Raw genomic sequence first — 50,548 nt, 5'->3', positions numbered from 1 at the left:
GTCGGACAGGTCGGCAACAGCCTGTCTGACACATTCCCTACGAGAGAGGCAGTGTCAGAATACCAATCGACGGTTTGACGACTTCCAATCTGTATGTTGCGATACGCCAAAAGACAAAGGAAAGCCCATTTCTCCACTCGCAAACGAGTTTTGAAATGGGCTTTTCTATTCTCCGCTCCGGATCATCCTCACGACTCTGTCCATATATTATTAGACATGGTACAGCTGTCCCGTCCTTACAAACGATTTGGTTTATTTTGCTCAGCTGGCTGTCGCTTGCATTTTGTCTTTGCGGGAGACTGGATGAACAGGATACCGACGGAAGAACCGGCAGAATGCCGAAAGGCCACGCTGTAAGACGTGTATGCACCTTAAACGGTAAGTCCCTCAAAAGAGGATCCGTATTCTGACAAGTCCTTCCTATTTCACGACCTTTCCTCTGTAATAGGTTTCAAAAGAATCTTCAGCATATCCATCCTTGAGAACCTTGAAACTGGAGTTCATGGCTCCTTCAATCTTCCTGCCCATGTAATAGACTTCGAAGTTGTCTTTGCCGTATCCCCATCCCAAGTCCCGGAAACTCCGCGGATTGTCGCTGATTTTCTTGCCATTGAAGAGTACCGCATTGGAAGTCACCATATATCCTTCCTGGTAATAAGGATTGTATCCTTCATCGGGAAAGGATGGATAAGTATCAGGATAGATGCCTCCAGGAATCCGCAGACGGAAGGTCAGCGGATCGACGAAAGGAAGGATGCGGCCTTCAAAATAAACATTGTACCGGTCCTTGGCATATCCATAACCGAGATCGACGAAAGTCGACATGTCAATTCCGACAACCGGCTGCCTGCCGTAGAAAACGCCTTTCTGCTGAAAAGAATAAGGCTGTACCTGACGGGTAGACTGTGCCGGGACACTGAGTGAAAAAGCCGCCATGAAGACGATGCAACCGTGGCGGAGGCTATCAAGGTTCTTCTTTTTCATATTTATACTTTCTTTTTTGTTTATCTTCAGGCTACAAAGATAATAGGATTTTCTGACAGTCAGCATGGGATTGTCCTAAAAATGAAAGGGGAAATCCATACTTTTCACATACATTTCCCCCTCCATTTCCCCTCGGCACCTGTACTCCGGGGCTTGTCTTCAGGACATTTCACAAGGAAGGATCATTGCCCGATAAAACTTAAAAGTGGTTCTTCCGTTAAATGCGTGGATGCTTTTCGTATAGCTTGAACGGAAGAACCGAAGTTAATCACTAAACAAAAACATAGCCAAGACCGTCAGCTGTCTATCCTGTTATCCTCCTCCGATACAAGAGCCTTTTCATTTTAATACATTGAAAATACAGACAAGGTTTTGAAAAACCATTACATAATTTCAGATAAATCATCAGCAGATATAGGAAACACGTGCAAAAAACAAGTCTGCAACCAGCAGTAAATCAATTGGTTGTCAAGCCGTTTCAAAAAGGTGCCTGATTGGACTTCAAAAGGGCGTTGGTAAGGCTCTAAAAGAGCACCTGTTGCACGTCAATCAGGCATCTTTTAGAAGCCAGAAGGGCATGTGTTGCCTTGCGCTGCATGAAAACAGTTTACAAATACCGATGATCGGGGAATAAGTTGTTTGTAGAAGACGGAAAGACCTGCTGATGGACAAGCGGCGCATCATTTTTCCTTTTCTACATTTTATCTTGCAGTTCATCCTCCTTCTCCTTTGTAAGCCCATCCAATTCTGGACGGTCATACCATGCAAGCGCATAAACCTTCATTCCAATCTACGCATTTAACGGAAGAACCCAAAAAGTTAGCCGACGGCAGTCATTAAAAAAAAATTTCAACAGACACCTGCACATTGACAAGACAGAAAAGGAAGTCCCGACAAAGGGTCAGGTGCCGTCCATCATTCACAAGACCATCCGACAAGGGCTGAAAGTACAGTTTTATATGAAAAAGTTTTGTAAAACAGAAACTAATTCGTAAATTAGCACACGAAAACCTAAACAGTCTGAAAACATAAATCTATGTGAATAATATGGTACGAGAAAAACAAATCATCGAGTGTGTCCCTAACTTCAGTGAAGGACGTGACAAGGAGGTAATCAGACAGATTACCGATGAAGTGGAACGAGTGGAAGGCGTGAAACTCCTGGATGTGGATCCGGGAGAGGCAACCAATCGCACAGTCGTCACTTTCGTAGGCGAGCCGTCGGCCGTCATGGAAGCAGCCTTCCGCTGCGTGAAGAAAGCCGCACAGCTCATTGATATGCGGCAGCATCACGGCGCACATCCGCGGATGGGGGCAACCGATGTTCTTCCTCTTATCCCGGTATCAGGCATCACGCTGGAAGAATGTGCCGCCCTTGCACGTCAGCTGGCTGAACGAATTGCCGGAGAGCTCGAAATCCCCTGCTATTGCTACGAAGCCGCTGCCGGGACGCCCGAGCGCAAGAATCTTGCCGTATGCCGCGAGGGAGAGTATGAGGCACTGGCCAAACGCATGGACGTCGCCGCCGAAGCTCCCGACTACGGAGCACGCAAGTGGGACGAGCAGATGGCACGGACCGGGTGTACAGCCGTCGGTGCACGTGACTTTCTGATTGCCACCAACTTCAACCTCAATACCACCTCGACGCGACGTGCCAATGCCATTGCCTTTGACGTGAGAGAGAAAGGTCGTCCGAAGCGGGAAGGCGGTTCGCCCGTAGGCAAACCGATGAAAGATGAAAACGGTGAGGTCATCATGCTGCCAGGCACATTGAAGGCGACAAAGGCCATCGGCTGGTACATTGACGAATATGGGATAGCACAGGTATCCATGAACATCACCGACATCAATGTCACTCCGCTCCACAAGGCTTTCGACGAGGTGTGCCGCTGTGCACAGAACCGCGGCATCCGTGTGACGGGCACGGAGATCGTCGGTCTGATACCCAAACGTACGCTCCTTGAAGCAGGCACTTATTTCCTGAAGAAGCAGAACCGGTCGACGGGTATCCCTGAAGAAGACATCCTGAAGATCGCCATCAAGTCAATGGGGCTTGATGACCTCAAACCTTTCAATCCTCGTGAAAAGGTGATAGAATATCTGCTGGAAGATGCCGACAGAACGCCAAAACTCATCGACCTCACAGTCAAAGAGTTCGCCGAAGAGACTTCCCGTGAGTCGCCTGCCCCCGGCGGCGGCACCATCTCGGCCTATATGGGCGCATTGGGGGCTGCGCTCGGGACGATGGTAGCCAACCTTTCCAGCCATAAGCCCGGATGGGATGCACGCTGGGAGGAGTTCAGCAACTGGGCGGAAAAAGGACAGGCCATCCAAAAGGAACTGATGGTACTGGTCGATGAAGATACTGAGGCCTTCAACCGCATCATGGCTGCCTTCGGCCTGCCCAAAGAGACAGCAGAGGAAAAAGCAGCCCGGTCAGCCGCCATACAGAAAGCCACCCTGTTTGCCACCGAAGTACCTCTGCACACCATGCAGGCATCTTTCAAAGTCTTCGAACTATGCCGTGCCATGGCGGAAGAGGGAAATCCCAACAGTGTTTCGGATGCCGGCGTAGGCGTGCTGGCCGCCCGCGCGGCAGTGCTGGGAGCCGGACTGAACGTGAAGATCAATGCCTCCGGACTGAAAGACAAGGAAACCGCTGACAGACTGGTTGCCGAAGCCGACACATTGATCGCCCAGGCCAAGGAGGCGGAAACAGAGATCATGAAGATCGTAGAAGCCAAGCTCTGACGGAATCCGCCCTTTATACAGAATGGAGGGAGTTCCGCTATATAATAAGGTGGATCTGACTTCAACGGACAGGACAGACACTCTATTCATCTGTCCTGTCAGGGCACGAGACCTTCTGGGAGACGGCATCGAAGTGCTGCCTCTATCCATAAAAAGCAAACAATACACCTGAACAACTATGACAAAAGAAGAATTTATCAAAGACATCCGCGCCGGCATACCCGACCGCCTGCCTGAACCACAGCCATACGACAACACCATCAATCACGCACCGAAACGCAAGGACATACTCACACCTGAAGAGAAGCGGCTCGCCCTGCGAAATGCCTTGCGTTACTTCCCCAGGAAGTTCCATGCGGTACTGGCACCGGAGTTTGCAGAGGAACTGCGGAAATACGGACGCATCTATATGTACCGCTTGCGACCCGTTTATGAGATGTATGCACGTCCCATAGACGAATACCCACACCGGTCGGAACAGGCTGCCGCCATCATGATGATGATACAAAACAACCTTGACAAGGCCGTTGCGCAGCATCCGTATGAACTGATTACATACGGCGGCAACGGAGCCGTCTTCCAGAACTGGGCACAATACCGGCTGGTGATGAGGTATCTCAGCGAAATGACAGACGAACAGACACTGGTCATGTATTCCGGCCATCCGCTCGGTCTTTTCCCATCAAACAGGAATGCGCCGCGTGTGGTAGTAACGAACGGTATGGTCATACCGAACTATTCCAAACCGGATGACTGGGAGCGCGACAATGCGCTGGGGGTCAGCCAGTACGGGCAGATGACGGCCGGATCCTATATGTACATCGGGCCTCAGGGGATTGTACATGGGACGACGATCACCGTTCTGAATGCAGCCCGCAAACGACTGGAGAAAGGGGAGAAAAGCATCAAGGGAATGCTTTTCGTCACATCCGGATTGGGCGGAATGTCCGGTGCGCAGCCCAAGGCGGGCAACATCGCCGGTGTCGTGAGCATCACGGCTGAAATCAATCCGCTTGCAGCACAGAAACGTTATGAACAGGGATGGGTGGACGAACTGCATACTTCACTTGATGAATTGATTCCGGCCGCATTGAAAGCTGTCGAAGAGAAACGCACGGTCTCCATGGCTTACGTGGGGAATGTAGTCGACCTCTGGGAACGACTGGCAGAGGAGGAGATACACGTTGACCTCGGAAGTGACCAGACTTCCCTGCACAATCCGTGGGCAGGCGGCTACTACCCTGCCGGACTATCCCTGGAAGAATCAAAACGGCTGATGGCCGATGAGCCGCAATTGTTCAAGGAAAAAGTCCAGGCTTCCTTGCGCCGTCAGGTAACCGCCATCAACAAGCTGACAGCAAGAGGCATGTATTTCTTCGATTACGGCAATGCCTTCCTCCTGGAATCAAGCCGTGCCGGTGCCGACATACTGCGTCCGGACGGAAAGTTCCGTTACCCGTCCTATGTGCAGGACATCATGGGGCCGATGTTCTTCGACTATGGTTTCGGCCCGTTCCGATGGGTATGTACATCGGGCGATCCCCGGGACCTGGAGACATCCGACCGCATAGCGACAGCCGTGTTGGAAGAAATCAGGAAGACAGCCACGCCAAACATTCTGGGGCAGCTTGACGACAACATCCACTGGATAAAAGAGGCCGGCAGAAACCATCTTGTCGTCGGCTCGCAGGCACGGATCCTGTATGCCGACTGTGAAGGACGTACGAAGATAGCCCTGGCATTCAATGAAGCGATACGAAGAGGAGAAATCACACGTCCGATAGTTCTCGGCCGCGACCATCATGATGTCTCCGGTACAGACTCGCCTTTCCGTGAGACTTCCAACATCTACGACGGCTCCCAGTTCTGTGCCGACATGGCTGTACAGAATGTCATCGGCGACTCCTTCCGCGGAGCGACATGGGTATCTATCCACAACGGTGGCGGTGTCGGATGGGGAGAGGTCGTCAACGGCGGCTTCGGTATGGTAATCGACGGCAGTGAAGAGGCTGACCGCCATATCCGCCAGATGCTCCTCTGGGATGTCAACAACGGCATCGCCCGCCGCAGCTGGGCACGCAACAAAGGATCGATGGATGCCATCCGACGGGAGATGGAACGCACACCCGGCCTGTGCGTCACCCTGCCCAACCTTGTTGATGACGATACGATCAATGCCGCATTCTAATCAAACGGGATCTTTTTTTCTAATCTATAAAAAATATGGACAATATTCATCAAATCAGTGCCGCACACCTGACAATCGAACAAATCGGTGAAATCATCAAAGACAGTACGAAACTTGAGCTTTCAGAAGATGCCCGCCAGCGGATTATCCGGTGCAGAGCCTATCTTGACAAAAAGATCATAGAATCGGACACCCCTATCTACGGCGTGACCACCGGCTTCGGTTCGCTCTGCAAAATATCCATCGACAAAGACAGTCTGTCACAGTTGCAGAAGAACCTTGTCATGTCCCATGCCTGTGGTGTAGGCGACCGTGTTCCCAACGAGATCGTGAAGATCATGCTGCTGCTCAAGATCCAGTCGCTTAGCTACGGCTACTCCGGCTGCCAGCTGCAGACGGTCGAACGGCTGATAGACTTCTTCAACAATGACATCTACCCCATCGTGTATATGCAGGGATCGCTGGGCGCATCCGGCGACCTTGTCCCGCTGGCACACCTTTCCCTGCCGCTTATCGGGATGGGAGAAGTAGAATATAAGGGGGAAATCCTCTCGGGAGCCGATATTTTGAAGAGGATGGGATGGAATCCAATTGAACTGGTATCCAAGGAAGGACTTGCCCTGCTCAACGGTACACAGAACATGAATGCCTTTGCCGCATGGGCACTCCTGCAGAGCGAAAGGCTGAGCCAATGGGCCGATGTCATCGGTACGATGTCGCTCGAAGCCTACGACGGACGGATAGAACCCTTCACCCATGCTGTACATGCTGTACGTCCCCACAAGGGACAGATTGACACGGCAGCACGGATACGGGAACTCCTCGAAGGCAGCGAACTCATCAGGCAGCCGAAAGTAAACGTACAGGATCCCTACTCCTTCCGCTGCATGCCGCAGGTGCATGGCGCATCGAAAGATACCATTGCCTATGTGAAATCGGTGATTGACATCGAGGTCAATGCCGCTACGGACAACCCCACCGTCTGCCCGGACGACGACCTTGTCATTTCCGCCGGGAACTTCCATGGTGAGCCTATCGCACAGCCGATGGACTTCCTTGCCATCGCCTTGTGCGAATTGAGTAATATCTCCGAAAGACGTATCTACAAGCTCGTCTCGGGGACTCGTAACCTGCCGAGTTTCCTCGTGGCAAAACCCGGCGTGAACAGCGGTTTCATGATTCCGCAGTACACAGCGGCATCCATCGTCAGCCAGAGCAAGACCTACTGCACACCGGCCTCAGTAGACAGCATCCCATCTTCACAGGGGCAGGAGGATCATGTCAGCATGGGTGCCAATGCCGCTACCAAGCTCTATCAAGTCGTATTGAACACCGAGCGTGTGCTTGCCATCGAGCTTTTCAATGCAGCACAGGCACTTGAATTCCGCCGCCCGCTGAAGTCTTCACCTGCGATCGAGGCCGTCCACAAGGCTTATCGTGAGGAGGTTCCTTTCATTGACACCGACGAGTTCATGGCTCCCTATATCGCCCGGTCGGTCGATTTTCTCCGGAAATAATCCTTGGCCGACAGGAATCATATCCCCTCGTCTGCCCTTTCCCCTGCAAAGGTAGATGAGGGGGACTTCTTCCTGTCCTGTCCGCATCAACATATACGCTTACAACAAACACACAATATGAAAAGGCTGTTCATCATCAACATCGGAATACTTGCAGGCATCGATTCCAGAAGCAAGAGGTGTCTGAAAGGGAAGGAAATGGGAACGTTGGAAACGCTTCCCAATGCCTATCTCATCATAGAAAACGGACGATTCAAGGATTATGGAAAGATGGACGATTGTCCATCTCCCGCTGACAAAGCGGAGGTCATTGATGCAAAAGGCGGTGCCGTCCTCCCTTCCTGGTGCGACTCGCATACGCATATCGTCTATGCTGGAAGCCGTGAACAGGAGTTTATCGACAAGATCCGCGGCCTCAGCTATGCAGAAATAGCCCGGCGGGGAGGCGGTATCCTTAATTCCGCCGACCGCCTCCATGAAATGGATGAGGAAGAACTGTATCAGCAGGCGATGAGCCGTGTGGATGAAATCATCCGGAAGGGGACGGGCTGCGTCGAGATAAAGAGCGGTTACGGACTTAATACGGAGGATGAACTGAAGATGCTTCGTGTCATCCGTCGAATCAAAAAGACGACGCGGCTGAAAGTCGTGGCGACCTTCCTCGGCGCACATGCCGTATCGCATGCCTATAAAGGGAGGCAGGAAGAATACGTGGATCTGATAATCCACGAGATGATACCTGCAGTAGGAAAAGAGAAACTGGCAGACTTCATCGATGTCTTCTGCGATACCGGCTTCTTTACACCAGAAGAGACCGCACGGATTCTGAAAGCAGGCGCCGAATATGGGATGCGCCCGAAGATCCATGCCGACGAGCTGGCATCGTCGGGGGGAGTCGAAGTCGGGGTGAAGCACAATGCCCTGTCCGTAGACCATCTGGAGAGTATGACAGAAGCTGAGATACAGCTGTTGAAAAACAGCCGGACCATGCCCACCGCACTTCCTGGGACCTCTTTCTTCCTGAATATGCCGTTTGCCTTGGGACGCAAGATGATAGATGCAGGACTGCCGCTCGCCCTTGCCAGCGACTATAATCCGGGGTCTACCCCCTCGGGAGACATGAAATTCATTGTTTCCCTCGGCTGCATCAAGATGCGCCTGCTGCCGGAAGAAGCCATCAATGCCGCAACCCTGAATGGGGCGTATGCCATGGGGCTGAGCAAAGAATACGGGTCTGTCATGCGTGGAAAAACAGCCAACTTCTTCATTACAGATCCGATACCCTCCATCGAGTTTATTCCCTATGCCTATACAACACCTGTCATAGACCGGGTTTTCCTGCAAGGTGAGGAATACGTATAAACACTCTCCAGCATGATTGACACCAGTTATGCAAGTTCATTATAAGTAGATTCAAGACGCAGAATATGGGCATATCCGCATAAAAGCAGTCGCCCCTTAGTTTCTTCCTGTCTTTCTACGGCAGCCTTCGCTTTCATGCACATAGCTCCGTGCCCGGAAAGTCCCCCTTGTCCGACAACTTCCTGTATCAGGCAGGATGTCTCCTCCACCTTGCATGAAAAAAATCTTCCGATTGTACGAAAAAGAAAAGGTCCATAGTCTCTTGCGGGACTATGGACCAGATTCCTATCACCGAGTATGGGGTTAGGCTTCTGCCGGTGCTTCCTCTGCCGGAGACTCGGCAGCAGCATTTTCTGCAGCCTTTGCAGCTTCAGCCTCGGCTTTTGCAGCGGCAGCGGCAGCCTTCTTGTCTGCAACCTTCTTGGCAATCGTCTCATTGACCTTCTTCTCTGCCTCAAGGTTCTTTGCAGCTACTGCCTTCTTGCTGTCAGCTTCTTTCTTCTCTACAGCTTCAACAGCTGCGACCTTTGCCTGTTTCCAGGCATCGAACTTCTGCTGGCATGCAGCCTCATCAAATGCGCCTTTCCTGACACCGCCACGAAGATGCTTCATCATGTAGACACCTTCACCCTTGAGGATGTTGCGTGCCGTGTCTGTCGGCTGAGCACCGGTCTCGACCCAGTAAAGTGCACGATCAAAATTCAAATCTACTGTGGCTGGATTGGTATTCGGGTTATAAGTACCAATCTTCTCAGTAAACTTACCATCACGTGGTGCACGAGCGTCAGCGATTACGATGCTGTAGAAGGCATAGCCTTTGCGACCGCCGCGCTGCAATCTGATTTTTGTTGCCATAATCTTTTAATAAATACTTTTAAAGGTTTGAATTTAATGCCGTCAACTCGTGACAGCGGCTGCAAAGGTACATTCTTTTTCTCTAACTGCCAAATAATCCGACGACTATATGGAAGCCGTCTCCGAAAAAACGCATGGAAAAGGCCGCATGGGCATCGGCGTCCACTGATGCCTTCAAATCATCGTCCTCATTCTTCCCCGGACTACATCTGGTCTTCCCTGTCCGTCCCCCTCTTTCAGAACAGAGAGAAAAACGGGTCCTTCCGTTAAATACGTAGATTGGGAATAGAATAAAGGCTTATACACTTGCAGGGTATCACCATTCAAAATCAAATGGCCTTACAAAGGAGGAAAAACTACAGGATAAGACGCTAAAAAGGCAAATTGATACTGTGTCTATCCATCAGCATGTCTTTCCATCTGCTACAAACAGCTTATCCCCATATCACCGGTGTTTGTAAACTGTTTTCATGCAACCCAAGCTGACACATGCTCTTTTAGCTTCTAAAAGATGCCTGATTGACTTGCAAGGGATGCTCTTTTAGCGCATTACTAACGCCCTTTTGAAGTCCAATCAGGCACCTTTTTGAAACGGCTTGACAACCTGTTGATTTACTGCCGGTTGCGAACCTGTTTTTTTCGCACGTATTTGTATATTTGCAGCTGATTTGTTTGAAATTATGTAAAAGACTTTTCAATATCTTATCTGTATTTCCAACGAATTAAAATGAAAAGGCTTTTGTATCGGAGGAGGATAATAGAACAGACAGTTGACAGTATTATCTATATTTTTGTTTAATGAATAGCTTTGGTTCTTCCGTTAAAGCTATACGGAAAGCCTCCACGCATTTAAGGGAAGAACCGAAAAACAGGCTCATCAAAAAAACAGGAAGCCCTCTATGCAGACTTCCAGAATTACCATAAGCGAAAGAAAATGCGGAACTACTATCTTACCGTGATATGGAAACACCCCTGATGCTTCTCATGCTTGATAAAGCAGCGTCCCTGAGAACGGAGATCGTTCAGAACCTCGCTCAACACCCACTTCAGCGTATCATTCCGTACCGGACGGGTGATAGACGCATATTTGTTATAGGCGATGTCGAATGTCGTACCATACAGATGGCAGCTGTTTTCCGTTGCATTGTGATTGTGCCGCCGGAGTTTCTCCACGTCTTCCTTCGTTCTCAGCACACTTGATACCAGAAGTCTGTTCAAGGGTACTCCTTTCGTCTGCAGGCTGTCCATGAAGTTGCGTGCTATGTCCTGAAGCAGTATGGCCGCACGCGGGACAAGATAAGGCACGCTGCTGTTCAGCCTCTTCATGTCGTAATAGGGGTTGCTTCCAATATAGACCAGTTCATTCTTCCGCTTCTCGGCATCCGTGCGACTGGCAACCGGTTTCACCCCATAGCGCAAAGCGGCATCCAGCTGCTGAGGCTGGGAGTCGGGAAAGCTCTCGTCATAATCCCGCACGCCTACTATTCTGTTTTTCTTCAGTGAGCCGTCAGCATTGAAGAAGTGCGACAGCTGCATGCGCCGTAACGTAGACTGCGATGTGACCTTGACCGAATCTGTTATCCTCTCTTTCTTTGCCTTCTCCCTCACCTCCCCGGCATATCGCCCCTGTCTTTTATCCCGTGCAATAGACGGGAACAGCAGCCTGATGACGGCCAGAAAGAGTGTGATGATGATGAAACCCGACAAAAAACGCTTCTTTGTTATCTTTGATTTTCGATTCATTGTCATGTATATAATTCATAAACCGGTGGATGTCGGACTGTCGCGGCAACACCTTATGGCGTATTCCTCCCTGTCTCTCTATAAAAGGGCTGGACGGAGGAGAGCTGCGCTCCCCCTCTCGCCATACGGAGTCTGGAGTACCTTATGGCAGGCTCTGATCCGATGACTGCCTTGCTGACTTGGCAAAGCTATCATACTGTCCGGACAGCCGCTGTTCATCGTGCATAATAGTATGCCGCATAACTTCCGGACCTGTAGGGAGTCTTCAGCTTTAAACCTTTTTGCCGGAGAGCGAAGATCTGACAGGCCTCCCGATAATAGGTCGGACGCAATGAGTCAACAGGATAATACTGTGGGAGATACCGCACAAAGTCATGCAGATTCCTATCCAGCAGGAATCCTGTCAGCTGGTAATTTGCCGAATTGCGCGTCACTTTAAACAGAATACTGTCCGGCAGCAGCCAGGAATGTACCTTTCCCGGACGGAGTATATGTGCTCCACCCACCAGCGGATAATAAAAGAGGCTGTCTGCCAGATGTCCCCGGCGTGCCACGGCATAGACCGTCAGCATAGAGATTACAGAATCGGCACGGTGCATCGTCCTTACAACATCCAATGCACCGGAATAGTCTTTCCGGTCAATCAAGGCTTCCACTCTGGCACGTTGATGGAACCATCTGTCTGTATTGCTGAAGACCCCAGTGAAGAGAATGAACACCAGGAACATAAGCAGACTGTTCCAAGTCAGCTGAGAGAGCGGACCGCAACTCCGAAGTTCCGGTTCGTACGGCTCATAACGCCTGACCGCAGCCACTACCAGCACATAGGCGACAAGCAGCAACGGAGCCGTCCAAAGCCAGGCGCCGAATGTGACACCCTCCGCAGAGGGACGTATATCGGACAGGATCGTCAGAAAAAGGAAAGATGGAAAGTAAGTCAATGCAAAGCCTCGTTTGGATAATTTCGCCAGCGAACTGACACCTGTCTGCAACAGTTTCAGGGTGAAGGTAATCAGGACAGCTCCCGGCAAAGGACTGTAGAAGGTCTGTCCGCCCGAAGCCAGATGCTGCGTGACCGTCATTACATCCGCCTGAAAGAAGAACAAGTAGCAGAAAGCGAAGGTACAGAACAGCACCGAACAGACTATACGCATGAACTTACTTTCCATCATCACGCTTATTTCTTTCTCAGCACGACAGCACTGCGTGCAGGGATATAGAGTTTGAGCCAGCCCTTATGCTGGTCGGCATAAAGCGGATCCGGATTGGTGAAATGCTCGACGGAGTCATCGGCAAAACCATAGCCGCCGAACTTCTTGTCATCAGTGTTCAATACGACATGATAAGCCCCTTCCGGTACCAGGAAGCCATAGTCAGAATAGGAACGTGTCGGCGAGAAGTTGAACACGAAGACAAGCTCTCCCCTGCTGAAGGCCAGTATCTGGTCGCCGTCGTTGTGCCAGATTTCCTGGACAGGGGTCTCGTTGAACTTCTTCTCACTCTTGATCACCGCCAGCATTTCTCGGTCGAAATCGCCGAGATAATGGTAGCACAGTTCCTTGTTGTCCACCAGGTTCCACTGTCTGCGGGCATATTTATAGCCCCAGCCGTTTCCTTCCCGCGGGAAGTCTATCCATTCCGGATGACCGAACTCATTGCCCATGAAGTTCAGGTAACCTCCGTTGATGGCCGCTGCCGTGGCAAGCCGTATCATCTTGTGCAGGGCTATGCCGCGGTGTACCATCTCGGTCTCGTCGCCCTTGCGGAAGTGCCAGTACATATCGGCATCTATCAGACGGAAGATGATGGTCTTGTCGCCTACCAGTGCCTGGTCGTGTGATTCGCAGTAGGAGATGGTCTTCTCGTCTACACGGCGGTTCTTTATCTCCCAGAAGATGGACGACGGCTTCCATGCCTCATCCGGCAGTTCCTTGATCGTCTTGATCCAGTAGTCAGGGATATTCATGGCCATACGGTAGTCGAAGCCATAGCCGCCATCCTCGAACTTCGCTGCCAGTCCGGGCATACCCGACACTTCTTCGGCAATGGTAACGGCATGCTTGTTGATCTCATGGATAAGGCAGTTCGCCAGTGTAAGATAGCAGATGGCATTGTCGTCCTCGTGCCCGTTGAAATAATCACCGTAGTTGCAGAAAGCCTCTCCCAGCCCATGACTATAATAGAGCATGGAAGTCACACCGTCGAAGCGGAAACCGTCGAAATGGTATTCCTCCAGCCAGTACTTACAATTGGAAAGGAGGAAGTGGAGCACCTCGTCCTTGCCATAGTCAAAGCAAAGTGAATCCCATGCCGGATGCTCGTGGCGGTCGCCGGGATAGAAGTACTGGTTGGGGTCGCCAGCCAGATTGCCCAGCCCCTCGACTTCATTCTTGACAGCATGAGAATGGACTATGTCCATGATGACGGCAATGCCGTTTCTGTGCGCCTCGTCGATCAGGGCCTTCAGCTCTTCGGGCGTGCCGAAACGCGAACTGGCTGCGAAGAAAGAACTCACATGATAACCGAAGCTGCCATAATAAGGATGCTCCTGTATCGCCATAATCTGAATGGCGTTGTATCCGTCCTTGATGATCCGCGGCAGCACTTTCTCGCGGAACTCGTTGTAACTGCCTACTTTCTCAGCATCCTGTGCCATACCGATATGGCACTCGTAAATCAACAGGGGAGAAGTCTTGGGCCTGAAGGTCTTTTTCTTCCAGACGTATGGTTTCTCAGGATCCCATACCTGTGCGGAGAATATCTTGCTCGTCTCGTCCTGTACGACACGCTGCGCCCAGGCCGGAATCCGTTCGCCTTCTCCACCCTGCCAGTGTACCCGCATCTTATAGAACTGTCCGTGCTGCATCGCCTTGCGCGGAAGGGTGAGCTCCCAGTCTCCTGTCCCTTCGAGTCTATGACACAGATAGGGCTCCTCCTCCTTCCAGTCATTGAAGTCGCCGACAAGGTAAATCGCCGTTGCATTCGGTGCCCATTCACGGAACACCCAGCCATCTGGTGTAAGGTGCAAGCCATAGTAATCATGACCGTTAGCGAAGTCTGAGAGTGTCAGCTTACCATGCTGCGTAAGCTCATTCATCTTCCACAAGGCATGCTCGTGCCGCCCGCGTATCGCATCCTCATAAGGAGCCAGATAGGCATCGTCTCTTACGAGACCTATGTGAGCGGTCTCGGTCGTACATTTAACTTTCGTCTTTCCGGCTGGAGCCTTCTTGACTGGAGCCTTCTTGGTTGTGGTCTTCTTTGTTACCATGGTGAAAAAGCTTTATGTTTGTTGTTATATTTTATGAAGCCTAATTCGTATAGCGCTTCCCGCTCTCATAGTGGCCGCTTGCGGTCACCTTCCCGTTCCTGTCCCGTTCGATAAACTTTCCGTCGCGGCGGTCGTCCCTGTAACTGCCCTCAAAGCGGACACCTTCTGCCGACTCCTCGACGGCACTTCCATTGCGTTTTCCATTGTGATAGCTGCCCCGGAACTTGCTTCCGTCGGCATAATGGATAATGACAAGTCCCTCGACAACTCCGTTCCTGAACTGTCCTTCATAGACATCCTGGTTTTTCTTCGTCAGCTTGCCTTGTCCGTTCTGCACTCCTTTCTCCCAATAGCCGGTGTATATGTCGCCGTTGTGCCACGACATCGTACCGAAGCCGGACTTGAGACCTTTCAGGAAATGCCCCGAATACTGGTCACCGTTCTTGTAGCGGAAAATCCCCTGCCCCGTACGTTCGCCATCCACATATTCTCCCTCATAGCTTTCGCCGTCCTTGAACTTGTAGATTCCCTTTCCGTTCTGCAGGTCATTCTTCCATTCGCCGTTATACTCGTCCCCATCCGCATAGATGTAGATGCCCTTTCCCTCTTTCAGATTGTTGACCCAGTCTCCCGTGAATGAGGAGTGGTCCGGCCAGCAGAACCGCCCATGTCCGTTCTTCATGTCGTTCTTCCATGCGCCATCGTAGAAAGCGCCATTGGCAAAGATATACTTTCCGTCTCCGCTGCGCTTGTCATGGTCCCAGTTGCCGACATACTTGTCACCGTTGTAATAATACATCGTCCCCTGTCCCTGCTGATAGTCCTTATACCATAGGCCGTCGTAGCGGTTGCCATTGGAAAAATAATAAACACCCTGTCCGTGCTGCTGGTCCTGAAACCACTGTCCAACATATTTCTCACCATCGGCAAAGGTATAAGTCCCCTGTCCCTGCCGCAGCCCTTTCATATACTCGCCCTCATAGACATTGCCTTTCTTATAGGTGGTTTTCCCCCTTCCGTTCGGCTTCCCCCGGAACATCTGCCCATGGTAGCTGCCTCCGTCTCTCGTCGTACAATTCCCTATTTCAATCTTTTGCGCAAAGAGACAGGAGGGGATAAAAAGCAACAATATGATGATATGTCTATTTCTCACGTCATTCGGTTTTAAGTCCGTGTAAAGTTGAATATAACCTTAATGCAAAGATACTTATTTCCAATGAAAGCAACAAATTTATAAATCTTTTTTAAGGTTCTTCCGTTAAATGCGTAGATATTTTATCTTTAAGTTTATAAAAAGGGTTTTTCCGTTAAATGCGCGGATGTTTTCCGTATAGCTTTAACGGAAGAACCGAAGTGGTTCATTCGACAAAAACATAGCCAAGACTGTCTTGGCTGGCTATTCTATCATCATCTCCTCCGATACAAAAGACCTTTCGTTTTAATACGTTTCAAATACAGATAAAGTTTTGAAAAGTCATTACATAATTTCAAGCAAATCATCTGCAAATATAAAAAGACACGTGCAAAAAGCAAGTCTGCAACCAGCAGTAAATCAATTGGTTGTCAATCCGTTTTTAAAAGGTGCTTAATTGGACTTCAAAAGGGCGTTAGTAATGCGCTAAAAGAGCATCCCTTGCAAGTCAATCAGGCATCTTTTAGAAGCTAAAAGGGCATGTGTTGCCTTGCGTTGCATGAAAACAGTTTACAAACACCGATGACAGAGGAATAAGTTGTCTGTAGAAGACGGAAAGACCTGCTGATGGACAGGCATCGCATCAATTCGCCTTTACTGCATTTTATCTTGCCATTCAACCTCCTTTGCAATACCAGCCAATTCTGGACGGCCATACCGTGCAAGCGCATAAGCCTTTAACCTTCCAATCTACGCATTTAACGGAAGAAACTTTTTTTTATACCAACCTGTCAATAACCCATGAAAAGCGTTGTACAAACAGCTGCGTGCTGATACAGGGAAGCCTGCGCTCTGATGGCCAGGGCGGAAAGGGCTCCCGTTACCGGGAATGGACGACGCCCGCGCCTGCTACCCTTCATCTGGCAGGAAGACATCGCCTTCCAGCGCAACAATGGCATCGATACGAATCAGCCCGCCATCCTCCATCTGTATCATGCGTCCATCGTCATGAATCTCCTTGACGACTCCCTTTGCGACCACATAAGTTCCGCCGGCCTTACGTGCATCCGGCTGGAAATATGTGATCGAGACGACCGGATGCCCTGCCAGACGTGTGGCGAGTTCGATGAGTCTCCGGTCGAGCAGGCGGCGGCCATCCTCCTCCAGTTCCATTTCCGACACCGTCGGACGCGCCGTCTCGGCGATCGCTTCTCCGTATCCGGCAAGAGCGGCAAAGGGTGCGAACTGCGCTGCACGGTTATAAAGGCTCATCTGCGGATGCCGCTTCGAAACATGATGGGGAAGATGGAGAATGTCATCATAATTGTCTGTCATGCCTTATGCCCTCCTATCTGTCCGTTTCGTTCCCTTGCCGTAGAGCCTTCTTCAAAGTTCAGGCCCCGGAGCAGGGCATTCTTGCCGAACTTGTGCTTGATGTTGATGATGGTCTCCTGCATCCTCCGTTCACGGGCATACCGTGCCGCTTCGGCCTGTCTTTTCTTTTCCTCCATCTCATGATCCGCAAACAGCTCCAGTTCGACAGGCCCGGCCGCCTGCCTCATCTGTGCTTCACGGATCACATGACTGGCAGAGATATTCAGCCTCCTGATGAGCAGTCTGCGGTCTACGATCTCATCATAAAGGGCAAGGACAGCTTTACCGATCTGCTGTGAGGAAGATGTGAAGTGAGGAAGACGGGCTGTGCCATGGACGCTCTTCGGAACTTTACGCCCATACCAGTCGACAGAAACCGGACCGGCATATCCGCAGCCTGCCGGGGAGGTCAGGCTCTCACGGTCGTACCCCACAGAGAGGACAAGCTGGCCTGCCACACAACGCTTCTCCACAAGGTCCAGGGCAATGGCATCCGCCATCTCCTGCACGACGACCCTCGCCTTGCGGAAGGGGTAAGCCGCCTGCAGCACCTGTCCGCTGCTCATCGAATTGCTTTCCGGGCGATAGGCCTTCACCATCTCCATCGTGCAAGGTTCCCAGCCCCAGGCATGGTCGATAAGAAGTTCGGCATTGACACCGAAGAGCCGGTAGAACAGTTCTTCCTGCTCGATGGAGCAGCGTGCAATCTTCCCCATCGTGTCAATACCGTATGCGTCTAACCGCTGTGCGATTCCCCTTCCGACACGCCAGAAGTCGGTCAGCGGCCGATGACTCCAAAGTTTCTCCCGGTAGCTCTGCTCGTCCAGTTCGGCTATGCGCACACCGTCCTTGTCGGCAGGGATATGCTTGGCGACAATATCCATCGCCACCTTGCAGAGATACATATTCGTACCGATGCCTGCCGTCGCCGTGATTCCTGTCTCCCGCAATATGTCACGGATCATCTTCCTTGCCAGCTCATGCGCCGTCATCCTGTAACTGTAAAGATACGACGTGGCATCGATGAATACCTCGTCGATCGAATAGACATGGATATCCTCCGGTGCGATATACCTCAGGTAAATCTCATATATCCGTGCGCTTTGCCGGATGTAATGCGCCATCCTCGGGACTGCCGCAATGTAATCGACTTCCCAATCGGGATGCCGCTCCAGTTCCTTTGCATCGTATGACTTCCCCGTGAAGGCTTTTCCTGCCAAGGAACTCCGCCTGCCGTTGACCTCCCGCAGGTGCTGCACCACCTCAAACAGACGTGCGCGTCCGGGGATGCCGTATGCCTTCAGCGAGGGCGATACGGCCAGGCAGATCGTTTTCTCCGTCCGGCTGACATCCGCAACGACAAGATGGGTGGTCAGTGGGTCAAGTCCACGCTCGGCACACTCCACACTGGCATAGAACGATTTGAGGTCTATGGCAATGTAGGTTCTTGTGGATGAGGATTCTGATGAATACATAATTGGTACTGAAAGCTAGAGCAGCTAGAAGAACTAGAGAGCCGGAAGAAGTCAAAGGAATCAAGCCGACAACATCTCCGCTCCGTCCGGACATCTCCTACACATCAGCAGATGAAAGCAATGGCTTACCTCCTTCAACACCTTTAGCTCTTTCCCGACTCCCGTAATCAACGCTGATAATCTTTCGCCGTGTAGGTCACATCAAACAACACCTTCGAAGGAGCTTTCTCTGAGTGATAAGTATAGCGGAAACTGAAGCCGGCATCCTTGTATCCCTTTGTCCCCGGGTCAGCCTTCAAGGCTTCGCCCAGAGCTCTCCGCAGTTCTGCCTTTTTCGAGGTGACGGCCTTCTCATTGTCTGCAACCCCCAGCAGCGTATGATAATAATGGATTGTACGGGACGACGGTTCGAACACCATACTGTCCATCCTCGTGTTGTTCACATCAGGTGTCGGACATTTTCTCTCCGTATATTCCTTACATTCTCGTGCCGCCCTGTCCTCCAGGCTACGATGGCAGGAGGAGAAAGCAAGCAGCAGAGCAACTGTATAAAGCAAGTGTTTCTTTCTCATTCGACGGATCTTAAAGCGGGGACGGGAAAGCTGTGTAAAGCTGTTTATTCACACGTCATCCCACCTCGTATATGCGTTGCAAAGTTAACAAAAAATAGTCAATTTCTTACTTTCCCGTTATCAATTCTCGGCAAAAATGAGTATATTTGCACTTTGAAAACAGAGACAAATAGATGAATCACATAAGAAATTTCTGCATCATTGCCCATATCGACCATGGAAAGTCAACTCTGGCCGACCGCCTACTTGAATACACACAGACAATCAAGATCACGGAAGGGCAGATGCTCGATGATATGGATCTGGAGCGTGAGCGCGGCATTACCATCAAGAGCCATGCTATCCAGATGGAGTACACTTCAGGCAAGGAAAAATATGTACTGAACCTCATTGACACGCCGGGACACGTTGACTTTTCCTATGAAGTGTCGCGAAGCATTGCCGCATGTGAAGGGGCTTTGCTCATCGTGGACGCGACACAGGGCGTACAGGCCCAGACCATCTCCAACCTTTACATGGCCATCGACCACAATCTGGAAATCATCCCTGTCATCAACAAAATAGATATGCCCAATGCCATGCCGGAGGAGGTAGAAGATGAAATCGTTGACCTCATCGGATGTGATCCGGAAGACATCATCCGGGCCAGCGGCAAGACAGGTGAGGGCGTACCGGAGATTCTCGAAGCCATCGTCAAGCGGATTCCGGCACCTGAAGGAGACGTGAAGGCACCGCTGCAGGCGCTCATCTTCGATTCCATCTTCAATTCGTTCCGGGGCATCATCACACTCTGCAAGGTAGAGAATGGTGTCATAAGAAAAGGCGACAAAGTAAAGTTCGTACAGACAGGGATGGAATATACGGCAGACGAGGTGGGAGTGCTGAAGATGGATATGGTACCTGCCCCACAGCTGTCTACCGGCGAAGTAGGATACATCATCTCGGGTATCAAGAACGCTACCGAGGTGAAGGTAGGCGATACCGTCACCCACATCGTGCATCCCTGCCGGCAGGCGATTGAGGGCTTCCAGGAAGTAAAGCCGATGGTTTTCGCAGGCGTCTACCCCATCGACCCGAACGACTATGAGAATCTCCGCGCCTCCCTGGAGAAACTGCAGCTCAATGATGCCTCGCTCACCTTCCAGCCTGAAAGTTCGCAGGCACTGGGCTTCGGCTTCCGCTGCGGCTTTCTGGGACTGCTCCACATGGAGATCATCCAGGAGCGGCTCGACCGTGAGTTCAACATGGATGTCATCACCACCGTTCCTAATGTAAGCTATAAGGTTTACGACAAACAGGGGAACGTGAAGGAGGTCCACAACCCGTCCGGACTGCCGGACCAGACGATGATCGACCATATAGAGGAGCCTTACATCCGGGCTTCCATCATCACTTCCAGCGATTATATCGGCCCCATCATGACGCTCTGCCTCGATAAGAGAGGTGAACTCGTCAGTCAGAACTACGTGAGCGGAAACCGGCTGGAACTCATCTTCATGATTCCTCTGGGCGAGATCGTGATTGACTTCTACGACAAACTGAAGAGCATTTCCAAGGGCTATGCCTCCTTCGACTATCACATCGACTCGTTCCGACCGTCGAAGCTGGCGAAACTCGACATACTGCTGAACGGAGAGCCGGTCGATGCCCTGTCCACCCTGACGCACGAGAGCAATGCGGTCGTCTTCGGCAGAAGGATGTGCGAGAAACTGAAGGACCTGATTCCACGCCAGCAGTTCGACATCGCCATCCAGGCGGCCATCGGTGCCAAAATCGTGGCGCGCGAGACCGTAAAACAGGTACGGAAGGATGTGACAGCCAAGTGTTACGGAGGTGACATCAGCCGCAAGCGTAAACTGCTGGAGAAACAGAAGAAAGGCAAGAAGCGCATGAAGCAGATCGGGAACGTACAGGTCCCGCAGAAAGCATTCCTCGCCGTATTGAAGCTGGACTAAAAGACAAAAGAGAAACAAGAAAGGAAAGGAAAGATGAAAGAATTGGTCAACGACACAAGAGATATAGCACGTGAACTTGCACGGAAATACAGTACGATGACCCATGACGAACTGGACGTATTGGAAAGTATCCTTGTGCCCATGAAATTCGCCAAAGGACAGATGATTCTGAGTGAAGGGGAGACCTGCCGCCATTTCTATTACATAGAGCGGGGGCTTATACGCCAGTTCTACTTCAAGAACGGAAAGCAGATTACCGAGCACCTGGGAGAAGACAGGACCATCTTCATGTGCATCGAGAGCCTGTTCCGTGAAGAACCTACGAGATTGCAGGTGGAAGCGTTGGAGCCGACACAGGTATATGCACTGCCCAAACAGAAACTGGAGCAGGTGGCTCTCCACAATGTGAACATTCAGATTCTCTACCGTAAGATACTGGAAGAGAGCCTCATCACCTCACAGATCCACGCCGACCTCGTACGCTTTGAGACGGCACAGGCACGTTACAAGCGGATGTGCAAACTCAACCCGCAGGTTGTCCTACGCGCTCCGCTGGTCTATATAGCCAGCTATCTGCAGATGACTCCCGAGACCTTGAGCCGTGTCCGTTCGTCAACACTGCTGGATGACTAAGCTTGCGCCCGGGAAGTCCTGCATTGCCATTCCCGTCCGATGAGCCCCCTGTCCCGTCTGTCCTCTCTTTCTTGGCACGCCGCCTGCCGAGCCTATCCTCAGCCGACATAGCCTCTATGCGGACTGCGAAGAGACTACTGAACACACCGTATCAAAGCAGAGGTCACGATGTCTGCGAAAGCTGGCAGCGGTTCATCCGCATTCGGACGGAAGACGCGAAGAGCGGACGATGTTGATGCCGACGGCAGCACCCGTTGCGGATTCTTTCAGAACCGGCTCTAAAAGAAACAACAAATCCTTCTACCCCGCATCACTTGCTGAGGTAGAAGGATTTTTTCATGTGGTTTTGTATCTTCGTAGACTGGGCTGGGATTATGACAACGGTCACATTCCGTTCCTACGGAAGCCATTGCGGGGTTACCGGGTATAGAGAAATCGCTTGATAGACTTCTTGGGTGTCTTCTCGAACTCCTCTTCTTGAATGCGAATCTCCGCTACTTTACAGTAGGCAGGCACGATGGTGTTCAACTGCGTGCGGTTTTCCTCCATGATGCTCTTGATGTCCTCCGCATTCAGTCCGAGGTTCTGGGCTTCATCGTAATCGGGATGTACCAGTGCGATGAGCTTTTCCCCTTTCTGTATCACCAGGCACTCATTGACCAGAGGCAGGGAGTTCAGCTTGTCTTCAATCTCCTCCGGATAGATGTTCTGGCCGTTGCTGCCCAGCAGCATATTCTTCGAGCGTCCTTTGATAAACACATTACCGTCCTCATCCATCAGACCGAGGTCACCCGTATGGAACCATCCGTCCTTGTCGATCGTACGGGCAGTGTCCTCCTCGTTCTTATAATAGCCCAAAAGGACATTGGGACCTTTCGTAAGGATTTCACCCGGCACATGGGCAGGGGCTGTACTGTCAATCCGGACTTCCTGATGGAGGGCGGCCTGTCCGCAGGATCCCTGTTTGAAGGTATGCCAGTCACGGTAACAGATAATCGGGCCGCACTCCGTCGCACCATACCCTACGGTATAGGGGAAATCTATACGGCGAAGGAAACTTTCAATCTCACCATTCAGGGCTGCACCGCCGATGATTATCTCATACAGGTTGCCGCCGAAAGCCTGATAGACCTGCTCACGGATCTTCTCACGGACTTTCTTGTTGATTACCGGCATATTCAGCAGGAGACGCATACGGTTGTTCTGGATCTTCGGGAACACCTTTTTGCGGATGATCTTCTCGATGACCAGCGGTACGGCAATCATGATGACCGGTTTCACCTCCAGCAACGCCTGGGAGATGACGGCAGGCGAAGGGATGCGCGTCAGGTAGAAGATGTGAACCCCTGAAAGGAACTCGTAGAGGAACTCAAATGCCATGCCATACATGTGTGCCATCGGCAGGATGCTGATCACGTTGCAGCCCGGCTTCACGATATTGCCCAACACGTGCTTTGCGAAGTCGGAATTGCTCCACAGGGAACGGTAAGGCAACATCACTCCCTTCGAACGCCCCGTCGTACCGCTCGTATAATTGACAAGTGCCAGTTCGTCGGGACTCTGCTCACGGTAATAATGTACATGTTCCGGGCGGAAATACTTCGGATAACGTTTCCCGAATTCTTCATTCAGATGCTCGCGGGCATAAGTAAGCCGGTCCGTACGGCTCACAACCAGGGAATAATCAGGTATATAGATGACTCCCTCCAGTCCCGGCATCTTCGTCGCATCGACCTGTGTGACGACCACGTCGCCGACAAAGAGCAGCTTGGCATCAGAATGGTTCACTATATTGTGAATCTGCTCGGGCATGAACTCATGCAGGATCGGTACAGCCACCGCCCCATAGGTGATCACCGCCAGAAATGCAGCGGCCCAGGCCGAAGAGTTGCGTCCGCAAAGCGCAATCTTGTCGCCCCGGTGCACGCCACTCGCCTCGAACATAATATGCAGTTTCTCGATCTTTCTGGCTACATCATGATACTGGAGGGTCTTGCCTTTATAATCCGTAAGAGCATCAAGGTCCCAATGCTCAATGATACTCTTCTCTACTAATTCATTAAAACTCGGAATATGTTCCATTGCACATTTTTTCAATCTATGTGCAAAGGTACATACTTATCCGCACATTTCAAAATATAATGTGCAGAAATATACGATGCCCAGGCGATAATCTGCCTGTTACAGCAACAAGATCCACAGAACGGACAACAGAAAGAAAGAATGTACAGAAAGAACGGGCCGAAACGGAAAAAACATTCTGCCTCCCACTTCTTTCTGTACATCAGTTATTTCCGCAGCACCTGCCGCATCCGGACTTACGGCCTGGGGACCTCCTGATAGAGATAGCGCTTGATGCTTTTCTTCGGGGTCTTGGCGAACTCCTCGTCACGCAGTTCGATGGAGGAGAGATGGCAGAAGGACGGGAGGGAATTGTTCAGCTCGATCCGGTTCTGTTCCATGATGTCCTGCAGATCGGAGGCAGAGAAGTTCATCTCTTTCGCCTCTTCCATCTCCGGATAAACCAGTCCCACCAGTTCATTGCCACGCTGAATGATGACAGACTCGCTTACCATCGTCATAGAGTTCAGTCTGTCTTCTATTTCTTCGGGGTAGACATTCTGCCCGTTTGAACCTAAAAGCATGTTCTTGATACGCCCGCGGACAAACACATGGCCGTCTTCGCTCATCGTGGCAAGGTCGCCTGTATGATACCAGCCGTCAGCATCGAGCACGGCTTCTGTCGCTTCCACATTCTTATAATACCCCAGCATGACATTCTCGCCCCTGGCAAGGATCTCGCCCGGAATACCGGCAGGATCAGGACTTGCTATCTTCACTTCCATGTTCACGACCGGTGTTCCGCACGATCCCGGACAGAAGTCCTTGTAATCGCTGTAAGTAATCATCGGCCCCGTTTCCGTCGCACCATATCCGCTGGTAATCGGGAAATCTATTCCCGTCAGAAAGTCCTCTATCTCCTTGTTGAGGGCGGCTCCGCCGGTCATCACCTCATACGCATTGCCTCCGAAGACCTCCATCACCATGGCACGGATCTTTTCCTTCACCTTCTTGTTCACCATGGGCATCATCAGCAGCATCCTCGTCGCCTTGTTCTGTATCTTTGGGAACACCTTCTTGCGGATGATCTTCTCAACGACCATCGGGACAGCCACGACGATCGCCGGATGGATGTCAGCACAGGCCTGGGCAATCAGCGAAGGGCTCGGCAGGCGGGTGAGGAAGAACAGATGGCTGCCGAAGCAGAACTCGCTCAGGAACTCACAGATCATACCGTACATATGCGCCATCGGCAGCATGCTGAGCACATTGCTTCCCGCCTTGATGTGCGGCTTCAGTGCCTCTATGGTCCAGTCAAGATTGCTGCGGAGAGAACGGTAACTCAGCATGACCCCCTTGGAGAATCCCGTGGTGCCGCTGGTATAATTGATCAATGCAAGATCGTCCGGCGCATCCTTGAAGTAGTCTACGTGTTCTGCATGAAAATATTTCGGATACCTGTGTCCGAACATCGCATTGAGATGATCGCGTGCATAGGTCAGTGTTTCCGAACGTGAGAGGATCAGGGAGTTGTCCGGCAGATAGACGATTCCCTCCAGAAGCGGCATCTGTTCCCCGTCAATCGTAGTGGCAACCACGTCACCGACGAAGAGCAGCCTCGCTTCAGAATGGTTCACGATATTGTACACCTGTTCCGGTTTGAACTCGTGCTGGACGGGGACTGCCACAGCGCCAAATGTAAGCGTGGCGAGAAAGGCAACCGCCCATGCCGATGAGTTCCGCCCGCAGAGAGCGACCTTGTCTCCCCGTTTCAGACCGCTGTTTTCAAAAAGAATGTGCAGTTTCTCTATCTTGCGGGCTACGTCACGGTACTGCAGCGTAGCGCCCAGATAGTCTGTAAGGGCATCCTTGTCCCAGTTATCCTTGATGCTACTCTCTATGTATGCGTTAAAACTTATTACAGGCTCCATTGCACAAAAATATGATTCGCGTGCAAAGGTAAACAAATTCCTGCACAGATACAAATACTTTGTGCAGGAAATTTCGTCTCCACCGGATTGTCCCGGCGATTGTTCCGGCAATCGCCTTCAGCCATGTCCCGGACAAACCGCATGGTCTTACCGGGAGGATGAAACATGGGAACACCATTCCCAACCGGTTGGGAATGGTGTTCCCGACGGCCGGTACCTCTATTCCCGACGGCCGGGAACATCATTCCCAATTGACAAAGAGCAACAGACTCCTGCTGCGGTCAAGGCATGATGAGAAAATCCAACACTGTCCCGCCGTTGCCGGCAGGTTCTAAAAAGTTTCTCTGACGGCCTGCCCTGGACCAGGCTCAATAGTGTTTCCTTGCACGGTCCATCTCCCTCCGGTCCTCCTTCTCCTTCAGCGTCTGACGCTTGTCGTACTCCTTCTTGCCTTTCGCCAGTGCTATATCCACCTTGGCACGTCCATGCTCGTCTATGAAGATCAGGGTCGGAATGATGGTATAGCCCGGTGTCTTCGACTCGGCCTCGAGGTTTCGGATCTCCCTGCGTGTCAGCAGCAGTTTGCGCGGACGTCTGGCTTCATGGTTAGCGTATGAGCCATAGAAATAAGGAGAGATGTTCATCCCCTGTACCCACATCTCCCCTCTGCTGATGGTACAGAAAGAATCGACCAGCGAGGCCTTGCCGGCACGGATCGACTTGATCTCTGTCCCCGTGAGAACAATTCCCGCCGTGAAGGTATCAACAAAGAAATACTCGAATGAGGCCTTCTTGTTCCTAATCTGCACGGGGGATTTCTTTCTTCTTTCCTGTTGTTCCTTGTTCATTTTTCAATCGTGGCGAAATTTTCAATATGATCATCGATATAAGCGGCTACCAGGGCTGTCCAATGCTCCTCATTGACAATAAATTCATCATCATACTCATCAAACTCGGGCATCTGTTCATACAAAGCCATGAAATCATCATCAGAAACTACCGCCTCGATCTTTTCATGATACATATCATAATATTTCCTCGCATGGCGGATGTGCCTGTAAAGATCATCAAGTCCCCACCCCCGTATGGCGACAGCAAAGGGATTCTTGAAAATGAATGCTCCATAGCCGTTGTATATCAGCTGGATATAACCGCCATCCATCACTTCCTGATGAAGATAGCTCCATGCCAACAGGGTAATCTGGTCGGACGTGAGCTGCTGCATGGCCTCCAGCGTCAGACTGTGGTCTATCGCCTTGTCGACGGCATCAATAAAGACACGGACAAAACTGTCCATTCCTTCTTCTACGGCTTTGCGTATATCGCTTTCTTTGATTTTTACTTCCATCATCATGCTTGTCCTGCAAATGTTATCATGTTTCTATGGGTATATTCTGTCAAGGGGGGTGAAACCTGGCCCTATGAACCACCCCGCCAGGATGTCCCCATGTTTCCGATGCACCGGAAAATATACTGCAAATTTACATAAAAACGGTGATTTATAAGTCCGCTGGATGAAGAAAATGCTTCTTCTTCAGAGAAAAGACAAGATATTTTATGGATTGAACTTCCAATATCCCTGAAAAGAAAAAAGTCTGCCCAGAGTTCTGGGCAGACTTCTATATTCTGACTTGTCCTTCCGGTTTATTCGTCAACCGGCTTGAAATCATCCTTGCCGACACCGCACAGAGGACATACCCAGTCGTCTGGAAGATCCTCAAAAGCTGTACCCGGCGCTATGCCGCTGTCTGGATCGCCGGCCTCCGGGTCGTAAATATACCCGCAGGTCTCACATTCATATTTCTTCATAATGTTTTTGTTGTTAAATATTATCTTTGATCATTTATCGGGCGCAAAGTTATAAGTATTCTGCAAAAATTACAAATTTACAGCGTTAAAAAATGTCATCCGATTACATCGTCAACGAGAATTTCTACAAACGGGACACTCCTGTCGGCAAAGCGCGGTCATCGCTTCCTGTCAGGCATCACCCATGCAGTTCATACACTTCACTGGGTATTTTCCGCTTCAGCACATCAAGCAGGAAATCCTTTCCCGCAATGACGCCCCTGTCGCGCAGCACAGCCTCGACCGTCTTTTTGGCTAGTTCAGGGTGGTTGTTCTCATCGCTCAGATGGCACAGCCATACATGGTGCAGTCCCGGGGAGGCATTCTCTACCAAGGCCTCGGCGCAGGCTTCATTGCTCAGATGTCCGTTAGGACCGCTGATGCGCACCTTCAGATGGCGCGGATAAGGGCCTGCCTCCAGCTTCTCCGGCTCATGGTTGGCTTCTATCACCAGATAGTTCGAGATGGAGATGTAATGGGCGATTTCCTCTGTAATATGCCCGCAATCAGTTACCAGCGTAAAGCGCATGCCCCCCTGTACTATTGAATAGCCCACACAGTCGGTACTGTCATGGGGCACACCGAAAGGGGTAACGGCAAATTCCCCGATTTTGATTTCTTCACCCTTGGCAAGGCACATCGCCAACGCCTTGTCGATTTTGCGCCTCACGCACCAGTTCTGGCTGATACCCCGATGGATGTCCTCTGTCGTATATACCGGAAGCTGCAGATCACCGCTGATAGAACCTACCGACTTCACATGGTCGGCATGGTCGTGGGTGATAAGCACATTGTGAACCATTTTCATTTGCAGACCGTAGTTGTGGAAATGCTTCTTTAGAGAACGAATACCGACCCCGCAGTCGATCATCAGACAATCGGTGCCTGTGTAGAGAAGATAGCAATTCCCACTACTACCACTGCCGAAAGATAAAAATTTCAGCATTATATTATTCTTTTAGGCAAATGTAATAAAAGATATTCGACGGGCAAAACCGACAATAACATTTACCGAACATTACCACTTGATTTTAGGAATAATTAAACATAAATGCCCGCAGAAAGATTCAAAAAGGAAGTCCGACAGCAAAATGAAATGTAAAATCCCGTTTCAGATTCGGATGCCACAGGGCATAATGATCGTTCCGGTCGGCATAAGCCGGATTGACGGCCTTCATGCCTCCGTCGAAACGGAGGATGAAATAATCGAAGTTCAACCGCAAGCCGAGACCGTATGCAACAGCCATCTGCTTATAGAAGTCTTTGAAACGGAACTGTCCTCCCGGCTGTTCCGCATAACTGCGCAATGTCCAGATGTTCCCGGCATCCACGAAGGCGGCACCATCCAGTTTCCAGAACAGATGCGTGCGATACTCTGCATTCAGGTCCAGCTTCATGTCGCCCGTCTGGTTGATGAAGTCTATCCTGCCGTCCACGCCACGGAACTTGCCCGGCCCGAGTTCCCTCACGCTCCAGCCCCGGACAGAGTTGGCTCCGCCGGAAAAATAGCGTTTCTCGAAGGGGAGGACGGTACTGTTCCCGTACGGGAAGGCGATACCAATGCCGCCATGCAGTGCCAGTGCGTTGCGGTCATCGAAGTGGAGAATCTGCGTGTAAGAGAAGTCGAACTTGGCATATTGGGCATAAGCGATGTTGAACAGCGTACGTTTCCCCTGTCCGTTCTTCTTGAAATCGAACAGGTTTCCCAGCCCGTCCAGAAGGTTTCCCGCCAGTTCCACACGTGCCCTGAAAGCATGGCTGGAACTGTTGTAATGCAGTCCGAAGCCCGTACGCAGGATGAACAGGTCCTGGTAATTATACCGCAGGATGGCATTGCGTGTCGTGGCATTGTCGAGGTAGTCGCGCTTGAAGGTGCCGCTGATCCACGGCATGTAGATATAACTGAGGTCGAGAAGTTCGAAGTCGTATGTCAGGTGGTGTACGGGATTCGTCCAATGGTATTTCCATGCAGAAGAGAAGATCCTGCGGTGAAATTCAGGACGGTTCTGGAGATTCCAGCCCAGTGAAACCTCTGAAATGGCATTGCTCCTCCGTTTGAAGTCTCTGGAGACGAACGGCGCAAGGAAGCGCGGGAACTGCAGGCTTGCCTGCAGGCTGTACTCTTCGTAGTCACTGTTCTTGTAGCCCTCCAGTCCCTTGATGGCCTCAAAGGCGGCGCGAAGCTCCACGCTGAGATGTTCACTTCCACGGAAAAGATTCCTGTTCTGATAGGAAAGGACGGCCGCCGCCCCGAGGTCTCCTGCCGTATTGGTTCCTTCCGGCTGGAAAGAAATCGTGTTCGGCTTGTTGTTGTAGACCTGTATGTCAGCATCCAGATAATGGGTGGAAGAGGTCCGGTAGGCAAACGATTTCCCTATGACCAGACTGTCATAACGAGGTGGCTCTCTGAAATTGATGCTGGTATAACGTACCGCCCCAAGACGTGAGAAATTGTTGTAAGTCCGCTGCAGGTCGGTTGCAGAGAAGTACTTCCCTTTCTCAATCAGCGTATTGTCTTCGAGGACGCTCTTCCGAAGATGAAACCCGGTGGAGTCACCGGGGAGGAAGCGGACATGACTGATGATGTAGCGTGGATGCAGTGCCGGCCCGGCACCGCTGGTCTCCACATACTTCGTCAGATGAAGTGTCACACTGACGTGTTGTCGCCCCCGGGTCGAATCGGCAGTGTAATACATGAAATCCTTATGGAAACGATAGAAACCGGAATCATTGAGGATATGGGTAATCCGCTTCCGTTCATCGTCCAATGACGTGACCGTAAACCGGCGCGGGCGTTCCGTGTCCGTCCTGAGATGGGGAGAGAGCACCTTGGCGACAACGGAGTCTTCTATATCGTAATTGAAATGGTCAATGATGTAAGGCTCTCCCGGATGAAGCCGGTAGATGGCCGTCAGCCTCTTTCCCTTGACTTTCCGGTCGAGGCCGACAGAAGCGTTCATATACCCCATGTTCTGCATGGCGACGGTCAGGTCTTCGCATGACAGGCGTGCCTGAAGCGTGTCATACCGTACCGGTTCTTCCCCCATTCTGCGAAGTGTACGGTTGATCCATTTCGTCGTGTCCTTCCCGGCCATGGCATATGTGCCCAACGGTATCTTGAAAAGGGAGAACCAGCGCGAGTTGCCTTTCTGACGCACATACTGCATCAGGAGCGACGGATTGACGTCCTTCCGGTCAGAACGCAGTTCCACCTTATCCAACAGGTATTCCCCGTCTGAAAGGAATTTATCGGACGAACACGCGATGAGAACCGGCGTAATCAAAGCGATAAGAAACAGCGAAAAAAGACTATGTAATCTTGAAAACAACATGAACTGTCTGTATGAATTGATGCAAATTTACACAAAAACTGTGATTTACAAGCCTGTGGGATAAAGAAAATGCTTTTTCCTTTAGAGAAAAGTCTGCAAAAAGTTGAACGTAACAGGTGACAAATGGAGAGTTTTTTGTAAATTTGCGAGGTGATATCAAAGAATAAAGCGAAACTCATCCACACGCTCGAAACCAGAAAAGGCAGAGAGAAAGCAGGACTGTTTGTTGCAGAAGGGCCGAAAATCGTCAACGACCTGCTGCATGAAGGATTCGTTGCGGAAGAGATCCTGGACAACCTGGACGACATCAGGAAAGTGTCCTTCCTGAAGCATCCGCAGCCCGTGTTGGGAGTCTTCAGGCTGCCGGCAGCAGACAGAGAGACACCTCCCGCATACTCGGACATCTTCCGGCAATATCTTGACAACCGGCTTGTCCTGGCGCTTGACGGCGTACAGGATCCCGGCAATCTCGGGACAATCATAAGAATAGCCGACTGGTTCGGCATTGAAAACATCTTCTGCTCGCAGGAAACAGCGGATTGCTGGAATCCGAAGGTGGTGCAGGCGACGATGGGCAGCATTGCACGGGTGAAGTTACATTATCTGAATCTGAACCGGCTGACAGAAGGTCTGCCGGCCGACTACCCTGTCTACGCCACACTCCTCGACGGGGACAGCCTTTACGAATACCCTCTTAGCAAACAGGGGATGATTGTCATGGGGAATGAGGGAAACGGAATCACACCTATGCTGCGGTCGAAAATCAACCGTAAGCTGCTGATTCCGAATTATCCTCCTGGGCGGAAGACAGCGGAATCGCTGAATGTCGCCATCGCCACCTCCATCGTCTGTGCAGAGTTCAGAAGAAGACAAGGATAAGACTCCTATCTCGTAAACAACCACACCTACTATCCAAAACAAGCCGTGTATGATAGATTTACAGCATTTGGTCAGACCGAACATACGAAAACTGTCTTCTCCTTTCCAACAAGGAGACGGACAGCCGGAATCGCCCCGTCGTATCGCCCTTGATGCCAATGAGAACCCTTATAACAGACCTCTCAACCGGTACCCTTCCGGCTTGCAGCATGACCTTAAAGCACGGCTTGCAAAGCTGAAAGGGGTCGGCGAAAAGGAAATATTCTCCGGCAACGGCTCCACTGAAATCATAGACTTATGCTACCGCATCTTCTGCCAGCCACAAACCGACAATGCCGTAGCCATCGAACCGACCTGCAGACTGTATGGGCATTTTGCAGCCGTCAATGATGTCGAGTACCGGCCGGTCCCATTGTCCCACGACTTCCAGCTGGATGCCGACAGGCTGCTCAAGGCATGCGACCGTCATACGAAACTGGTCTGGCTCTGCTCTCCCAACACACCGACAGGGAATACACTCGAGGTGAAGGAAATAGAGAAAGTGGCAAGGACTTTCCAGGGGATGGTGATCGTTGACGAAGCCTATACGGAATTCTCCAAGCAGCCATCGTTCCGTCAACGGCTGGAAGAGTTCCCGAACATGATTGTCCTCAACACATTCTCAAAAGCATGGGGCGGAGCAGCCATACGGCTGGGCGTAGCATACGCACAGGAGGCTGTCATCAGGCTGTTCGACATGATCAGGCCTTCTTACAATCTCAATCTGCTGACACAGGAACAGGCGGTCGAACTGCTCAGACACCGCTACGACATAGAGGACTGGACGAGGATTCTGTTGCTGGAACGCAACCGCATGATGAAAGCCTTTGAAAGTCTCGCCTGCTGCGAGAGGGTCTATCCGTCCAGCGCGAACTTCTTCCTTGCACGCATGAAAGATGCCCGGAGCGTATACAACTATCTTGCGGAAAAGGGGATCAGGGTACACGACTGTTCTCATGAACCCTTGTGCGAAGACTGCCTGCGGATCACGATAGGGTCGAAAGCTGAGAATGCAGAAATCCTCGGAATACTGAGATACTACAACCCGGCTGAATAAGATCCGCCCCGAAAACCGCATGATAAACGTTGCCTGCAATGTGAAAAGCTGCCCCTTGAATGCCAACCTCCATGTCGCCACGGAGTCATTCAAGAAACAGCTTTTCCCGTAATATAAGTTTTTGTTTTGTCTGCTGTCATTTTAACATTCTCTGCAAACAGCTTATCGGTCAATCTCTTAAGCGTTCAGAAAGAATGAAGGAAGTGACAGGAAAAACGTCTGCGGTCCATGCCTGTCCAACGGACGGCGGGTATTACTGCGGACGGCGTTGAGGTCAATAGACACGCGGGCCGAAGATGGCAGTACCGACACGTACCATCGTGGAACGGCATTCCACGGCAATGTCGTAGTCATGGCTCATACCCCATGAACGCTCCTTGAACTCGGGGTCGTCCGCAAAATACTTCGCCTTCAGCTCGTCGAAGAGATCGGCTGCCAAGGTCATCTCCCGCCTGATCTGGCTGCGGTCCTCCACATTCGACGCCATCATCATCAGCCCCGAGATATGCACATTCCGGAGTGCCCGCCATTCGCCGTTTTCCAACAGTTCGCGGCAGGCGGCCGGACTGAAGCCGTACTTGCTCTCCTCTTCTGCAATATGCAGCTCCAGCAGGACCCGGATGACACGGCCGTGTCTGGCCGCCTGCTTGTTGATTTCCTTCAGCAGTTTCAGCGAGTCGACGGCCTCTATCATCGAGATATAAGGGGCAATGTACTTCACCTTGTTTGTCTGGAGATGACCGATGAAATGCCACTCAATGTCTTTCGGAAGGCACTCCACCTTCCGTGCGAGTTCCTGTTCCTGGCTTTCACCGAAGAGCCGCTGCCCCTCACGGTAGGCAGCCTCGATATACTCGGCAGGATGAAACTTGCTGATGGCAACCAACTTCACACCATCTGGAAGAGTCCCGAGCACTTCGTGCAAATTCTTCGCTACGTCATACATAATCGCAGGGTCCTTTCGTTACAAATGGGTTACTGCTCGAACTCCGGTTTCTCTTCAGCCTCGGTCTTCTTGCCGGAACGGTGTTCAAAGACATCCATGATCTTTGTTTCGGTGATGGCGGCTATCTCGTAGTCGATCAGGGTAGCCCCCATGACCTCATCCACGTGCTTGACAGCACCGTTCACGGAATGTGCCTGTACGAGATAGGTCACGGATGACCGCTTTTCCTTCTCCGTCTTTTCATCTATCGTGATGAATGAGAGCCTGGCCTTGAACCATTTGTCATCCGTATCTACATCGCTGAAGAAAATCTCCCCGTAGGCTGCCGGAGCAATCGCCTTTACGTCAAATTCACCGCTTACATAGTGCGACATCTCTTCCGTGATGAGTTCTTCGGCCTCGGAGAAGCTGAGGGCATCGACCACATACTGTTCTATGACCTTCTTGTTCTGACCGTCTTCCATGGTCTTGTCATATCTCACCCTTGTCTCAAACCAGGTACTTGTTCTACTTCTCATAATCTTTGTCTTTATGTTTTCAGGCCCTCCTTTTCCATCATCAGAAGCAGACGAAAGGAAATGCGGAAGGCGGTTTTTACAGCTGTGCAAAAGTAGTAAAAATTCTGCGTTAATCCTCTAAATGTGCAGATAAAATAAAAAAATTGTCTAACTTTGCATCATAGTAAAGAAAACAGGAGCAGTTCTTTCTGCCCCCTCTCCCGTCATCGGAAGAACAAACAAAGTCATTATGCCGGAAATATCAGTTCGTGGACTCGAAATGCCGGAGTCGCCTATCAGAAAGCTGGCTCCGCTTGCCGTTGCAGCAAAGAACCGTGGAATAAAAGTTTACCATTTGAACATCGGCCAGCCAGACCTGCCGACACCGCAGTGTGGACTGGATGCCCTGAAAAGGATCGACCGCAAGCTGTTGGAATATTCTCCTTCGCAAGGTTTTCTCTCTTACAGGGAGAAGCTCTGCGGATTCTATAAGAAATTCAACATCAACGTCACACCGGACGACATCATCATCACCGCCGGCGGTTCGGAGGCTGTGCTCTATTCGTTCATGGCATGCCTGAATCCGGGCGACGAGATCATCGTGCCGGAACCGGCCTACGCCAACTACATGGCGTTCGCCATCTCCGCCGGCGCGAAAATCAAGACCATCGCGACTTCCATCGAGGAAGGGTTCGCCTTGCCCAAAGTGGAGAAATTCGAAGAGCTGATCAACGAACGCACACGCGCCATCATGATCTGCAACCCGAACAATCCGACCGGCTACCTGTACACCCGGAGGGAGATGAACCAGATCCGTGACCTCGTCAAGAAGTACGACCTCTACCTCTTCTCCGACGAGGTCTACCGTGAGTACATCTACACGGGATCACCCTACATCTCCGCCATGCACCTGCAGGGGATAGAGAACAACACCGTACTGATCGACTCCGTATCAAAACGATACAGTGAGTGCGGTATCCGTATCGGCGCACTGATCACGAAGAACGAGGAGATACGCAAGGCCGTGATGAAATTCTGTCAGGCACGCCTCTCCCCTCCCCTGATCGGACAGATCGTCGCAGAGGCAAGTCTCGACGCACCGGCATCTTACTACCGTGACGTATATGATGAATACGTCGACCGGCGCAAGTGCCTGATCGACGGTCTGAACCGCATTCCCGGCGTCTACTCTCCCATACCGATGGGGGCATTCTATACCGTAGCCAGACTCCCCGTTGACGACTCGGAGAAGTTCTGCCGCTGGTGTCTCAATGAGTTCAGCTACGAGGGAGAAACGGTCATGATGGCACCGGCCAGCGGGTTCTACACGACACCCGGTGCCGGCCGCAACCAGGTGCGCATCGCTTACGTACTGAAACGTGAAGACCTGCAGCAGGCACTGGTCGTATTGCGGAAGGCATTGGAGACCTATCCCGGACGAGTGGAGGAGGAATGACGGACGCCTAAGGCTTGCGCATCAGCCATCCCCCCTATCGCCCTATCACCGCCTACCGCCCCATCACCGCCTATCCCCTATCCTCATCAGCATGAACTTCCCTCTTTTCATTGCCCGGAAAATATACGACGGAGGAGACAAGACACGGAAAGTGTCGAAGCCTGCCATCCGCATCGCCACCGCCGGCGTCGCCATCGGCCTGGCGGTCATGATCGTGTCCGTCTGCGTCGTCCTGGGCTTCAAGCATACCATCCGTGACAAGGTGGTGGGGTTCGGAAGCGACATCACCGTCGCCGATTTCCTTACCCTGCAAAGCTCCGAACAGTATCCTATCCAGGTGAGTGACTCTCTCATCAAGGTACTGAAGGCGGTGCCGGGGGTGAAACACGTGCAGCGTTATGTCTATACACAGGGCATATTGAAGACGGACAACGATTTCCTGGGTATCGTGATGAAGGGAGTAGGCCCCGACTTTGATTCCACTTTCATCCATAACAGCATGGTGGAAGGCGGGCTGCCTCATTTCTCTGACACGGAAAGCCACCAGAAGCTCGTTGTGTCCAGGACGATTGCCGACAAGCTCAACTTGAAAGTCGGACAGCGGATCTTTGCCTACTTCATCAACAAGCAAGGTGTCCGCACACGCCGATTTACGATTGCCGGCATCTATGCCACCAACATGAAGCAGTTTGATTCACAGATATGCTTCACCGACCTGTACACAGCCAACAAGCTCAACGGCTGGGAGCCGGACCAGTACAGCGGGGCGGAACTGCAGGTGGATGATTTCTCACAGCTTGATGCCGTGTCCCGCCGTGTATTGAACAAGGTGAAGAATACCATCGACCATTACGGAGAAACCTATTCTTCCGAAAACATCACAGAGCAGAACCCGCAGATTTTCTCATGGCTCGACCTGATGGACATGAACGTATGGATCATCCTTGCACTCATGACCGCTGTCGCCGGTGTCACGATGATTTCCGGACTGCTGATCATCATCCTCGAACGCACACAGATGATCGGCATGCTGAAGGCACTCGGCTCAAGAAACCGACAGATACGCCACATCTTCCTTTGGTTCTCCACATTCATCATCGGCCGAGGACTCTTCTGGGGCAACCTTATCGGACTGGGCTGCATCTTCCTGCAGAAATGGACAGGGATCATAAAGCTTGATCCGCAGACCTATTACGTCAGCACAGTACCGGTAGAGCTGGACATTCTACTGGTCATCGCCCTCAACCTCGCCACCCTGATGGTATGCGTCGGGGTTCTCATCGCACCGAGCTACCTCATCAGCCACATCCACCCAGCCCGGTCCATGCACTACGAGTAGCCTCATCCTCCCAGAACCTCTGCAAAGCTCTATTTCTCCCAAAACCGTATGCTGATTAACAATGAGCTACATTTCCCAAGAGTTCATGTAGAGGAGTTCTGCCGAGACCGCATTCCGCCTTTTGAGTCTTCCCATCCTTTTCCAGTGTGCTCCCATCCTTCTCCAGCGTATTGATGCCCATCACGCATCGTGTTGACGGCAAACACCAGGCGTGTTGACAGCAAACACCTTTGCAATCAGTCGTCAGAATGGGAACAGCCTGCGAAAGTCATGAGAATTGCCGGCTTAAAAAAAATCACACAGGAAGCCATGGACTTTCAAGGTTTACCCGCCAGCGGCAACCTGATATACAGGCGCATGGTCTCACTCAAATACACAAGGGAACGCCCAAGGGGAATGCCCTCACCGCAACACGGCCAGCACAAAAGCGATAAATTGCGGGGATTTACTTCTTCGCTGAGGGTATGTCAAAACACAAATATCGTTTTGACACATCCCCGTCTATTCTATCATCATCCTCCGATACAAAGACCTTTTCATTTTAATACGTTGAAATACATACAAGGTTTTGAAAAACCATTACATAATTTCAAACAACCCAGCTGCAAATATAAGAAAAACGTGTAAAAAGCAAGTTTGCAACCAGCAGCCAGTCAATTGGTTATCAAGCCGCCCGAAAGAGGTGCTTGGTTGGACTTCAAAAGGGCGTTGGTAACACGCTGAAAGAGCACCTGTTGCAAGTCAATCAGGCATCTTTTAGTAGCCAGAAGAGCATGTGTTGCCTTGAACTGCATGAAAATGGTTTACAAACAGCGATGATATGAGAATAAGTTGTCTGTAGAAGACGGAGAGACGTGCTGATGGACAGGCATCGTTTCAATTTGTCCTTTCTGCATTTTATCTTGTGGTTTATCCACTTTTGCAAGACCATCTGTTTTTGGACGGTCATCCCCTGCAAGTGCATGAGCCTTTATCCCATTTTCAATCTACGCATTTAACAGAAGACCCTTTCTTTTCGGGGGGAAACTTTACTTATAATTTGGAAGTCGTTAAGCTCTTAATCTGCATTTTGACACACACGCCTTTTTGTCTGTCTTTCGTGGTATCATCACCTGTCTCTTTCTGTCCCGCTCCCTTTCAGGAAAAAGCAAACAGAACGGCCAGAGAAAGAAAATCTACTGTCCCGAGAATCCGGCAAAACGACTTTTCCCCAGAACCGAAAGAAGGCATGCCTCGCGACATGCCTTCTTCTGTGTTCTTAGTCATTTTATCATTTCGAGCCTCTTGTCGGATTCGAACCAACGACCCCGAGATTACAAATCACGTGCTCTGGCCAACTGAGCTAAAGAGGCAGGTGGGCAAGCGATTCCTATCGCACCGCTACAACCTTCTGCCCTTGCTACGTTCCCGTCCTGGGGGATTCAAAGGGAGCTGGTCGTAGGAGACTTGCCCATGTCTATGCCCTTATTGTAAAAGCGGTTGCAAAGATACGTATTTAATTTAACAACGGCAAGGCGCAAGATAAACTTTTTCCGATTTTAACAAAAAAACATAATTTTGCAGAGACACCACATTATTTATAATATTTAATCCGTACTTTTGCACCATGATTTACGAAGAATTTAAACAGCTGACGGCTTATACCCGTTATGACGGTTTCTATCTTGCCATCATCTGGCTGGCAAGTTTTGCATGCCTGCTGGGGATGACCTTTCTTCCGATTCTGGCGCAATTCAGTCTGTTACTGTGTCTGTCAAGCCCTTTTTTCGTAGCTTATCGCCTGAAGATATTCCGTGAGGAAGGGCGGAAAGGAGTCATTTCCTATCGCCGCAGTCTGCTTTACTGCCTGCGTGTATTCTTCAATGCGGCACTCATATTCAGCCTGCTGCAATGGCTTTACATGCACTACATCGACAATGGCAGACTGCTCCTGATGGTCATGAACCTCTATTCAAGCAGTGAGGGGAAGAGTACTCTGGCAGCCATTGGAATCCCCTATAAGCAATTCATGGCTACATTGCCTGAAGCGTTCCAGCCTTATTCATTGGCCTCCAGCAGCTTTGTAACAGCCATCTTGCTGGGTGCCGTCTGTTCGCTGTTCATTGCAGCCGTTATGGCGAAACGAGTAAGGAAACAGGAGCCATAGCAGCGGAGAGACCGGTTCCGGAATCTTGATGCTCCGCGGCAGCCGGAAAGGTCCTGCACAAGTCCGGCCATCACCCTCTCCTGCGCTCGCCTCCCCCTTTCCCAGCCGCCCCTACCTTTCAATCAAAACTCCAAATTCAAAATATGGACATATCAGTCATCGTTCCTCTCTTCAACGAGGAAGAAAGCCTTCCTGAATTACACGCATGGATCCAACGCGTAATGAACGCCAGCGGATTCACGTATGAGATCATCTTCGTCAATGACGGCTCCACGGACAACAGCTGGAATGTCATCGAAGAACTGCACCACAAGGATGCGCAACACGTACATGGCATCAAGTTCCGCCGCAATTACGGCAAAAGTCCTGCCCTCTACTGCGGCTTCAAGGCTGCCCAGGGCGATGTCGTCATCACGATGGATGCCGACCTGCAGGACTCTCCCGATGAGATCCCGGAACTTTACCGCATGATAACGGAGGAGAAGTACGACCTCGTGAGCGGATACAAGCAGAAGCGTTACGACCCTCTGTCGAAGACGATTCCCACGAAGCTGTTTAATGCGACGGCGCGCAAGATCAGCGGCGTACACAACCTGCACGACTTCAACTGCGGCCTGAAGGCATACCGGCGCGACGTGGTCAAGAACATCGAAGTCTACGGAGAGATGCACCGTTACATTCCCTATCTCGCCAAGGAAGCCGGTTTCGCACGCATCGGCGAGAAGGTGGTACACCACCAGGCGCGCAAGTACGGTAAATCCAAATTCGGCATCAACCGTTTCTTCAATGGCTATCTTGACCTTCTGACGCTCTGGTTTCTCACCAACTTTGGCAAAAAGCCCATGCACGTCTTCGGCCTGATGGGGTCGTTCACGTTCTTCATCGGACTAATCGCATTCTTCTGGCTGATCGTGGAGAAATGCGTGATGCTTGCCCATGATGTCTACGGTGACCTGCTTTCCAACCATGCGTCCTTCTTCATCGCACTCGCTGCAATGATCTTGGGAACGCAGCTTTTCCTCGCAGGATTTATCGGCGACCTCATCAGCCGGGGCAACCCGCGCAGGAACGACTATCAGATAGAAAAAGAGATGTAGGAATGATTCCTCGCAGGGGAATGTAATACCGTCCGATCCGGCAAGGACAAGTACTTCCGTCAGCCCGTCGGACAACCTCTACGACAGACTGACAAGGCATCCGCTCCGGCTTCGGACAAAAGAAAACAACAGGGAATGAATAACCAACTGATCGGAAACATTGCAAAGAGAGGCATCCTGCTTTCGCTCCTCGTGACAGGAATGGGCTGGATCAGTTCCTGCTCCGACATCGACTGCTCCGTGACGAATGGCGTGCTGGCGAATTATGTTGTCCAAGGCGACACGCTGCAAGATACACTCACGGTATCGGCCATCCGTGAGAACAGATCCGACACGGTACTGCTGAACCGCATGGTCAAAACGACGAAATTCAGTCTGCCGATGAGTTACAGCGGCGACACCGACCGTCTGCGCTTTGTCTTCACAAGCAAGACCGGCGTGACGACGGTCGACACCGTGACCGTATCGAAGACGAACATGAGCCATTTTGAGAGTGTGGACTGCTCGCCTGTCTTCTTCCATAAGCTCACTTCTGTCACGGCCAAGGGGACACGCATCAGTCAGATAGAAATCAGTAATCCTAATGTCGACGATGATGGTACGAAAGAGAACATCCTTATCCGCTTCACTAATCCTTAGCCTGCTGTCCCTGCTGCCGGTCTCTGCCGTCCATGCACAGCACAGACCATCCGCACCGGAGAGGAAAGAAGACGCTGTCGGCTTCTTCCGGGGTATGGCAGTAGGCACCGATGCCGTCGGGCCGGTCATGCGTTCGCTTGCATCCTACGGACAGTATGAAGCCTTGCTGCGCATCAACATAAAGGACAGGTATTTTCCCGTCGTCGAGGCAGGTGCGGGACAGGCCGACAAGACCGATGAAACAACCGGGACCGGATTCAAGACAAGTGCCCCTTATTTCCGGATAGGCTGCGACTTCAACATGCTCAAGGACAAGCACGATGCCTACCGCTTCCTGGTCGGGGGAAGAGTAGGCTACTCCTCCTTTCAATATGACATTTACAGTCCGGGCATTGCCGATCCCATCTGGGGCACACAGGCAGCCTACGGAGCCGTCGGCAGCAAGGGCAGCCAGCTGTGGGCGGAAGTCGCCGGCGGTGTGGATGCAAAGATATGGGGGCCGATACACATGGGCTGGACGGTACGCTACAAGTTCAGACTGTCGCATAAGACAGGTGAAATCGGCGAGCCCTGGTACGTGCCGGGCTACGGCCGGGGAGGTTCGTCGCGACTGGGAGCAACTTTCAACATCCTCTTCGAAATATGAACAAGAAAAAATTATATTGGCAGATACCTTTCCTGCTTGTACTGCTTATCGGATCAGTCGCCATTGTCCATTGCCAGCATGCAATGCCTTACCAGCATAACACAGGCTTCATCTTCGGGACAGTCTACCACATCACATATCAGAGCAACGAGGATCTGCAGCCGCAGATTGATGCCGAACTGAAGAAAGTCAACGAGACCTTTTCGACCTTCGACCCCAACTCGATGATTTCACAGATCAACCGGAACAGGCCGGTCAAGATAAACGAGATGTTCAGTGAAGTCTTCACACTGGCGGAAGAGGTGTCCGAGGATACCGGCGGCGCCTTCGACATAACGGTCGCGCCGATGGTCAACCTCTGGGGCTTCGGCTTCAAGACAGGGCAACGGCCGTCCAAGGAGAAGATAGACAGCCTGCGCCGGATGGTGGGATATGAGAAGGTGAAACTCGTCGGCAATACCATCCGGAAACAGGACCGGCGCACGATGCTCGACTGTTCTGCCATTGCCAAGGGATATGGTTCGGATGCCGTGGCACGTCTTCTGCGCCGCAACGGCATAGAAAACTTCATGGTAGAGATTGGCGGAGAGATCGTCACGAAAGGCAACAGCGAACAGCGGATGCCCTGGAAGATCGGCGTGACGAAGCCGACTGACGACACGCTGAACACGAATCAGGAATTTGAGACCGTACTCAATGTCACCGACAAGGCCATGGCGACAAGCGGCAACTACCGCAACTTCTACTACAAAGGAGGGAAGAAATACGCCCACACCATCGATCCGAAGACCGGATACCCTGTACAGCATTCCCTGCTCTCCGCCACCGTCCTGGCCAAGAACTGTGCCACGGCCGACGCCTATGCCACCTCATTCATGGTGATGGGCATTGAGAAGGCACGCAGAGTGCTCGAACGCCATCCGGAGCTGATGGCTTATTTCATCTATTCGGATGCAAAAGGAAACCTGAGGGTATGGTACAGTCCGTCGATGAAAGGTAAAGTAGTGGAATAAGGAATGCTCCAACTCTATAACAAACTCCTCGAACTGCCGCTCTTCATCGGAATCAGCACGGATGAGCTGTCCGACATCATTGAGCAAACGAAGTTCGGTTTCCACAAGCTGCCAGCCAGCAGGCCGCTCATAAGGAAAGACGAGAAGTGTGACTGCCTCTTTTTCCTGATGAGCGGGGTGCTGCAGGTCGCCAGCTATGCCGACAGCTACCGCTACTGCATTGAAGAAGAACTGAAGGCACCGGCCGTCATCCAGCCGGAACACCTGTTCGGTCTCATGCAGTATTACACCAAGGATGTCACGGCACAGACCGACTGCAGTCTGCTTTCCCTGGCCAAGCCGGAGGTGCTGCGTCTCCTCGACAGCTACCTGATCTTCCGTCTGAACTTTCTCAACAGTCTCTCGATGCAGGCACAGCGCATGGAACGCATCCCCTGGCAGAAACCGTCTGACGACATCCGACAGCAGTTCATCACATTCCTCCGTCACCGCTGCATGACACAGGCCGGACGCAAAATACTGAGAATAAGGATGGAAGATCTTGCCCATGAACTGCACCAGAGCCGGATCAATGTTTCCCGCATGCTCCACCAGCTGCAACGTGAAGGTCTGCTGTCAATGGGCAGAAGCATCCTTACTGTTCCCCGGCTGGAAACCCTGAGAGACTGATGCCGCTTACAATGCGGAAGCGTCTGCAGAAGGCATCGCATGAAGTCGACGACCTCCATCAGTCCCTCTGAATCCCGACAGAGCCGTCGCCTGTTCTCAAGAAGGAAAGCGGTGAAGCACACTGTGCGGCCTCCTGTCTTTCCGGGAAAGGGGATGGATCCAACCTGCATCTACCCAGACAGCAAGGCCGTACCCTGTCTGCCGGGAGCGTCACTTCAGACGGTCTTTTTGATCGATTTGTCACTCAGCAGACGATCTGAAGCCTCCCATGTCGGAAACGTGTCCGCACACATGCAATTTCCATACAAAAAAACGTACAAAAAGTTTGCAGGTAAACAGAAAAAGCTCTATATTTGCAACTGTTATCCTGAAAACAATCTTTTACCTTTTAAATGGCTAATACCTATTAGATAAAGAGCGGTCACCTGAGAAGGTCATCGCTTTTTTGTTTCAACCGGATCCAAAACTGATTATAAAGAGACTACCTACCTGTCTGCAAAAAAGGGAAACACAACACATGCTCCCGCTCTTCACTGCGTTTCTTTTCCTGACGAATCTGAGCCGCCTTTATCTCTGCACCATTTGTACCTCTGTGGAAGACAGCTGTTCTTCCCTCGGAGTGCCTCCGCAGACGGACAGTTTGATGAATGGTAGACAAACAAAGCGTCCAAGGCTTTTCAAGCCCTTTTCCATCCGTAAGACCCGGATGAATTTATACGGTCGGAATGAATCCGCCCGCTTCCCGGGCACCGTCCGCCTCGTCCGTGAAACCCCTGCGGCAGTCGGGTACATCACAGAACCCTGTCAGAACAGAACCTTACAGAAGAGGATGAACTACAAGATAAAATGCAGAAAAGACAAATTGATACGATGTCTGTCCATTAGTATGCCTTTCCGTCTTCCACAGACAACTCATTCCCATATCATCGGTGTCTGTAAACATTTTTATGCAGTTCAAAGCTGACACATGCTCTTCTGGCTTCTAAAAGATGCCTGATTGACTTGCAACAGACGCTCCTTTAGCGTGTTACTAACGCCCTTTTGAAGTCCAATTAAGCACCTTTTACGAACGGCTTTATAACCATCTGATTGACGGCCGGTTACAATCCTGCTTTTTACACGTTCCTTTTATATTTGCAGATGATTTGTTTGAAATTATGTAATGGTTTTTCAAAATCTTATCTGTATTTCCAACGTATTAAAATGAGAAGGATCCTATATCGGAGGAGGATAGAATAGCCAGTTGACGGCCTTGGCTATGTTTCTGTTGAATGAATCACTTCGGCTCTTCCGTTAAAGCAACACGAAAAGCATCCACACATTTAACAGAAGAACAAAAAGCTCTTCCGTCAGGTAAGATGCACTACATGACAGACATCTACACATTTAACGGAAGAAAAAGAAAATGGACGGGAATCATGCGACCGCATGGCTCCCGTCCATCTATACTTGTAACCGTCTGGTTCTAAATAGCCTTGTAACCTTTGGTGCTGTTGTGCGCAAGAAGGTCTTTGAGGTTCAGCTCTTTGTTGCCATTGGCTTCGTAAGCCTCTTTCATTTCCTCTTCCCCTTCAGCTTCCGCCTCTGAGTGAACGAATGTTACGCTTTTGCTTTTCTGCTCTGCGATTGCCCACCCGACCAGTGCGATGACGAGCAGTGCAATCAGTCCTATCATTGGAGTTGTCATAATTGATTTGATTTAATTTTCTGATGCAAAAGTACATTAAGTTTCGGAAAAAACCAAATAATCTTTAGGTTTTCAGTAACTTTGCACCATCAGACACGAAAGGTATGCAAAGTAATATCATTCCTGTGCATGGTACTGTGCTTTACTCCTTGTCCAGGCTCTTCGCTGCATCAACGATAAGGAAGCACTAAAACATAATACGCCAATGAAGAGAATCTTTTTATGCTCGTCTTTTGCGGATGTGGCTTCGGTCCTGTCCGAGTCTGTCGCCATTCCGCTGAAAGGAAAGACAGTAGCATTCATCCCTACCGCAAGCATCCATGAGGAATACACACGATACGTGGAGGACGGCAGGGCGGCACTTGACGCTCTCGGACTTATCGTCAAGGAGCTGGAAATCTCTCAATGCAGCAGGAACAAGACGGAAGAAGTACTGAACGACTGTGACTGCATCTACGTCTCAGGGGGTAACACATTTTTCCTCATGCAGGAATTGAGGAGGACAGGTGCCGACAGATACATCACAGAACAGGTGGGGAAAGGAAAAACGTACATCGGGGAATCAGCCGGAGCGATGATTCTTGCCCCCGACATAGAATATGCCAAGGACATGGACGACCATCTTGCGCTGACACCGGGCTTCACGGACTTCCGCGGTCTCGGCATCGTCAGCTTCTATCCTGTCGTACATTTCGACAGCTTTCCTTTTGAGGAGGCTGCACGGAGAGTCGTCCACAAGAACAGCCACCTGCCCTTGAAGATCATCACAAACCGACAGGCCATTGCCGTTGTGGGAGACAGTGTCGTGATAAAAGAAGCAAAATAAGTTGATCGGGCGGGGAGGCATAGCCACAGCCCTATACAATAAAAGAAAGATGACAAGGAAAGAACGATATACTTATGTCTTGGATTACTTCCGCAAACACACCGGACACGTGTCAACCGAGCTGATGTTCGGCTCGGCATTCCAGCTGCTCTGCGCCACGCTGCTGTCCGCACAGTGTACGGACAAGCGCATCAACGCCATTACCCCGGAACTGTTCCGCCATTACCCGGATGCAAAGACGATGGCCAAGGCAACGGCCGAAGAGGTGTTCGGGTATGTGAAGAGCGTGTCCTATCCGAATGCGAAAGCAAAACATCTGGTGGAAATGTCGAAGATGCTGGTAGAGCAGTTCGGCGGCGAAGTGCCGTCTGACCCCATTGCACTTACGATGCTGCCGGGGGTAGGCCGCAAGACGGCGAACGTCATACAGGCCGTGTGGTTCGGCAAGCCGACCCTGGCCGTCGACACGCACGTCTACCGTGTCAGCCATCGGCTGGGACTGGTTCCGTCAACAGCAGACACACCCCGCAAGGTGGAAGACTATCTGATGAAGAACATCCCGACGGAGGAAGTGTCGGATGCTCATCACTGGATACTGCTGCATGGCCGGTATGTCTGCAAGAGTGCTAAGCCTGATTGCGAGCACTGCCCGTTTGATGCTATATGTCCCAAGCTGATGAAGAACAGCAAATTATAAAGAGTGGTTTTCAGGCTCAGAAGGAGTTGAGACCAACTGCGATATTCCGCTATATGCCTCAACCCAATTCGTTCGGTCCGGCTCCTTTAACTCTTCTGACTTCCCTGACAGCAAAACATAAATCCGCAAAACAAGAAGAAATGAATACAAAGAAGATCATGCACTTCCTGGAAGGCATTGCTGCGAACAATAACCGGCAGTGGTTTCAGGAACATAAGGCTGAATATGATGCGGTGAAGGCCGACTTCGAGAAAGGTGTCGACCAAGTCATATCTTGCCTGGCAACCTTTGACGAAGAGGTTTCACATCTGACGGCGAAGGACTGCACTTACCGCTTCTATCGTGACGTACGCTTCTCGCCCGACAAGAGCCCCTATAAACGCCACTTCGGCGCCTATATCTGTGCGCACGGACGCAAGGCTCTGCGCGGCGGCTATTACATCCATCTACAACCGGGCAACTGCCTGGTGGCCGTTGGCTGCTACTGGCTGCCTACAAACATCCTTACATCCTGTCGCAATGAGATCATGGCAAACATCGACGAATGGCGGAAAGATGTGGAGAATCCGGACTTTGCAAAGCTGTTCGGCCGACCGAACGAAGGACGATGGACGGACGACAAGGTGAGCAAGAAAGGCTTCGGCCTTGCATCCCTGAAGACCGTTCCGAAAGGTTTTCCCAAGGACTACGAGTTCCTCCAGTATCTCCGGATGAAGGACTACTGCTGCTGGGTGTCCGTCCCCGACGATTTCTTTGAAGGCGGTAACTGGCTTGGAAAACTGGAGAACATCTGCAAGACCGGCAAACCCATGATGGACTTTATCAACAATGTGGTGGATGACTACGAGTAGGTGGAAATCCGATAAGATTCCCATCAAGCCATAAGCAGGTGTAAAAATACTGCAAATGCTGAAGATTCAGGTTTCAGATTTCAGTTTTACTCAATCTGTAGAAAGTCTACCTGAGGCAAAAAAAGAGACGGTTCTGAAACAGGCAGAACCGTCTCCGATACAAACGGACAGTCAGCGGATCATGCTAAGCCAGTCCTTCTATCTGTCCATGCACAATATCGATCTTCTCCGCCTGCGGAATCTTCGGAAGCCCCGGCATACGCATGATGTCTCCGGCAATAGCCACAATCATTTCCGCACCGCCGTTGATTACGAAATCCCGGATGGTAATGTCAAAGTCCTTGGCAGCACCCACCTGCTTGGGGTCTTCACTGAACGAGAACTGTGTCTTGGCAATGCAGACAGGGAAGCGTTCCATCCCCCAGGCACGAATACGGGCAAGTTTCTTTTCTGCCGATTTCTTGAGGATAACAGAACGGGCACCATATATGTTCTTGGCGATCCTGTTCACCTTCTCTTCGATGGTGTCATCATCCGCGTATGCCATGCGGATCTCCTTCCCCCCCTGCCTGTCAATCGTCTCTACGACAAGCCGGGCCAGTTCTTCTGCACCTTCTCCGCCTTGCGCAAACACATTGTTCTCGGCAAAGCCTACGCCCAGCATCCTGCAATGCTCGGAAAGCAATGCGATCTCTTCCTCGCTGTCATCACCGTATCTGTTCAATGTCACCACAACAGGCTGCCCGAAACGCTGCATGTTCTTGACATGACGGTCGAGATTGGCGAAACCTTCGATAAGAGCCTGCCGCTCCTGCTCGTGCGATTCGCCGCCGACGAGCCCTCCATGCATCTTCAAGCCGCGTAAAGTAGTGACAAGCACCGTAATACGAGGATGGATTCCAGCCTTACGACACTTGATGTCCAGGAATTTCTCTGCACCGAGATCCGCACCGAAGCCGGCCTCCGTCACCGCATAATCGCTCAGAGACATTGCAATCTTCGTAGCGACCAGACTGTTGCATCCATGGGCGATATTGGCAAACGGCCCTCCATGAACCAGCGCCGGAGTCCCCTCAAGCGTCTGTACGAGATTCGGCTTGAGGGCATCCATCAGCAGGACGGTTATCGCTCCGGCCACCCCGAGGTCGCATACCGTGAAAGGCTTGTCCTCGAAAGTTATGCCCAAGACCATGTTCTCAATCCGCCGGCGGAGGTCATCCTCACTGTCCGCAAGGCACAGGGCCGCCATGATTTCACTGGCCGGCGTAATGTCGAAGCCTGACTGCGCCGGCAGTCCGTCGGTCGTATTCCCCAGTCCCGTCACGATATTGCGAAGACTGCGGTCGTTGACATCCAGCACGCGTTTCCACAAGATCTGCTTCAGCGCGAACCCTTCACTGCGGTGCTGATAGATATAGTTGTCGAGCAAGGCGGCAATCATGTTATGCGCACTCGTAATGGCATGGAAATCGCCCGTGAAGTGGAGGTTGATCTTCTCCATCGGTACTACCTGGGCATAACCGCCGCCGGCGGCTCCACCTTTCATACCGAAACAGGGGCCGAGGCTCGGTTCGCGCAGGGCAAGCATAGAGCGTTTCCCGATGCGGTTGAGTGCCATGGACAGACCAATGCTGACCGTTGTCTTTCCGATTCCCGCACGTGTGGGAGAAATGGAGCTGACAAGAATAAGGCGGTTGCAGGCTACGCGATCCTCATCGATCAACGAGAGAGGAATCTTTGCCATGTACTTGCCATAATGTTCCAATACTTCCGCAGGGATTCCTGCCGTCGCTGCAACTTCCTCGATCCGTTTCATATTACATGAACGAGCGATTTCAATGTCTGATTTCATAGTTATATTTTTTACGTTAAGTTATGTGGGCAAAGATAGAAAAAAAAATTGAATATCACCTTCGAATGGAGATTTTTTATCATTATACTGTCCGGTAAAACCTAAACGGCATAGGCTTCGATGCGTACAGCAGGAGCGAGAAGAGAAGTCCCTCCCCTGCACGACATACATACAGGCAAGAGGCGGATGGCCGGATGATACAGGCTGACAAGGCCTGTTCTGAAAACTCCATGTCGGTCTGTCGCAGACAGGACTTCTGTCAACTTTCCGTGCCTTTCCGTCTTTATGTGGTCGCTTCAGTTCGTTCTTTCATTCGCATAGCCCGCCATGCTCTTTCAAGAAAAAAAGCGGAGTCTGCCCGCCTGAAAGACAAAAAGCCATCAAGGGAAACTTTCAGAACTTACCATAAAGGAAATGCATACCGGGGCAACAGGAGACTATATATTGGCAATGCTCATGACATTGGCGAACACGCCCGCAGCAGTCACGGAAGCGCCGGCACCGTAGCCCTGTATCTGCATGGGGTATTCCTTATAACGTTCTGTGGTGAGGAGGACAATGTTGTTGGATCCTTCGAGGTTGTAGAAAGGATGGAGTGCATCGACCGCCTTCAGCGCCACACTTGTCCTGCCGTGTTCCATCGTCGCCACAAACCGCCAGCGTCTGCCTTCTTCGGAGAGTTTCCGGCGACGCCGTTCAAAGTCTGCGTCAAGTTCGGGCAGATGCTTCCAGAAGTCGTCCACCGATCCCTTGAAATATTCATCAGGGACAAAGAGGCGTCTCTCCACATCTTTCTGTTCCACCTTATAGCCAGCCTCGCGTGTAAGGATGACCAGTTTGCGGATCACATCCGTTCCGCTGAGGTCGATACGTGGATCCGGTTCGCTGTATCCCTGCTCCTTTGCGCGTTTCACCGTCTCCGAGAAAGGAATGTCCGCACTGATTTCGTCGAAGATGAAGTTGAGCGTGCCGGACAGGACAGCCTCTATCTTCAATATCCTGTCCCCTGAATTGCGCAGGTCGTTGATCGTCCCGATAATCGGCAGACCGGCACCTACGTTCGTTTCAAAACGGAACTTCACCCCACGCTGGAGGGCTGTCTGCTTCAGCCGGCAATAGTTCTCGTAAGCACTGGAAGCCGCTATCTTGTTGGCCGCAATGACCGATATGTTGTTTTCAAGGAGCGACTGATAAAGAGCTGCAACCTCCTTGGAAGCTGTGCAGTCGA

General features: G+C 51.2%; 40 protein-coding genes, 1 tRNA gene and 1 other RNA gene (1 of these 42 running past the window's edge). 19 read left to right on the top strand and 23 right to left on the bottom strand.

Annotated features, from left to right (window positions below):
• Window positions 1-420: 420 nt before the first annotated feature.
• On the bottom strand, window positions 421-984 hold the full coding sequence (locus tag HMPREF9141_RS05405) for a DKNYY domain-containing protein (RefSeq protein WP_040554305.1): 564 nt from the start codon (window positions 982-984) through the stop codon (window positions 421-423).
• Window positions 985-2,031: 1,047 nt separating this feature from the next.
• On the opposite strand from HMPREF9141_RS05405, the gene ftcD reads away from it, so the two are divergent.
• The 4 genes from ftcD (at window position 2,032) to hutI (ending at window position 8,802) form a co-directional block, all read left to right on the top strand.
• Complete coding sequence (gene ftcD, locus HMPREF9141_RS05400) at window positions 2,032-3,735, top strand: glutamate formimidoyltransferase (RefSeq protein ID WP_007367539.1); 1,704 nt, start codon at window positions 2,032-2,034, stop codon at window positions 3,733-3,735.
• Between the two features lie 178 nt (window positions 3,736-3,913).
• Window positions 3,914-5,923 carry a urocanate hydratase gene (gene hutU / locus HMPREF9141_RS05395; RefSeq protein ID WP_007367537.1) on the top strand — a complete coding sequence of 670 codons (2,010 nt, stop codon included), beginning with the start codon at window positions 3,914-3,916 and terminating at the stop codon, window positions 5,921-5,923.
• 35 nt (window positions 5,924-5,958) lie between these two features.
• Window positions 5,959-7,440 (top strand): histidine ammonia-lyase, encoded by a 1,482-nt coding sequence (hutH, locus tag HMPREF9141_RS05390; protein WP_007367536.1) that lies wholly within the window; start codon window positions 5,959-5,961, stop codon window positions 7,438-7,440.
• A gap of 117 nt (window positions 7,441-7,557) precedes the next feature.
• Window positions 7,558-8,802, top strand: coding sequence for an imidazolonepropionase (hutI, locus tag HMPREF9141_RS05385; protein ID WP_040554303.1), 1,245 nt, complete (start codon window positions 7,558-7,560; stop codon window positions 8,800-8,802).
• Between the two features lie 303 nt (window positions 8,803-9,105).
• Here the strand turns inward: hutI and HMPREF9141_RS05380 are convergent, their stop codons facing one another.
• The 8 genes from HMPREF9141_RS05380 to HMPREF9141_RS05345 form a co-directional block, all read right to left on the bottom strand.
• On the bottom strand, window positions 9,106-9,657 hold the full coding sequence (locus HMPREF9141_RS05380; protein ID WP_007367534.1) for a 30S ribosomal protein S16: 552 nt from the start codon (window positions 9,655-9,657) through the stop codon (window positions 9,106-9,108).
• A 945-nt stretch (window positions 9,658-10,602) separates the two neighbouring features.
• The gene (locus tag HMPREF9141_RS05375) at window positions 10,603-11,400 is read right to left on the bottom strand and encodes a DUF5715 family protein (protein ID WP_040554301.1); all 798 of its coding nucleotides are present in this window, start codon (window positions 11,398-11,400) and stop codon (window positions 10,603-10,605) included.
• Between the two features lie 215 nt (window positions 11,401-11,615).
• On the bottom strand, window positions 11,616-12,572 hold the full coding sequence (locus HMPREF9141_RS05370; protein ID WP_007367531.1) for a hypothetical protein: 957 nt from the start codon (window positions 12,570-12,572) through the stop codon (window positions 11,616-11,618).
• Between the two features lie 5 nt (window positions 12,573-12,577).
• Window positions 12,578-14,671 carry an alpha amylase C-terminal domain-containing protein gene (locus HMPREF9141_RS05365; protein ID WP_007367530.1) on the bottom strand — a complete coding sequence of 698 codons (2,094 nt, stop codon included), beginning with the start codon at window positions 14,669-14,671 and terminating at the stop codon, window positions 12,578-12,580.
• Between the two features lie 40 nt (window positions 14,672-14,711).
• Complete coding sequence (locus HMPREF9141_RS05360; protein WP_007367529.1) at window positions 14,712-15,824, bottom strand: MORN repeat-containing protein; 1,113 nt, start codon at window positions 15,822-15,824, stop codon at window positions 14,712-14,714.
• A gap of 888 nt (window positions 15,825-16,712) precedes the next feature.
• Window positions 16,713-17,138 carry a hypothetical protein gene (locus HMPREF9141_RS05355; RefSeq protein ID WP_007367527.1) on the bottom strand — a complete coding sequence of 142 codons (426 nt, stop codon included), beginning with the start codon at window positions 17,136-17,138 and terminating at the stop codon, window positions 16,713-16,715.
• The gene (locus HMPREF9141_RS05350; protein ID WP_007367526.1) at window positions 17,135-18,652 is read right to left on the bottom strand and encodes a Y-family DNA polymerase; all 1,518 of its coding nucleotides are present in this window, start codon (window positions 18,650-18,652) and stop codon (window positions 17,135-17,137) included. The genes HMPREF9141_RS05355 and HMPREF9141_RS05350 overlap by 4 nt, the downstream gene beginning before the upstream one ends.
• Before the next feature lie 167 nt (window positions 18,653-18,819).
• The gene (locus tag HMPREF9141_RS05345; RefSeq protein WP_007367525.1) at window positions 18,820-19,224 is read right to left on the bottom strand and encodes a DUF8479 domain-containing protein; all 405 of its coding nucleotides are present in this window, start codon (window positions 19,222-19,224) and stop codon (window positions 18,820-18,822) included.
• A 173-nt stretch (window positions 19,225-19,397) separates the two neighbouring features.
• Between HMPREF9141_RS05345 and lepA the strand changes: the two genes are divergently transcribed.
• Both lepA and HMPREF9141_RS05335 read left to right on the top strand, forming a co-directional pair.
• Window positions 19,398-21,179 (top strand): translation elongation factor 4, encoded by a 1,782-nt coding sequence (gene lepA, locus HMPREF9141_RS05340; protein ID WP_007367524.1) that lies wholly within the window; start codon window positions 19,398-19,400, stop codon window positions 21,177-21,179.
• A 33-nt stretch (window positions 21,180-21,212) separates the two neighbouring features.
• Window positions 21,213-21,812: a Crp/Fnr family transcriptional regulator gene (locus HMPREF9141_RS05335; RefSeq protein ID WP_007367523.1), complete on the top strand. Its 600-nt coding sequence runs from the start codon at window positions 21,213-21,215 to the stop codon at window positions 21,810-21,812.
• Window positions 21,813-22,229: 417 nt separating this feature from the next.
• Here HMPREF9141_RS05335 and HMPREF9141_RS05330 read toward each other — a convergent pair whose 3' ends face one another.
• From HMPREF9141_RS05330 to tamL, 7 genes are all read right to left on the bottom strand, one after another.
• Entirely contained in the window at window positions 22,230-23,894 is a 1,665-nt protein-coding gene (locus tag HMPREF9141_RS05330; RefSeq protein ID WP_007367522.1) for an AMP-binding protein, read from the bottom strand.
• Between the two features lie 236 nt (window positions 23,895-24,130).
• Window positions 24,131-25,804 carry an AMP-binding protein gene (locus tag HMPREF9141_RS05325; RefSeq protein ID WP_007367521.1) on the bottom strand — a complete coding sequence of 558 codons (1,674 nt, stop codon included), beginning with the start codon at window positions 25,802-25,804 and terminating at the stop codon, window positions 24,131-24,133.
• Between the two features lie 368 nt (window positions 25,805-26,172).
• A complete protein-coding gene (smpB, locus tag HMPREF9141_RS05320) occupies window positions 26,173-26,652 on the bottom strand; it encodes an SsrA-binding protein SmpB (RefSeq protein WP_007367519.1) in 480 nt (159 codons plus the stop codon).
• On the bottom strand, window positions 26,649-27,155 hold the full coding sequence (locus HMPREF9141_RS05315; RefSeq protein WP_040554510.1) for a DMP19 family protein: 507 nt from the start codon (window positions 27,153-27,155) through the stop codon (window positions 26,649-26,651). Before HMPREF9141_RS05315 ends, smpB begins: the two co-directional genes overlap by 4 nt.
• A gap of 293 nt (window positions 27,156-27,448) precedes the next feature.
• Complete coding sequence (gene rd / locus HMPREF9141_RS05310) at window positions 27,449-27,613, bottom strand: rubredoxin (RefSeq protein ID WP_007367517.1); 165 nt, start codon at window positions 27,611-27,613, stop codon at window positions 27,449-27,451.
• 178 nt (window positions 27,614-27,791) lie between these two features.
• Window positions 27,792-28,598 carry an MBL fold metallo-hydrolase gene (locus HMPREF9141_RS05305; RefSeq protein ID WP_007367516.1) on the bottom strand — a complete coding sequence of 269 codons (807 nt, stop codon included), beginning with the start codon at window positions 28,596-28,598 and terminating at the stop codon, window positions 27,792-27,794.
• A 121-nt stretch (window positions 28,599-28,719) separates the two neighbouring features.
• Window positions 28,720-30,984, bottom strand: a complete 2,265-nt coding sequence (gene tamL / locus HMPREF9141_RS05300; RefSeq protein WP_007367515.1) for a translocation and assembly module lipoprotein TamL — start codon at window positions 30,982-30,984, stop codon at window positions 28,720-28,722.
• Window positions 30,985-31,134: 150 nt separating this feature from the next.
• On the opposite strand from tamL, the gene HMPREF9141_RS05295 reads away from it, so the two are divergent.
• Entirely contained in the window at window positions 31,135-31,863 is a 729-nt protein-coding gene (locus HMPREF9141_RS05295; protein ID WP_007367514.1) for an RNA methyltransferase, read from the top strand.
• Window positions 31,864-31,912: 49 nt separating this feature from the next.
• Window positions 31,913-32,959 (top strand): histidinol-phosphate transaminase, encoded by a 1,047-nt coding sequence (hisC, locus tag HMPREF9141_RS05290; protein ID WP_007367513.1) that lies wholly within the window; start codon window positions 31,913-31,915, stop codon window positions 32,957-32,959.
• 274 nt (window positions 32,960-33,233) lie between these two features.
• On the opposite strand, the gene HMPREF9141_RS05285 is transcribed toward hisC, so the two are convergent.
• Both HMPREF9141_RS05285 and HMPREF9141_RS05280 read right to left on the bottom strand, forming a co-directional pair.
• Window positions 33,234-33,905: a YggS family pyridoxal phosphate-dependent enzyme gene (locus HMPREF9141_RS05285; RefSeq protein ID WP_007367512.1), complete on the bottom strand. Its 672-nt coding sequence runs from the start codon at window positions 33,903-33,905 to the stop codon at window positions 33,234-33,236.
• A 29-nt stretch (window positions 33,906-33,934) separates the two neighbouring features.
• Window positions 33,935-34,423 (bottom strand): DUF4494 domain-containing protein, encoded by a 489-nt coding sequence (locus HMPREF9141_RS05280; protein ID WP_040554509.1) that lies wholly within the window; start codon window positions 34,421-34,423, stop codon window positions 33,935-33,937.
• Window positions 34,424-34,652: 229 nt separating this feature from the next.
• On the opposite strand from HMPREF9141_RS05280, the gene HMPREF9141_RS05275 reads away from it, so the two are divergent.
• Both HMPREF9141_RS05275 and HMPREF9141_RS05270 read left to right on the top strand, forming a co-directional pair.
• The gene (locus HMPREF9141_RS05275) at window positions 34,653-35,858 is read left to right on the top strand and encodes a pyridoxal phosphate-dependent aminotransferase (RefSeq protein ID WP_007367510.1); all 1,206 of its coding nucleotides are present in this window, start codon (window positions 34,653-34,655) and stop codon (window positions 35,856-35,858) included.
• Window positions 35,859-35,949: 91 nt separating this feature from the next.
• Entirely contained in the window at window positions 35,950-37,197 is a 1,248-nt protein-coding gene (locus HMPREF9141_RS05270) for an ABC transporter permease (RefSeq protein WP_007367509.1), read from the top strand.
• A 1,278-nt stretch (window positions 37,198-38,475) separates the two neighbouring features.
• On the opposite strand, the gene HMPREF9141_RS05265 is transcribed toward HMPREF9141_RS05270, so the two are convergent.
• Both HMPREF9141_RS05265 and ffs read right to left on the bottom strand, forming a co-directional pair.
• Window positions 38,476-38,549, bottom strand: a tRNA-Thr gene (locus HMPREF9141_RS05265).
• A 7-nt stretch (window positions 38,550-38,556) separates the two neighbouring features.
• An RNA gene (gene ffs / locus HMPREF9141_RS12860) (signal recognition particle sRNA small type) lies at window positions 38,557-38,649 on the bottom strand.
• Window positions 38,650-38,803: 154 nt separating this feature from the next.
• Between ffs and HMPREF9141_RS05260 the strand changes: the two genes are divergently transcribed.
• The 6 genes from HMPREF9141_RS05260 to HMPREF9141_RS05235 all read left to right on the top strand — a co-directional run bounded on the left by HMPREF9141_RS05260 (window position 38,804) and on the right by HMPREF9141_RS05235 (window position 43,407).
• Window positions 38,804-39,343 (top strand): DUF4199 domain-containing protein, encoded by a 540-nt coding sequence (locus HMPREF9141_RS05260; protein WP_007367505.1) that lies wholly within the window; start codon window positions 38,804-38,806, stop codon window positions 39,341-39,343.
• Between the two features lie 143 nt (window positions 39,344-39,486).
• Window positions 39,487-40,440: a glycosyltransferase family 2 protein gene (locus HMPREF9141_RS05255; protein WP_007367504.1), complete on the top strand. Its 954-nt coding sequence runs from the start codon at window positions 39,487-39,489 to the stop codon at window positions 40,438-40,440.
• Between the two features lie 135 nt (window positions 40,441-40,575).
• Window positions 40,576-41,079, top strand: coding sequence for a DUF6452 family protein (locus HMPREF9141_RS05250; protein WP_007367503.1), 504 nt, complete (start codon window positions 40,576-40,578; stop codon window positions 41,077-41,079).
• Complete coding sequence (locus HMPREF9141_RS05245) at window positions 41,033-41,725, top strand: DUF6048 family protein (protein ID WP_007367502.1); 693 nt, start codon at window positions 41,033-41,035, stop codon at window positions 41,723-41,725. The genes HMPREF9141_RS05250 and HMPREF9141_RS05245 overlap by 47 nt, the downstream gene beginning before the upstream one ends.
• On the top strand, window positions 41,722-42,738 hold the full coding sequence (locus HMPREF9141_RS05240) for an FAD:protein FMN transferase (RefSeq protein WP_007367501.1): 1,017 nt from the start codon (window positions 41,722-41,724) through the stop codon (window positions 42,736-42,738). The genes HMPREF9141_RS05245 and HMPREF9141_RS05240 overlap by 4 nt, the downstream gene beginning before the upstream one ends.
• Before the next feature lie 3 nt (window positions 42,739-42,741).
• Window positions 42,742-43,407 (top strand): Crp/Fnr family transcriptional regulator, encoded by a 666-nt coding sequence (locus HMPREF9141_RS05235; RefSeq protein WP_007367500.1) that lies wholly within the window; start codon window positions 42,742-42,744, stop codon window positions 43,405-43,407.
• A gap of 1,465 nt (window positions 43,408-44,872) precedes the next feature.
• On the opposite strand, the gene HMPREF9141_RS05230 is transcribed toward HMPREF9141_RS05235, so the two are convergent.
• Window positions 44,873-45,094, bottom strand: coding sequence for a hypothetical protein (locus HMPREF9141_RS05230; protein WP_040554297.1), 222 nt, complete (start codon window positions 45,092-45,094; stop codon window positions 44,873-44,875).
• Between the two features lie 205 nt (window positions 45,095-45,299).
• Between HMPREF9141_RS05230 and HMPREF9141_RS05225 the strand changes: the two genes are divergently transcribed.
• The 3 genes from HMPREF9141_RS05225 (at window position 45,300) to HMPREF9141_RS05215 (ending at window position 47,468) form a co-directional block, all read left to right on the top strand.
• Window positions 45,300-45,920 (top strand): Type 1 glutamine amidotransferase-like domain-containing protein, encoded by a 621-nt coding sequence (locus HMPREF9141_RS05225; protein WP_007367496.1) that lies wholly within the window; start codon window positions 45,300-45,302, stop codon window positions 45,918-45,920.
• Between the two features lie 49 nt (window positions 45,921-45,969).
• Window positions 45,970-46,617 carry an endonuclease III gene (gene nth / locus HMPREF9141_RS05220; RefSeq protein WP_040554294.1) on the top strand — a complete coding sequence of 216 codons (648 nt, stop codon included), beginning with the start codon at window positions 45,970-45,972 and terminating at the stop codon, window positions 46,615-46,617.
• 140 nt (window positions 46,618-46,757) lie between these two features.
• Window positions 46,758-47,468: a DUF2461 domain-containing protein gene (locus HMPREF9141_RS05215; RefSeq protein ID WP_040554293.1), complete on the top strand. Its 711-nt coding sequence runs from the start codon at window positions 46,758-46,760 to the stop codon at window positions 47,466-47,468.
• Between the two features lie 184 nt (window positions 47,469-47,652).
• Here HMPREF9141_RS05215 and HMPREF9141_RS05210 read toward each other — a convergent pair whose 3' ends face one another.
• Entirely contained in the window at window positions 47,653-49,320 is a 1,668-nt protein-coding gene (locus tag HMPREF9141_RS05210) for a formate--tetrahydrofolate ligase (protein WP_007367493.1), read from the bottom strand.
• Window positions 49,321-49,757: 437 nt separating this feature from the next.
• Window positions 49,758-50,548 carry the 3' portion of a bifunctional aspartate kinase/homoserine dehydrogenase I gene (gene thrA, locus HMPREF9141_RS05205; RefSeq protein WP_007367492.1) on the bottom strand. The gene runs 1,645 nt beyond the window's last position, so only the last 791 of its 2,436 coding nucleotides appear in the window; its start codon lies off the right edge, out of view; it ends in the stop codon at window positions 49,758-49,760.

Origin of the sequence: Prevotella multiformis DSM 16608 (genome assembly GCF_000191065.1) — a bacterium.
In the GTDB taxonomy this organism is placed as follows: Bacteria; Bacteroidota; Bacteroidia; order Bacteroidales; family Bacteroidaceae; genus Prevotella; species Prevotella multiformis.
This window is presented reverse-complemented; position numbering and strand designations above follow the sequence as displayed.

Bases quoted from the DNA above. Each gene is read 5' to 3' on its own strand.
- HMPREF9141_RS05345 (WP_007367525.1), bottom strand. From the start codon at position 19,224: ATGAGAAAGAAACACTTGCTTTATACAGTTGCTCTGCTGCTTGCTTTC.
- lepA (WP_007367524.1), top strand. From the start codon at position 19,398: ATGAATCACATAAGAAATTTCTGCATCATTGCCCATATCGACCATGGA.
- rd (WP_007367517.1), bottom strand. From the start codon at position 27,613: ATGAAGAAATATGAATGTGAGACCTGCGGGTATATTTACGACCCGGAG.
- hutU (WP_007367537.1), top strand. From the start codon at position 3,914: ATGACAAAAGAAGAATTTATCAAAGACATCCGCGCCGGCATACCCGAC.
- hisC (WP_007367513.1), top strand. From the start codon at position 31,913: ATGATAGATTTACAGCATTTGGTCAGACCGAACATACGAAAACTGTCT.
- HMPREF9141_RS05260 (WP_007367505.1), top strand. From the start codon at position 38,804: ATGATTTACGAAGAATTTAAACAGCTGACGGCTTATACCCGTTATGAC.
- HMPREF9141_RS05280 (WP_040554509.1), bottom strand. From the start codon at position 34,423: ATGAGAAGTAGAACAAGTACCTGGTTTGAGACAAGGGTGAGATATGAC.
- HMPREF9141_RS05305 (WP_007367516.1), bottom strand. From the start codon at position 28,598: ATGCTGAAATTTTTATCTTTCGGCAGTGGTAGTAGTGGGAATTGCTAT.
- HMPREF9141_RS05315 (WP_040554510.1), bottom strand. From the start codon at position 27,155: ATGATGGAAGTAAAAATCAAAGAAAGCGATATACGCAAAGCCGTAGAA.
- hutH (WP_007367536.1), top strand. From the start codon at position 5,959: ATGGACAATATTCATCAAATCAGTGCCGCACACCTGACAATCGAACAA.
- HMPREF9141_RS05375 (WP_040554301.1), bottom strand. From the start codon at position 11,400: ATGAATCGAAAATCAAAGATAACAAAGAAGCGTTTTTTGTCGGGTTTC.
- hutI (WP_040554303.1), top strand. From the start codon at position 7,558: ATGAAAAGGCTGTTCATCATCAACATCGGAATACTTGCAGGCATCGAT.
- HMPREF9141_RS05380 (WP_007367534.1), bottom strand. From the start codon at position 9,657: ATGGCAACAAAAATCAGATTGCAGCGCGGCGGTCGCAAAGGCTATGCC.
- HMPREF9141_RS05235 (WP_007367500.1), top strand. From the start codon at position 42,742: ATGCTCCAACTCTATAACAAACTCCTCGAACTGCCGCTCTTCATCGGA.
- HMPREF9141_RS05365 (WP_007367530.1), bottom strand. From the start codon at position 14,671: ATGGTAACAAAGAAGACCACAACCAAGAAGGCTCCAGTCAAGAAGGCT.
- HMPREF9141_RS05245 (WP_007367502.1), top strand. From the start codon at position 41,033: ATGATGGTACGAAAGAGAACATCCTTATCCGCTTCACTAATCCTTAGC.
- HMPREF9141_RS05255 (WP_007367504.1), top strand. From the start codon at position 39,487: ATGGACATATCAGTCATCGTTCCTCTCTTCAACGAGGAAGAAAGCCTT.
- HMPREF9141_RS05250 (WP_007367503.1), top strand. From the start codon at position 40,576: ATGAATAACCAACTGATCGGAAACATTGCAAAGAGAGGCATCCTGCTT.
- HMPREF9141_RS05370 (WP_007367531.1), bottom strand. From the start codon at position 12,572: ATGATGGAAAGTAAGTTCATGCGTATAGTCTGTTCGGTGCTGTTCTGT.
- HMPREF9141_RS05270 (WP_007367509.1), top strand. From the start codon at position 35,950: ATGAACTTCCCTCTTTTCATTGCCCGGAAAATATACGACGGAGGAGAC.
- ftcD (WP_007367539.1), top strand. From the start codon at position 2,032: ATGGTACGAGAAAAACAAATCATCGAGTGTGTCCCTAACTTCAGTGAA.
- HMPREF9141_RS05355 (WP_007367527.1), bottom strand. From the start codon at position 17,138: ATGACAGACAATTATGATGACATTCTCCATCTTCCCCATCATGTTTCG.
- HMPREF9141_RS05275 (WP_007367510.1), top strand. From the start codon at position 34,653: ATGCCGGAAATATCAGTTCGTGGACTCGAAATGCCGGAGTCGCCTATC.
- HMPREF9141_RS05230 (WP_040554297.1), bottom strand. From the start codon at position 45,094: ATGACAACTCCAATGATAGGACTGATTGCACTGCTCGTCATCGCACTG.
- HMPREF9141_RS05350 (WP_007367526.1), bottom strand. From the start codon at position 18,652: ATGTATTCATCAGAATCCTCATCCACAAGAACCTACATTGCCATAGAC.
- HMPREF9141_RS05215 (WP_040554293.1), top strand. From the start codon at position 46,758: ATGAATACAAAGAAGATCATGCACTTCCTGGAAGGCATTGCTGCGAAC.
- HMPREF9141_RS05405 (WP_040554305.1), bottom strand. From the start codon at position 984: ATGAAAAAGAAGAACCTTGATAGCCTCCGCCACGGTTGCATCGTCTTC.
- nth (WP_040554294.1), top strand. From the start codon at position 45,970: ATGACAAGGAAAGAACGATATACTTATGTCTTGGATTACTTCCGCAAA.
- smpB (WP_007367519.1), bottom strand. From the start codon at position 26,652: ATGAACAAGGAACAACAGGAAAGAAGAAAGAAATCCCCCGTGCAGATT.
- tamL (WP_007367515.1), bottom strand. From the start codon at position 30,984: ATGTTGTTTTCAAGATTACATAGTCTTTTTTCGCTGTTTCTTATCGCT.
- HMPREF9141_RS05325 (WP_007367521.1), bottom strand. From the start codon at position 25,804: ATGGAGCCTGTAATAAGTTTTAACGCATACATAGAGAGTAGCATCAAG.
- HMPREF9141_RS05225 (WP_007367496.1), top strand. From the start codon at position 45,300: ATGAAGAGAATCTTTTTATGCTCGTCTTTTGCGGATGTGGCTTCGGTC.
- HMPREF9141_RS05240 (WP_007367501.1), top strand. From the start codon at position 41,722: ATGAACAAGAAAAAATTATATTGGCAGATACCTTTCCTGCTTGTACTG.
- HMPREF9141_RS05330 (WP_007367522.1), bottom strand. From the start codon at position 23,894: ATGGAACATATTCCGAGTTTTAATGAATTAGTAGAGAAGAGTATCATT.
- HMPREF9141_RS05335 (WP_007367523.1), top strand. From the start codon at position 21,213: ATGAAAGAATTGGTCAACGACACAAGAGATATAGCACGTGAACTTGCA.
- HMPREF9141_RS05285 (WP_007367512.1), bottom strand. From the start codon at position 33,905: ATGTATGACGTAGCGAAGAATTTGCACGAAGTGCTCGGGACTCTTCCA.
- HMPREF9141_RS05210 (WP_007367493.1), bottom strand. From the start codon at position 49,320: ATGAAATCAGACATTGAAATCGCTCGTTCATGTAATATGAAACGGATC.